The sequence below is a fragment of the Lachnobacterium bovis DSM 14045 genome, from assembly GCF_900107245.1.
In the GTDB taxonomy this organism is placed as follows: Bacteria; Bacillota; Clostridia; order Lachnospirales; family Lachnospiraceae; genus Roseburia; species Roseburia bovis.
Genome location: NZ_FNPG01000010.1, coordinates 57,672 through 113,268, shown reverse-complemented (window position 1 = coordinate 113,268; position 55,597 = coordinate 57,672). Strand labels below are relative to the sequence as shown.

The 55,597-nt window shown below is 31.7% G+C and carries 49 protein-coding genes and 4 tRNA genes (1 of these 53 running past the window's edge); 44 read left to right on the top strand and 9 right to left on the bottom strand.

The features are described 5' to 3' along the window. Positions 1 to 342 precede the first annotated feature (342 nt). The 12 genes from BLV79_RS05140 to BLV79_RS05085 all read left to right on the top strand — a co-directional run bounded on the left by BLV79_RS05140 (position 343) and on the right by BLV79_RS05085 (position 12,309). A complete protein-coding gene (locus BLV79_RS05140; protein WP_074716776.1) occupies positions 343 to 1,068 on the top strand; it encodes a phosphatase PAP2 family protein in 726 nt (241 codons plus the stop codon). Beyond that, positions 1,055 to 2,089 (top strand): lysylphosphatidylglycerol synthase transmembrane domain-containing protein, encoded by a 1,035-nt coding sequence (locus BLV79_RS05135; RefSeq protein ID WP_074716774.1) that lies wholly within the window; start codon positions 1,055 to 1,057, stop codon positions 2,087 to 2,089. The genes BLV79_RS05140 and BLV79_RS05135 overlap by 14 nt, the downstream gene beginning before the upstream one ends. Next, positions 2,086 to 2,775: a CDP-alcohol phosphatidyltransferase family protein gene (locus tag BLV79_RS05130; RefSeq protein ID WP_074716772.1), complete on the top strand. Its 690-nt coding sequence runs from the start codon at positions 2,086 to 2,088 to the stop codon at positions 2,773 to 2,775. The genes BLV79_RS05135 and BLV79_RS05130 overlap by 4 nt, the downstream gene beginning before the upstream one ends. Positions 2,776 to 2,844: 69 nt before the next feature. Next, positions 2,845 to 3,723: a phosphatidylserine decarboxylase gene (locus BLV79_RS05125; protein WP_074716770.1), complete on the top strand. Its 879-nt coding sequence runs from the start codon at positions 2,845 to 2,847 to the stop codon at positions 3,721 to 3,723. Between the two features lie 83 nt (positions 3,724 to 3,806). Beyond that, a tRNA-Gln gene (locus BLV79_RS05120) sits at positions 3,807 to 3,878 on the top strand. 400 nt (positions 3,879 to 4,278) lie between these two features. Next, positions 4,279 to 4,836 (top strand): YARHG domain-containing protein, encoded by a 558-nt coding sequence (locus BLV79_RS05115; RefSeq protein ID WP_074716768.1) that lies wholly within the window; start codon positions 4,279 to 4,281, stop codon positions 4,834 to 4,836. A 12-nt stretch (positions 4,837 to 4,848) separates the two neighbouring features. Further along, positions 4,849 to 6,381, top strand: coding sequence for a zinc-ribbon domain-containing protein (locus BLV79_RS05110; protein ID WP_074716766.1), 1,533 nt, complete (start codon positions 4,849 to 4,851; stop codon positions 6,379 to 6,381). A gap of 23 nt (positions 6,382 to 6,404) precedes the next feature. Beyond that, entirely contained in the window at positions 6,405 to 7,622 is a 1,218-nt protein-coding gene (locus BLV79_RS05105) for a hypothetical protein (RefSeq protein WP_074716764.1), read from the top strand. 254 nt (positions 7,623 to 7,876) lie between these two features. Beyond that, positions 7,877 to 8,788 carry an EamA family transporter gene (locus BLV79_RS05100; protein WP_074716762.1) on the top strand — a complete coding sequence of 304 codons (912 nt, stop codon included), beginning with the start codon at positions 7,877 to 7,879 and terminating at the stop codon, positions 8,786 to 8,788. A gap of 9 nt (positions 8,789 to 8,797) precedes the next feature. Next, a complete protein-coding gene (locus BLV79_RS05095; RefSeq protein WP_074716760.1) occupies positions 8,798 to 11,311 on the top strand; it encodes a hypothetical protein in 2,514 nt (837 codons plus the stop codon). Between the two features lie 136 nt (positions 11,312 to 11,447). Continuing rightward, positions 11,448 to 11,696 carry an HPr family phosphocarrier protein gene (locus BLV79_RS05090; RefSeq protein ID WP_074716758.1) on the top strand — a complete coding sequence of 83 codons (249 nt, stop codon included), beginning with the start codon at positions 11,448 to 11,450 and terminating at the stop codon, positions 11,694 to 11,696. A gap of 55 nt (positions 11,697 to 11,751) precedes the next feature. Beyond that, positions 11,752 to 12,309 carry a DUF6465 family protein gene (locus BLV79_RS05085; protein WP_200795870.1) on the top strand — a complete coding sequence of 186 codons (558 nt, stop codon included), beginning with the start codon at positions 11,752 to 11,754 and terminating at the stop codon, positions 12,307 to 12,309. Between the two features lie 274 nt (positions 12,310 to 12,583). Here the strand turns inward: BLV79_RS05085 and BLV79_RS05080 are convergent. Further along, positions 12,584 to 12,654, bottom strand: a tRNA-Gly gene (locus BLV79_RS05080). A gap of 14 nt (positions 12,655 to 12,668) precedes the next feature. After that, positions 12,669 to 12,741, bottom strand: a tRNA-Phe gene (locus tag BLV79_RS05075). A 181-nt stretch (positions 12,742 to 12,922) separates the two neighbouring features. Between BLV79_RS05075 and BLV79_RS05070 the strand changes: the two genes are divergently transcribed. Beyond that, positions 12,923 to 13,423 (top strand): DUF6106 family protein, encoded by a 501-nt coding sequence (locus BLV79_RS05070; protein WP_074716755.1) that lies wholly within the window; start codon positions 12,923 to 12,925, stop codon positions 13,421 to 13,423. A 95-nt stretch (positions 13,424 to 13,518) separates the two neighbouring features. Here the strand turns inward: BLV79_RS05070 and BLV79_RS05065 are convergent, their stop codons facing one another. After that, positions 13,519 to 13,953 carry a hypothetical protein gene (locus BLV79_RS05065; protein WP_074716753.1) on the bottom strand — a complete coding sequence of 145 codons (435 nt, stop codon included), beginning with the start codon at positions 13,951 to 13,953 and terminating at the stop codon, positions 13,519 to 13,521. Between the two features lie 49 nt (positions 13,954 to 14,002). Between BLV79_RS05065 and murI the strand changes: the two genes are divergently transcribed. The 5 genes from murI (at position 14,003) to BLV79_RS12720 (ending at position 17,856) form a co-directional block, all read left to right on the top strand. Beyond that, positions 14,003 to 14,788, top strand: coding sequence for a glutamate racemase (murI, locus tag BLV79_RS05060; protein ID WP_074716751.1), 786 nt, complete (start codon positions 14,003 to 14,005; stop codon positions 14,786 to 14,788). Positions 14,789 to 15,456: 668 nt separating this feature from the next. Then, on the top strand, positions 15,457 to 16,638 hold the full coding sequence (locus BLV79_RS05055) for a cation:proton antiporter (RefSeq protein WP_074716749.1): 1,182 nt from the start codon (positions 15,457 to 15,459) through the stop codon (positions 16,636 to 16,638). 178 nt (positions 16,639 to 16,816) lie between these two features. Continuing rightward, entirely contained in the window at positions 16,817 to 17,413 is a 597-nt protein-coding gene (locus BLV79_RS05050; protein WP_083354456.1) for a M48 family metallopeptidase, read from the top strand. A gap of 45 nt (positions 17,414 to 17,458) precedes the next feature. After that, on the top strand, positions 17,459 to 17,629 hold the full coding sequence (locus BLV79_RS05045) for a DUF4250 domain-containing protein (protein ID WP_074716747.1): 171 nt from the start codon (positions 17,459 to 17,461) through the stop codon (positions 17,627 to 17,629). A gap of 56 nt (positions 17,630 to 17,685) precedes the next feature. Further along, positions 17,686 to 17,856: a DUF6472 family protein gene (locus BLV79_RS12720; RefSeq protein ID WP_159429327.1), complete on the top strand. Its 171-nt coding sequence runs from the start codon at positions 17,686 to 17,688 to the stop codon at positions 17,854 to 17,856. 122 nt (positions 17,857 to 17,978) lie between these two features. On the opposite strand, the gene BLV79_RS05040 is transcribed toward BLV79_RS12720, so the two are convergent. Next, positions 17,979 to 19,583, bottom strand: coding sequence for a CTP synthase (locus tag BLV79_RS05040; protein ID WP_074716745.1), 1,605 nt, complete (start codon positions 19,581 to 19,583; stop codon positions 17,979 to 17,981). A gap of 338 nt (positions 19,584 to 19,921) precedes the next feature. Between BLV79_RS05040 and ftsH the strand changes: the two genes are divergently transcribed. The 11 genes from ftsH (at position 19,922) to BLV79_RS04985 (ending at position 36,095) form a co-directional block, all read left to right on the top strand. Then, positions 19,922 to 22,213 (top strand): ATP-dependent zinc metalloprotease FtsH, encoded by a 2,292-nt coding sequence (gene ftsH / locus BLV79_RS05035; RefSeq protein WP_083354455.1) that lies wholly within the window; start codon positions 19,922 to 19,924, stop codon positions 22,211 to 22,213. Positions 22,214 to 22,265: 52 nt separating this feature from the next. Next, a complete protein-coding gene (uvrC, locus tag BLV79_RS05030) occupies positions 22,266 to 24,137 on the top strand; it encodes an excinuclease ABC subunit UvrC (protein ID WP_074716743.1) in 1,872 nt (623 codons plus the stop codon). A gap of 128 nt (positions 24,138 to 24,265) precedes the next feature. Beyond that, the gene (gene hprK, locus BLV79_RS05025) at positions 24,266 to 25,207 is read left to right on the top strand and encodes an HPr(Ser) kinase/phosphatase (RefSeq protein ID WP_074716741.1); all 942 of its coding nucleotides are present in this window, start codon (positions 24,266 to 24,268) and stop codon (positions 25,205 to 25,207) included. Positions 25,208 to 25,261: 54 nt separating this feature from the next. After that, the gene (locus BLV79_RS05020; protein WP_074716739.1) at positions 25,262 to 26,665 is read left to right on the top strand and encodes an aminopeptidase; all 1,404 of its coding nucleotides are present in this window, start codon (positions 25,262 to 25,264) and stop codon (positions 26,663 to 26,665) included. 36 nt (positions 26,666 to 26,701) lie between these two features. Further along, on the top strand, positions 26,702 to 27,619 hold the full coding sequence (murB, locus tag BLV79_RS05015; RefSeq protein ID WP_242871432.1) for a UDP-N-acetylmuramate dehydrogenase: 918 nt from the start codon (positions 26,702 to 26,704) through the stop codon (positions 27,617 to 27,619). Between the two features lies 1 nt (position 27,620). Next, positions 27,621 to 28,490, top strand: a complete 870-nt coding sequence (gene rapZ / locus BLV79_RS05010) for an RNase adapter RapZ (RefSeq protein WP_074716737.1) — start codon at positions 27,621 to 27,623, stop codon at positions 28,488 to 28,490. Positions 28,491 to 28,495: 5 nt separating this feature from the next. Beyond that, complete coding sequence (gene whiA / locus BLV79_RS05005; protein WP_074716735.1) at positions 28,496 to 29,392, top strand: DNA-binding protein WhiA; 897 nt, start codon at positions 28,496 to 28,498, stop codon at positions 29,390 to 29,392. A 32-nt stretch (positions 29,393 to 29,424) separates the two neighbouring features. Next, positions 29,425 to 30,405 (top strand): diacylglycerol/lipid kinase family protein, encoded by a 981-nt coding sequence (locus tag BLV79_RS05000; protein WP_074716733.1) that lies wholly within the window; start codon positions 29,425 to 29,427, stop codon positions 30,403 to 30,405. Positions 30,406 to 30,672: 267 nt separating this feature from the next. Further along, positions 30,673 to 31,542 carry a class II fructose-1,6-bisphosphate aldolase gene (gene fba / locus BLV79_RS04995; protein ID WP_074716731.1) on the top strand — a complete coding sequence of 290 codons (870 nt, stop codon included), beginning with the start codon at positions 30,673 to 30,675 and terminating at the stop codon, positions 31,540 to 31,542. A gap of 560 nt (positions 31,543 to 32,102) precedes the next feature. Continuing rightward, positions 32,103 to 34,226 (top strand): glutamine synthetase III family protein, encoded by a 2,124-nt coding sequence (locus BLV79_RS04990; RefSeq protein ID WP_074716729.1) that lies wholly within the window; start codon positions 32,103 to 32,105, stop codon positions 34,224 to 34,226. 135 nt (positions 34,227 to 34,361) lie between these two features. Continuing rightward, entirely contained in the window at positions 34,362 to 36,095 is a 1,734-nt protein-coding gene (locus tag BLV79_RS04985) for an ammonium transporter (protein ID WP_074716727.1), read from the top strand. 311 nt (positions 36,096 to 36,406) lie between these two features. On the opposite strand, the gene BLV79_RS04980 is transcribed toward BLV79_RS04985, so the two are convergent. Then, positions 36,407 to 38,998: a transglycosylase domain-containing protein gene (locus BLV79_RS04980; protein WP_074716725.1), complete on the bottom strand. Its 2,592-nt coding sequence runs from the start codon at positions 38,996 to 38,998 to the stop codon at positions 36,407 to 36,409. Positions 38,999 to 39,280: 282 nt separating this feature from the next. Here BLV79_RS04980 and BLV79_RS04975 point away from each other — a divergent pair, with 282 nt between their 5' ends. The 5 genes from BLV79_RS04975 (at position 39,281) to BLV79_RS04955 (ending at position 42,464) form a co-directional block, all read left to right on the top strand. Beyond that, a complete protein-coding gene (locus tag BLV79_RS04975) occupies positions 39,281 to 39,919 on the top strand; it encodes a YigZ family protein (protein WP_074716723.1) in 639 nt (212 codons plus the stop codon). A 153-nt stretch (positions 39,920 to 40,072) separates the two neighbouring features. Further along, a tRNA-Gln gene (locus BLV79_RS04970) sits at positions 40,073 to 40,144 on the top strand. Between the two features lie 69 nt (positions 40,145 to 40,213). Next, entirely contained in the window at positions 40,214 to 40,921 is a 708-nt protein-coding gene (locus tag BLV79_RS04965) for an acyl-[acyl-carrier-protein] thioesterase (protein ID WP_074716721.1), read from the top strand. A gap of 90 nt (positions 40,922 to 41,011) precedes the next feature. Continuing rightward, positions 41,012 to 41,845 (top strand): CvfB family protein, encoded by an 834-nt coding sequence (locus tag BLV79_RS04960; RefSeq protein WP_074716719.1) that lies wholly within the window; start codon positions 41,012 to 41,014, stop codon positions 41,843 to 41,845. Positions 41,846 to 42,083: 238 nt separating this feature from the next. After that, a complete protein-coding gene (locus tag BLV79_RS04955) occupies positions 42,084 to 42,464 on the top strand; it encodes a RidA family protein (protein WP_074716717.1) in 381 nt (126 codons plus the stop codon). Between the two features lie 158 nt (positions 42,465 to 42,622). On the opposite strand, the gene BLV79_RS04950 is transcribed toward BLV79_RS04955, so the two are convergent. Beyond that, a complete protein-coding gene (locus BLV79_RS04950) occupies positions 42,623 to 42,832 on the bottom strand; it encodes a YjfB family protein (protein WP_074716715.1) in 210 nt (69 codons plus the stop codon). A gap of 821 nt (positions 42,833 to 43,653) precedes the next feature. Here BLV79_RS04950 and BLV79_RS04945 point away from each other — a divergent pair. The 10 genes from BLV79_RS04945 (at position 43,654) to BLV79_RS04900 (ending at position 53,382) form a co-directional block, all read left to right on the top strand. Next, positions 43,654 to 44,346, top strand: a complete 693-nt coding sequence (locus tag BLV79_RS04945) for a WecB/TagA/CpsF family glycosyltransferase (RefSeq protein WP_074716713.1) — start codon at positions 43,654 to 43,656, stop codon at positions 44,344 to 44,346. After that, positions 44,346 to 45,242, top strand: coding sequence for a YitT family protein (locus BLV79_RS04940; RefSeq protein WP_074716711.1), 897 nt, complete (start codon positions 44,346 to 44,348; stop codon positions 45,240 to 45,242). Before BLV79_RS04945 ends, BLV79_RS04940 begins: the two co-directional genes overlap by 1 nt. 191 nt (positions 45,243 to 45,433) lie before the next feature. Beyond that, a complete protein-coding gene (locus tag BLV79_RS04935; protein ID WP_074716709.1) occupies positions 45,434 to 46,522 on the top strand; it encodes a PucR family transcriptional regulator in 1,089 nt (362 codons plus the stop codon). Between the two features lie 117 nt (positions 46,523 to 46,639). Then, on the top strand, positions 46,640 to 47,326 hold the full coding sequence (gene ftsE, locus BLV79_RS04930) for a cell division ATP-binding protein FtsE (protein WP_074716707.1): 687 nt from the start codon (positions 46,640 to 46,642) through the stop codon (positions 47,324 to 47,326). After that, entirely contained in the window at positions 47,316 to 48,347 is a 1,032-nt protein-coding gene (locus tag BLV79_RS13020; RefSeq protein ID WP_074716705.1) for a permease-like cell division protein FtsX, read from the top strand. Before ftsE ends, BLV79_RS13020 begins: the two co-directional genes overlap by 11 nt. 114 nt (positions 48,348 to 48,461) lie before the next feature. After that, on the top strand, positions 48,462 to 49,850 hold the full coding sequence (locus BLV79_RS04920) for a S41 family peptidase (RefSeq protein WP_083354453.1): 1,389 nt from the start codon (positions 48,462 to 48,464) through the stop codon (positions 49,848 to 49,850). Then, positions 49,828 to 50,400, top strand: coding sequence for a VanZ family protein (locus tag BLV79_RS04915; RefSeq protein ID WP_083354452.1), 573 nt, complete (start codon positions 49,828 to 49,830; stop codon positions 50,398 to 50,400). Before BLV79_RS04920 ends, BLV79_RS04915 begins: the two co-directional genes overlap by 23 nt. Continuing rightward, entirely contained in the window at positions 50,384 to 51,496 is a 1,113-nt protein-coding gene (prfB, locus tag BLV79_RS04910) for a peptide chain release factor 2 (protein ID WP_074716703.1), read from the top strand. The genes BLV79_RS04915 and prfB overlap by 17 nt, the downstream gene beginning before the upstream one ends. Positions 51,497 to 51,736: 240 nt before the next feature. Beyond that, entirely contained in the window at positions 51,737 to 52,180 is a 444-nt protein-coding gene (locus BLV79_RS04905; RefSeq protein WP_074716701.1) for an ACT domain-containing protein, read from the top strand. Positions 52,181 to 52,188: 8 nt separating this feature from the next. Then, a complete protein-coding gene (locus tag BLV79_RS04900; RefSeq protein ID WP_074716699.1) occupies positions 52,189 to 53,382 on the top strand; it encodes a homoserine dehydrogenase in 1,194 nt (397 codons plus the stop codon). Between the two features lie 209 nt (positions 53,383 to 53,591). On the opposite strand, the gene BLV79_RS04895 is transcribed toward BLV79_RS04900, so the two are convergent. The 3 genes in view from BLV79_RS04895 to BLV79_RS04885 are tightly spaced (at most 15 nt apart) and all read right to left on the bottom strand, a layout consistent with a single transcriptional unit that may run on beyond the window. After that, complete coding sequence (locus tag BLV79_RS04895; protein WP_074716697.1) at positions 53,592 to 54,386, bottom strand: ABC transporter ATP-binding protein; 795 nt, start codon at positions 54,384 to 54,386, stop codon at positions 53,592 to 53,594. Next, on the bottom strand, positions 54,379 to 55,353 hold the full coding sequence (locus BLV79_RS04890; protein WP_074716695.1) for an ABC transporter permease: 975 nt from the start codon (positions 55,351 to 55,353) through the stop codon (positions 54,379 to 54,381). Before BLV79_RS04890 ends, BLV79_RS04895 begins: the two co-directional genes overlap by 8 nt. Positions 55,354 to 55,368: 15 nt before the next feature. Then, positions 55,369 to 55,597, bottom strand: the 3' portion of a protein-coding gene (locus tag BLV79_RS04885; protein WP_074716786.1) for an ABC transporter substrate-binding protein. 773 nt of this gene lie beyond the right edge of the window; only the last 229 of its 1,002 coding nucleotides appear in the window; its start codon lies beyond the right edge, outside the window; it ends in the stop codon at positions 55,369 to 55,371.

Sequence of the window (55,597 nt, the reverse complement as noted above, 5' to 3'; positions counted from 1 at the left end):
CCTCATCCCACCCGATGAAGTGCATTTGATGCCAGACTTATTTTTTGAAAAGTAACTAAAAGACTTAAATGCAGGTAGTAATCGATTTGTCAATAGGTGTTATTAGACGGGTCGCGTTTACTTTTGCATAAGAATTAGCCAGCCGTCTATTTGCTATGCAATTTTCAATATACCCACTGTCTGGAATAAGCTAATTATAGCACCTTTTCAGAAAGAAGGTAGCCTAAAAAAGTCGAATTTGATGTCAAAAATCGATTTTGTGTAATCAGACGATATTTCAGTTGGGTTTTAGTTTTTCATTCAAGGGAGTTACATATAGTCTTTTTAAGAATAGGAGTAGAAATGACAAAAGAAACGCGCTTTGGGCGATGGTATCGTAACAGTATTGGTAAAATAATCCCAGAATATGCAGTATCGACATTGATTCTGTGTTGGGTACTTAATAGTACGATATATACTGGAACACAGATTTTATGTGCTGATTCTAAACATTATGACTTGACCACTAATCTAGATAGAAGTATTCCATTTGTTAAAGAATGGGTGTGGGTTTATGTTATATGTTTTGGTTTTTGGGTTATCAATTATGTTTTGGTCGCTCGAGAGGGAAAAGAGCATTGGAATCGATTTGTAATAGCAGAGATGCTTAGCAAGATTATATGTGGTCTTTGCTTTATACTTATACCAACTACCAATGTAAGACCAGAAGTTACAGGAAGTGACTTATCAAGTATGGTTATGCGCTTTGTGTATTCAATGGATAGACCTACTAATTTATTCCCATCAATACATTGTTTAGTAAGCTGGATGTGTTTTATAGGAATATATAATAGTAGAAAGATACCAAAGTGGTATAAAGTATTTTCATGTTTGTTTGCTATTGCAGTATGTGCGTCAACTCAATTTACCAAACAACACTACATTGTGGATGTTTTTGCAGGCATAACAATTGGACAGATGTGTTATGTACTAGTAGGTAAAACTAGAATATATTCTATGATAGTTGGCATCTTTGAAAAAATTAACGAATTAGTGTTAGGGGAAATTGACAGTTATGACAATCAGTAAGAAAAGTATTTTTAACATCGTATTTTTGATTGCTGTTTTCGCATTGACGTTATATGGTGTTTTTCATGGACAGGATTTAGGACAAATCGTTGCTTGCATAAGGCAGTGTGATATCAGATATTGGATAGTATCAATATGTTTTGTGGTATTTTTTGTCGAAAGTGAATCAGTGATAATATACTATATGATGAAACGAGTTGGGCAAGATCATATTAAATTTTCGCATTGTATCTTGTATTCGTTTGTAGGTTTTTTCTTTAGTTGTATTACTCCGTCCGCAACAGGTGGGCAGCCTGCTCAGATTTATTATATGAAGAAAGACAAAATCTCAATTCCAATTGCTACGGTTATTTTAATGATAGTGACAATCACATATAAGCTGGTTCTAGTTTTGTTAGGAGTTGGCGTTTTAGTTGTTAGACCTGAAGCTGTTATGCATTATTTAGCACCGGTTATAGGTTGGTGTTACTTGGGGATTTTGTTGAATTGTTTTTGCGTTGGCTTTATGCTGTTATTGGTTTTTCATCCAACAATGGCAAAAAGAATTTTGTTTTTTGGATTAAATATCTTATTTAAAATGAAATTCATAAAAAGAAAAGAATATTATGAAGAAAAACTAAGAAAGTCTATGGAACAATATAGTGAAGTCGCTGTATTTTTTCAGGAAAATAGTAGAGTAGTTTTTAATGTTATCATTATTACTATTGTACAAAGATTTTTATTGTTTTTTGTTACATGGTTGGTATATCGTTCGTTTGGCTTTAAAGAACATGGTCCGGGTATCATAATGGTTTTACAAGGTATGATTTCCGTGGCAGTTGATATGCTTCCTTTGCCAGGTGGGATGGGAATTAGTGAGCAGTTATTTTTACAGATCTTTGCTCCAATCTTTAATAGTTTTTGTTTGCCAGGCATGATTGTAAGTAGAGGATTAAGTTATTATACTGAATTAATTTTAAGCGCCATATTAACAATTGTTGCTCAACTAACAATAGGGCGTAGAAAGGATTGTAAAAAATGATAGGGTATTATGATTATACAGTAATTTTAACATATGTTAGTTTGTTGTGTACGTCAGTAGGTATATTCCAGGCAATTGAAGGACAGTTTACAATAGCAGTAATCTGTTTGGCATTATCAGGCTTATGTGATATGTTTGATGGAAAAGTTGCCAGAAGTAAAAAAAATAGAACAGATGACCAAAAATTATTTGGCGTGCAGATTGATTCATTATGTGATGTGATTTGTTTTGGAGTTTTTCCAACAATTTTGTGCTACAGCATGGGTATGAGAGGGCTTCTTGCATCGATTGTTATTGGATATTATTTAATCTGTTCAGTAATTAGATTAGCATATTTTAATGTATTAGAGACAAATAGGCAAAAAGTTGAAGAAGGTGTTAATAAGTATTATCACGGACTTCCAATTACAAGTATTACAATTTTCTTGCCAATTTTATATTTAATTAACTCGCATATTTCTCAAAGCGTTTGGGAATACAATTTATTAGGATTACTATTTATAGTAGGAACATTGTTTATAACTGATTTTAAATTGAAGAAACCATCAAATAAACAGTTGGCTTCATTCGTAGCAATTGTTACTATTGCGATTGTTATAACAGTTATAGTTCCACATAAAACAGGTGGTAAGAAGCAGTATGTTGAAAATAAGGTGTTTACATCAATTTTTCATCAACAAAAATAATAAATAGTTTCAAAAAGTGAAATTAAGGAAGCTATTTCTAGAAAAAGCATTAAAGGAGAACATATTTAAATGAAATGTTTAAATCGTCAAGGAAATGTTATTGCTGATAATGAAGCACAAAATAAGAGTTTAGATTTTCTTTATAAAACAAGATTAGGAAATTCAATACTAAAGATTTTGATTCAACCATCAGTATCAAAAATGGCAGGAAAGTTCTTAGACTCAAAGATGTCTACTTTTTTGATTAAACCATTTATAAAGAATAATAATATTGATTTGAGTGATTTTGAAGATGTAAAATATAACTCGTTTAATGAATTTTTTACTAGAAGGGTAAAAAAAGATAAGAGAGTTGTTTCGTTTGAAGCATCAGATTTGGTTTCGCCTTGTGACAGCCGTCTAAGTGTTTATGATATTACAAGTGATGGCATTTTCACTGTGAAAAACACAAAATATACAATGGCAGAACTTTTTAGAAGTAAAAAAATTGCCAGACATTATGAAGGCGGTAAATTATTAATATTTAGATTAACAGTAAGTGACTACCATAGATATCATTTTATTGATGATGGTTTTTTAAGCGAACATCATAGAATTAATGGTTTTTTTCATACAGTTAATCCAATAGCTAATGACAGTTACAAGATTTATAAAGAAAATACTAGAGAGTTTTCTATTTTAAAAAGTAAGAATTTTGGAAATGTTGCTATTATGGAAGTAGGGGCTCTTTTGGTTGGCAGGATTTTAAATTATAACGCTAATCACAAGCACTTTGTAAAACGTGGAGAAGAAAAAGGACGTTTTGAATTTGGTGGTTCTACAGTTATCTTGGCTTTTGAAAAAGATAAGGTTGATATTTGTGAAGATATATTGTTGGCATCAAGAGAAGGCTATGAGATTCACGTAAATCAAGGTGAAGTGATTGGAAATAAGTTAAGCCATAAATAATTTATAAAAATTATAAAAAAATATAAAATAGTTGTTGACAAATATGCCCGGAGGTTATATAATAAGTAACTGTTGAGAGGCAATGCCCCATCGCCAAACGGTAAGGCAACGGACTCTGACTCCGTCATTTCAAGGTTCGAATCCTTGTGGGGCAGTTAATAAATGGAAACGAGATATCATTACGGTATCTCGTTTTTTTGTGCGCAAAAATTTCGACATAACTATAAGTTATGGTTGATAGTATATGTCTGCTTGATAAAATGATATTTTATTACAATCTACTTTTTTCGTTAGATAGTATTTAGTATGAGGAAAAATGTCTATATAGAATCGAACCTAAAAGGCTTTTTTGGTAAAAAATGATAATATGGGTGTAAATTTATATTTTATTTATATAATTTTTATATAATATTTATATTTTTAAAGATAAATTTATAAAAAATTAAAAAAATTGTACAGATTTGATGAATCAAGTAGAATAACCAAGACTGATTTGGTATAATTTACAAGAAGAGGATTTGCGTAAGCAAAAATAAATAAAAGAAAGGAGTTACTATGCAACAGAAAGGACAGTCTCAACAAAATGTTGGTGTAATAATAGGATATATAATCAGTGGTATTGTTGTTCTATTATGTGTTGTTACATCAATTGCAATGGTAGTAACTAATGGAGTAAGTAAAGATAATAAACTTGTATCAAGAAAGGCTCAAAAAGTAATTAAAAATAATTACACATCGTCTTACATAACTGATTATGATTTGGGAGAATTCAAGTTTTCTCTTCAAGATTCTCAGAAAAAAGTAGACAAATCTGGTAAGGGTAAAGATGCAATGGGCAATCCTGATGCTTATATTATTGCAAACAGTAATACTACAGCATTATCTGATGCCGATTTAAGTGGCTTGTCTGCTAAAGAATTAACATTTGCTAAGGCAGAAATCTTAGCTAGACATGGAATAACATTTAATGAAAAAGAATTCTCAGATTATTTTGGCAGTAAACATTGGTATACACCAAATCCACATGATCAGATTGCTCAAGTGGAAATAGATAATATAGATTTTATTGATAAATATCAAGAGAAACATAATTTGACATATATTGCTTTTTAGGAGGAAAGTTTGATGGTTTGTAATAAATGCGGAGCAGAAAATGAACAAGGTGCAGTTTTCTGTGGCTCATGCGGAGCAAAACTAGAAGAAACCGTTGTTGAAAATACAAGTACAACTCAACAAGAATCTGCTGTAGGTACTGAGGCACGTGTTTCTTTAAATAAAACTGAGACATCGTCAAATGAAACAAAGGATACAAATAATGAATCAGTTTCATTTGATTATTCATATAGTACAACAAATAATGGCGTTGATAATAATGCTAATCAAAACCAAGGTTTTCAGAATCAGGGAATGCCAAACCAAGGCTTCCAAAATCAGGGAATGCCAAACCAAGGCTTCCAGAATCAGGGAATGCCAAACCAAGGCTTCCAGAATCAGGGAATGCCAAACCAAGGTTTTCAGAATCAGGGAATGCCAAATCAAGGCTTCCAAAATCAAGGAATGCCAAGAAAGCCTATGTCTAATGCAGCTAAGGTCTTAATTGGAACTATTGCAGCTGCAGTTGTAGCTTTTGTTGTTTTTGTTTGTGTTGGTAATAGCCAAGCAAATTATAGCAATACAGCTGACAGATACTATAAAGCTGTAACAAATTATGATTATAAGACAATTAATAAGTACGCAGATGCAGAAGATAAATCTTTCTTAACAGAGAAGAATTTTAAAGAATCATTTGATTTAGATAAGAAATTCCAAGGAAAATTAGTTAACAAAGAAGATGATAACAGATACGATTTTCCAGGAAGAAAAACTCGTAAATACAACATTGAAACAAAAAACGGGAAAAAAGGTACTCTTACTTTAGCAGGAACTGAGTCGAAGTCAAGAAGTTTCATTTTCTTTAAAAAATGGAATATTGATTGTGGACAAGTAGTTTCTAGAAAAGTAACGATGCTTGTTCCTAAAAATGCAAAGCTATATATAAATGGCGTAGAAGTTTCAAGAAAATATATAACAAATAAGTCTAGTTCTTCAGAAACATATACTATTCCAGCTTTATATGCAGGACAGTATAAGCTCTCTGTTAAAGTAAAAGGTCGTTCTAAGATTACAGTTACTAGAATTATTGGTTCAAAAGTTGTAGTTGGTGAAAATCCGTCATCATTTATTTCTTTAACAAGATTAAGTTTGAGTGACAATGATCAAAAAGATTTACTTAAGAAAGCAAAAAAAGATTTTACTAAAATTGTACAATCAGCACAGATGTGTGATGATTATAGCAAAGTTAAAAAGTATTTTGGCACTTCATCAAGTTATGAGTATGATGATTTGTGTGATGATTTTACACATTCAAATTATGAAGAAGGTAAATGTAATATGCAATTTACATCTATGGAAGCTGATGTTATTGATAACTCAAGTGAACATCCATCTGTTAGAATAAAGCTAGAAGGTAAGTGTGACGAAGTAGTTGGAAGAGTTGAAGGTACAACACTTTCAAATATCGAAAAAGATAAAGATATAGATGGACACGTTAGTATAAGTTACAAATATGATGAGAAAAAAGGTTGGGTAATTACCCGTATTTCATTTTTTGTTTTATAATTAAAATTTAGGAGGAAAGTAAAATGGCAAATTTTTGCACTAGATGTGGAAGACCATTACAAGAAGGTGAAGTTTGTAATTGCCAAGGACAGGCTACATTACAAAATGATAATGCTAATGAAAATTTAGCTGAAACAGAAAATGTACAGAATGCTACAGTAAATAATGCTAGTGATGTTAATGCAAATAATGAGGTTAACGATATGGCTAGCAATAATGCTGAAGTTAATATGCAAAACAACATGCAGAATGTAGGATATGATTATCAGCAGAACAACATGCAGAATAATATGCAGAATGTAGGATATGATTATCAGCAAAACAACATGCAGAATAATATGCAGAATGCAGGATATGATTATCAGCAGAACAACATGCAGAATAATATGCAGAATGCAGGATATGATTATCAGCAGAATAACATGCAGAATGCAGGATACGGATATCAACAGAATAACATGCAATACAATATGCCAAATCAGGGATATTATAATGGAAATCAGTATGGATATCAGAAACAGAATGTTTTCTTTAAAGAACTTTGGGGAACTTTAAAAGGATTCTTTACAAATACAGAAGAATCAAATAAAGCATATGTTGCTACAGGAGATTTTAAAATTTCATTTGTATTTATTGTATTACAGGCAATTGCTACAGCAACATTAGCATGCGTTTCAGTAGGAAAAATTTATAGTTATCTTGTATCAATGATTTATTCATTTTACATGAAGGCTTTTTCAGGATTTACTAGTTCATTAAGTTCTTCGTATTCATCTAAATATATGTCATCTGGTCTAGATATAAATTATGCATTGATTTTCTTTGTTGCATTAATTTTTTCTGCCATTGCATCATTTATTTTTGCGGCAGTAGCTTTAGGTGCACATGCTATTATGGGCAAGAAGACATCTTATACTCAAGAACTTAAATTGGTTTCTACAAGATCAATTGCATTGACTGTAGGTAGACTATTAGTTGTACTTTGCTTATTTATTAATATTCAATTCGCTGTAGCTATTTATTCTCTTACAACAATGTGGGGAATTATTGTAATTATTACAGCAGATGATTGCACTCAGTGCCCAAGGGGAAAACAAAAGGTTTTAATTTGGTTAGCAGTGTTTGCAGTAATGTTTATTGTTGAATATTTAACTTTAAGAATTGGTACAAATATAATTGGTGATTCACTTACTAGATCACTTACTGGATTCTCAACAAAGGGAAGTTCTTTCGGATTATAAAATAATAAACTATTAGATTTACAAAAAGTAAATTTATATTCAGTTTGAATTTTTAAATACTTATAAATAAAAGAGTCAATCTTCACTAAAGTTTTTATGTTAATAGAAACTAATTGAAGGCTTGGCTCTTTTTTTGTTGCGTAAAATCAATATATGTGGTTAAATTAAATGATGGGGAATTGTTATGAAACACATTCTAAAGATAACTAACAAGCAATATGAACGCAATAGATTAAGACTAAAGGAGCAAAAAAATGACAGGATTATATTACATATTTGGAATGTTAATTCTAACTGGAGTATTTTACATTTTAATTAAAGTGGCTATGAAAAAAACAGCATATAGTTTAGTAACAGCTATTTTTATTACAGTAGTATTTTTGTTTAGAAATATCTCGGATAAAAGAGATTTTGTTAAAATGTCAAATGAAGTTAATAAAGTATCAGGTGATCAAAATCTACTGTTTGTATTTTTGATTGCAGGTATATTAAGTGGTTTGGCATGGATGCTATTGTTTAAAGGTTTGTCATCAATTGAAATTACCAAATCAGTAATTGCTTATTATGGTGCTGAAATTGTATTTGAAAATATTATTAGGATATTCTGGCTAAAAACACCTACTAATTTTACACAGGGTACAGCTATTGTTTTGATTTTTGCAGGCGTAGTTTTAGGTAATGAATTAACAGGCGATAATGTAAAAAATTTTGCTCCGTTATTTGGTGCAGCATTGTGCAGTGCTCTTGGACAGATTTTAGTAGAAAAAAATGCACAAGTTCTTGCAAGTGATGATATTAAAGCCGCAGAATTATTAGTTGGTGTAGTAGTAGTGTGGGTTTATGTTTTTGCGTCAGGTGTAATTCATTCAGTTGGAGAAATGCCATTTTTGGGTGCGATTGCAGGAATTATTGCAGGCTTGGTTTTTGTATATGCAGAAAATATCCCTAAGAAAATTAGTGAGTTGCCGATTGAAATCCAGGGCAATCAGGAATTTATTAAGTATTTAAAATGCTTCAATGTGTTAGTTATAGCTTTAGTTGCAGTGATTTTTTTCAGGGAAAAATTATCAAAAAAAGCATGGATAGGTATTGGAATTTTGATTTTTGGTAGGATCTTATTAAATATCCCCGGAGAAGTTATTCCAATAAATATTTCAATAGGTTAGGGTGATAATATGAAGAATAAATTTACTTTTAAAATATTAATACTATTAGGCGTTTTCTTGCTCTCAGCTATTTTGTTTGAAATCATAACAAATGATATTCAAAGTGAAACAACTAAGCAAATGAGTGAAGAAACTTTTCCTATAGTTGAATTTAAAAAGCAGGGAAACACAATAAATAGATTGTTTGGTTACAGAAAAAAGATAGATATACCATCAATCAAAAATATAATTACACCAGTTGGTGCAAATCAGAAATTATCTGTTAATGTAAATGCATATGATACTAAAGTTGATAAGGTTAGTTTTAAGGTATATTCAACTAACGGCAAAAAAGTTATTTCCTCAGATAATAATGTCAGTAGTTCAACTAAAACTGGACAGTTTTTAATAGATTTAGATTTTGAGAAAAAACTGGAAAAAAATGTTGAATATACTTTAGAAATTAAATTACTTTCCGAAGATAAACCAATGTACTATTACACTCGTGTAATGGCAACTAAGGGCTTAGGTGAAAATGAGTGCTTAGATTTTGCAAAAGAGTTCCACGATGTTACATTTGATAAAGAAAAAGCAAAAGATTTTTTGCCAAAATATATGGAACTAAATCGTACAAAAGATACAACTTTGTCACATGTTGATTTATCAAATTCAGTATCACAGGTAACATGGGGCGATTTATCACCTGAAGAAGTTGTAAAACCGGTATATAATATAAATGAAATAAATGATTCGTATAAAGTTATTACATCAACATATGTTGTAAGTGCGGTTAATCAAGAGGGAAATAAAGAATATTATAATGTTGAAGAATATTATAGATTAAGATATTCTGCTACAAGAATGTATGTATTAGATTTTGAAAGGAATGTAGATAAAATATTTGATACTACGAATAATTTTATATATAATGGCTCACAGTTGAAACTAGGAATTACAAATGAAAATGTTAATTACAAAGTTTCAGAGGCTGGTGGAGTTGTTGCATTTGTTCAGCAAGGTGATTTATGGAGCTATAACATTTCAAAAAATACAATAACAAGAGCATTTAGTTTTAAAGATAGTGATAAAATTGATGTTAGATCAAACAACAACAAACACAGTATCATGATTATTAAAGTAGATGAGGCTGGAAGTGTTGATTTTGTTGTAGATGGTTATATGAATCGAGGCGATCATGAAGGTGATGTCGGAGTAGGTATATATCATTATGATGGTATAACGGGTTCTGTTAAAGAAGAATCGTTTATTCCTATGAATCAGCCATATGAAATTGTTAAAGCTAAATTAGGTGGTTTTGTTTATGAGAATAACGATAATGAAGTATTTATCAAAATAAATGGCGATTTACAAAAAATAGATTTATCAAATTCTACATCAGAAAAAATAATTAGTAATTTGAAAGACAATACGTATACATATTCAAAAGATAATCAGTTTGTTGCATGGGCATCAAATAAAGGAAAAACATACGGCAAAAGTTTAAATCTAATAAATTTAAATGATATGAAAAAAGTCGAAATAAAAGAAGATAATGGATATATGTTAAAACCAATCGGCTTTATAGAGGATGATTTTGTATACGCAGTTGCAAATGAAAGAGAAGTGAGCGTTGATAGTGCAGGCAATACTAACTTCCCGATTAAAGCAATTAAAATTGTAAAATACAAAAATAATAAAGTAGGTCTGTTAAAAGAGTATGCTTCTGCAGATAAAGCTGTTGTTGATGCAAGTATCGATAATTACACGATTAACATAGCTTTAGCAGATGGAACAGTCGATAGTATTATGAATAGAGAAGCGGATACTAATGTTTTTGCAACTATCGGAACAGTGATTACTGACAAAATGCAAACTCAAATATATATTAATTTGAAAAATGAAATAAAAAATAAAAAGATGGTTAGACTAGATGCAAAAATAGTAGACAGAGATATTGATGCTTTGACAGTCAACATTAAAGGTTCTGAATCAGAGGAAAACTACAGAGCATATGCGAAGGGCCATGTTATTGCATTGTCAGATAATTTGTCTAATGTTATTAGAGTAGCTAATGCTAATAGCGGCGTTATCATTAATGCAAAAGGAGAGACAGTTTGGCAAAAGGCTCGCAAGAGTAACTGTCAACCATTTAATGATGTTACATATAATGCTAACGATGCGAATGGTAGTGGTTTGGTTAAGGCCATGAGTGCTTTAGTTGGTCAAGTTGATAAGAATGCATCTGTTCAAGAAAGTGTTAATTCGAAAAAAAACATTAAAGAAATATTGCAAGAAAAAATTAAACACAAAAAGGTTATTAAACTAAAAGGCAATAGTAGCTCAGAATTGTTGTATTATGTAAGTAAAGGAGTGCCTGTAATGGGTATGACTGGCAATGATACAGCAGTGTTAGTAGTTGGATATAGTGAGTCAACTGTGTTTATTTATGATCCAGTAACAACAGTAACTAAACCATATTCATATCAAGCAGCTGATGCTATGTTTGCAGCAGGACAGAATACATATTTTACTTATGTTGAGTAAAATTGTACAATAAAATGTATATATAATTTTTGACATAGTTAAAACTACACAGAAAATAATTTTATCTATTGCAAATAGATAGAATTTAACTTATAATTTTAATTGAGTTTTAACAGTGTTAGGTAAAGGAGAACAAATGAAAAAAAGTGTAATAGTTTCTAATGCTTATGAAAACCATGATAATCCAGCAGCTGAGTTAGTTCAGTGCGCTTGTACATTTGATTGCAAGGTAGAAATTGAACATGATAGTGTTGTAGTCAACGCTAAGAGCATAATGGGGCTCATGGCTTTTAATCCAGTTGAAGGAATGACTGTTAATATCATTACAACTGGTGTAGATGAAGAACAGGCAATTAATGCTATTGAAGAGTTTTTATGTAAATAACTAACATAATTTATCATAAAGCAAATTGCTTGAATGTATTGCAAGAGGAGGATTCATGATGCAGAAAAAGGGTACTAATGTAACAGAAAAAGTAGCAAAAACAAAAGCAACAACAGTTGCGGCTAAGGTAGCTGAACCAGTAGTAACATTAAAAGATACCAAAGCTGCAGAATCAACAACCAAAGCAACATCTAAAAAAGGAGTTGTTGAAGAAGTAAAAGTTTCATCAAAGGCAACCAAAGCAACTAAGGTTTCTAAGAGTCAGACAAAAGTAGCTGACGAGTTGAAAGCAACTAAAGAAGTTAAGGCGCCTAAAGAAGTAACTAAGAAAGAAGAAAAAGCGACTAAGACAACGTCCAAGAAAGCAACATCTAAGACAACTACTGCTAAGACAGCGTCTAAAGTAAAGAAGGCAGAACCAGCAGTTGTTGTTCAGTATCAGAATCGTGAAGTGAATGTCGAAAAGATAAAAGAGGCTGTAAAGACACAATTTGTTTCTGAAGGACATAAGGAAAAAGAAATTGAAAAAGTTGCTATTTATGTTAAGCCAGAAGATAATTCAGCTTATTATGTAATTAATGACAAATTCAGTGGAAAAGTAGATTTGTTCTAAATTGTTCTAAACCTAACGATTGATACGTGTAAATCCCTAGGTATACTTTTTATAGTGTATCTAGGGATTTTTTCGTGTAAAACTATAAAACAATCTATAAAATTCTAAAAAAACTATATCACAATCCATAAAATAAAAACAAAATGTATACCACGAAAAAATATAAATGAATTAAAAACGAGAGTTTGAAAATCTAAAATAAATAGATAGTAAAAACGAGTTTTTATAAAAAAAATCACCCAATCAATGGGTGATTATATAACAAAAATAAAAAAGCGGGTGATGGGAATCGAACCCACGTATCCAGCTTGGAAGGCTGGTGTTCTACCATTGAACTACACCCGCATATTCATATTCAATGCCCAGTTCCGGAATCGAACCAGAGACACGAGGATTTTCAGTCCTCTGCTCTACCAACTGAGCTAACTGGGCATTTGTTGGTGTTGCTCTCACAACAATGACTATTCTACAGTATAAAGGATAATCTGTCAATAGAAAAAATAAAAAAAAATAAAAAAATATAAAAAGCTATTATTTTTGTTTTTTTATAGAAAAAAAATGGTATTGCGTGTTATAATGAATATTAGGTAATTTAGAGAAAGGATTAAAGAATATGTTTGAGGAATTTGTGATTGTAGAAAGAAAGAAAAACACATCTCACATTGTTGTAATGATGATAACAGCTGTGTTATTTGGATTGTTATTATTGATATCATTAATAGCCCCTATTTTTATGTTGGCGGCTATTGTGTCGGGAATATTATTGTATATTCAGATTTTTAGAATGAATATTGAATATGAATGCTCTTATTTTGATGGCGAGGTAAGATTTGCTGTTATAAAAAATAAAAGCAAACGAAAACAATTAAAAAGCTATTCAATGGAACAAGTAGTACAGATTGCTCCTGCTCATGATAGATCAGTGATTAATTATGAGAGACGTAAAGATGTTGTCAAAAAAAACTTTACATCTCATCAAAAAGGTGTACAATATTATGAGATGGTTATCAATACTGAATCAGGTACAATGCTAGTAATGTTTGAACCAAGTCAGAAGTATCTTGATGCCGTTTGTGTGAAATATAAACAGAAAGTTGTAATGTCAACAAAGTAGAAAGAATAATTAATTTAATAGATAAATAACAATGAGAATGTCGTATGACATTCTCATTGTATCTAGAGGCGATATATTTAAATGCAGTAAAAATATTATTTTTTGTCTTCAGTATCAAGAAAGTGCATAGAGGCATTGTTTTCTTTTGGGTTTGGAATATTCAATCCAACACCCTTTGCGTTTTGTTTTTTTAGACATTGTGGACATAATGCTCCAAAGGAAATTGCTTTGCCACATTGTTCGCATTTAAGGTTACGTAGTCGGGAAGCTTTACCTACTGTAGGTGTATCACGATATTCAATTCGCCCTTCACGTATCCATTTTTTTACCTTGCCTAGTGGAATGTCGAATTCTGAAGAAACTTCGAACTCATTAACATCGTTTTCACGTATGAAATTTTTAACCTCTTGGAAAAGCTCATGTTCTTTACAGATAGGGCATAAAGTATCCTCAGAGTCTTCAGCTAGTGGTCGCCCACATATTTTACAGGTTTTTCCATCTGTATTGAATAAAAATTGTTGTTTTTGCATTAGCATTACCTCTTTGTATACAACCTAAAAATGATAGGAGATAAATATTATGTTATATCAATTGCTCAAAGAAAATCCAATTGCTGTTTTTGATTCAGGAATGGGTGGAATAAGTGTTTTGAGGGAATTACTTAAAGTAATGCCAAATGAAGATTATATTTTTTTTGGCGACTCAATAAATGCACCCTATGGAACCAAAACTAAGGAACAAGTAAACGAATTGACTTGTCAGCATGCAGATGAACTTTTTAAGCGTGGGTGTAAGGCTCTTGTCGTGGCATGTAATACTGCTACAACTGCCGCTGTTAGAAATTTACGTAACAAATATCCTGATATACCAATTGTTGGCATTGAACCGGCTGTAAAACCTGCAGCTTTGAGTAAAGAATACCCAACTGTTTTAGTTATGGCTACTCCTATGACTATTAGAGAAGAAAAACTCCATAATCTAATCAGTCGATTTAATGATCAGGCAGATATCATCCCTCTAGCGTGTCCTGGATTGATGGAATTCGTTGAAAGAGGGGATACCGAAAGTGAAGAATTGGAAAATTATTTAAAATCTCTCCTTAAGGATTATCGGACAAATAAGCTTGATGCTGTAGTGTTAGGATGTACACATTATCCTTTTGTTAAGAAAAAAATAAAAGAAGTTCTTGGTGATAAAGTTATGATTTTTGATGGAGGATATGGAACTGCAAAAGAGGCAAGAAGAAGGTTAGAAGTTGCCGGTCTTCGTAATCCTAGAACAACACAAGGAAAGATTATTTTTGAAAATAGCATGGGGCAGGATAAAGTTGAACTAGAAAAACTATTGTGTTATATGAAAGAGTAATTATAAAAATAACTAATAGAACAAATAAAAAGAATAAAGCAAAAAATTTTGTACAAAAATCTAATTTCTTAGATTCATTCATATAATATATGAATGTTATAAATGTTGATAACATTTTCTAAGAAATTAGATTTTTTTTATTACATTTACACAATAAAAGTAATGGAAAATTGCTTATATATAACCTGTAGTTATGAATAACCCTGAAAATTGTTATATCAAATCGTGATTATAATGTAATTAAACTGAAAACTTAAAAATAATACTTGAATTTTTGCTAAAAAAGTTTTAAAATGATAAAAAGAAAATAAAAAAAGAGAAAAAACAATATCGTTCTTTGCCAATGAAGGTTGAAAGACTTTTTTTGTGTGTTCAAAAAATGTTTACAATTACGACATACTTTGGACACATATGGCATATATAATAATCATTGTAAAAGGAAGCAATTCCTTTTCCCAATTATTCCCTTTTTATTAAATAAACATTTTCATAACTAAACTCCTCGAAAGGAAGTCGTATAGAGCAAGCTATATGGCTTCTTTTCTTTTTGTGTAAAATCATGTTTTGATTGATTTTTGCTTGATAAAGTAGTATATTCTATAGTGTTTGGAGAATAATAGGATAGGCTAGTTTAGGGTAAATTTAATTAAAGAAGTGAGGAGTAGAATATGGATTACACATTTATTCTTTTTCTTGCAATAATATTGATTGCAACAAAGGTTTTGGGGATTTTTTCTCAAAAGATTAATATGCCGGCAGTAGTGGGGGCATTAATGGCTGGTATAATTTTAGGACCATCCGGAATGAGATTGATTACGTTAGAAGGAGATACCGGAACTTTTATTGAGTATGCTGCAGACATTGGCGTTATAATGCTTATGTTTGAGGCTGGGTTAGGAACTAATATTAAAGATTTAAGAGATAATGCAGTAGCATCATTTGTTACGGCTTTAGCAGGTGTACTAGTTCCTTTAGTAGGCGGAACAATTCTTTATGTTTGTTGTTTTAATGTTAATATAAATGATTATTCACAAATGCTGTCAGCTTTATTCTTGGGAGTTATCTTAACAGCAACTTCAGTAAGTATTACTATAGAAACATTAAAAGAATTAGGAAAGTTACAAGGAAAAGTAGGAACAACGATTTTGGGTGCGGCTATAATTGATGATATTCTTGGTATGATTGTTTTAACAGTAATTACTAGTTTAAAAAACCAAGAAGTAAGCGTATTAACAATGTTTTTTAAATTGTTAATATATTTTACTGGGTTGATTGGTATAGCTATTATTTTTTCGAAAGCTAAGAAAATTATTGAAAAACATAATCGTCAGAGAAGGACTGCAATTTTGGCACTTGCTTTTTGTTTTTTATTAGCATATATTTCAGAGGTTGTATTTGGTATTGCTGATATTACAGGAGCTTATTTTGCAGGACTTATGTTATGTACTATGAATGTTGAAAGCTATATTGAAAGACGTACGTCAATAGCTTCTTATTTGATTTTTTCTCCAATATTTTTTGCGAGCATAGGCCTTAAAGTAAAGATTAATAAAATAGATTCTAATATTGTTTTATTTACAGTATTGCTTCTTGCCCTTGCGATTTGTACAAAAGTTATAGGTTGTGGATTAGGGGCAAAGTTGTGTGGAAATTCTTATAGAGAATCATTGCAGATAGGTGTAGGAATGATTTCAAGAGGTGAGGTGGCATTAATTGTGGCACAGAAAGGAAATCAGTGTAATATGGTGGATGAAAGACTTTTTGCACCTATTGTAATTGTGGTTATCTGTACGACAGTTATTGCGCCTATATTTTTGAAATGGGTTATGCAAGATAAAAAACCAACATGATTGGTTAAAGTATAATTTGATTAAGTAAAAATTAAAAAACTTAATAAAAAACTATTTAGACAAAAACTTTATTAAAAAAAAGAATCAAAAACAATTACAAAAAATTAATTATTATAAACTAGCATAAAAGGTTGTGGCATGGTAAAATATGTCATAACCTTTTTGAATGGAGAAAAAAATGCAGAAAACTAAAGAAAAGAGTATAGTCCGAAAAGAGGACATTGTACTAGGTAATTTGGTGGTGCATGTTCAATATAAAAAAATAAAAAACTTATATCTTAAAATAGATGTCAATACTTCTGAAGTGAAGGTTTCGGCTCCATATACGATGTCTCGAGAGAGAATTAATGAGTTTTTAGATAATCGTAGAGAATGGATTGAAAAGACAAGACAAAAAGTAATAAAAAAAAATAAAAAACATAATCAATTTCAAGAATTGGATGCGGAGCAAGAAAAAAAACTCAGAGAATATTTGAATTTTGAAATAAAAAATTATATTATTAAATATGAAAAAATCATGAGAGTTAAATCAGAAGGTTTTACAATCAGAAAAATGAAAACAAGATGGGGTTCCTGTAATGTGAGGACTCACCATTTGAACTTCAATTTGGCATTGGCAAGGGTGCCTAGGGAATGTTTAGAATATGTTGTTGTGCATGAACTTACACATTTGTTAGAAGCAAGCCATAATGCTAATTTTTGGAATCTGATGGAGTATTATCTTCCGGGCTCTAAACGATTGAGGAAAAAGCTAAATGAATATTCAGTATTTTAAAATTAGCGATTAGTAATTAAAAAATAGTAATAAAGGAGATTAAAAATGCCAAACGATCCAGTAATGCTTTTAAGCTATATTAATACACAATTAAGAGATAACTATGAATCTTTAGATGAATTATCTAAAGCACTTCTAGTGGATAAAGATACAATTAGTGAAAAGCTAAAAAGTATAAATTATACTTACGATAAAGAAAAAAATAAATTTGTATAAAAGTTTTTTTAGTAGTTTATTTTATCGTAAAACTATGCGTTGCAAAGGAGATAATCATGATTTGTGATACTTGTGCATACAATGAATACGATGACGATGACGAGGAATATTATTGCTCGGTAAATATGGATGAAGATGAAATGGCTCGATTTATGCAGAGCTCATATAAAAATTGTCCATTTTATAAATCGGGTGATGAGTATAAAGTTGTTCGCCATCAAATGTAATTTCTTGATAGTGTTGTTTTTGAGAACAAGAAAATAAGAAAACAAATCAAGAATATAAAAACAAGAAATAAAAAAACCAGATTCACAAAAGTTTTAGAAACTTAAGTGCATCTGGTTTTTTATTATTTAATTAGTTTAGTAGCTGCATTAATGAAGCCATGGAATAATGGATGTGGTCTATTAGGTCTTGATTTGAGTTCAGGATGTGCCTGAGTTGCGATAAACCAAGGATGATCTGGAATTTCTACCATTTCAACAATTCTACCATCAGGTGATGTGCCACAAAGTCTCATTCCGTGTTCTGTTAAAACTGTACGATAATCATTATTTACTTCATAACGATGACGGTGTCTTTCAGAAATATTATCTGTTCCGTATACTTCTTTTGCTTTTGAATCAGAAGCTAAGATACATGGATAAGCTCCTAATCTTAAAGTTCCACCAATATCTTCAATATCATTTTGGTCTGGCATTAAAGAAATAACAGGGTGTGTTGTATTAGGATTTAACTCGATACTGTTTGCATCTCTGAGATTACATACGTGACGAGCAAATTCGATAATAGAAATCTGCATACCTAAACAAATTCCAAGGTAAGGGATTTTGTTTTCGCGAGCATATTTAGCAGCTACAACCATTCCTTCGATACCACGATTTCCAAAACCACCTGGAACGATGATTCCGTGAATGTTTTTAAATGTTTCTGCTGCATTATCTTCTGTTAATTCCTCTGAATCAACCCATTTAATATTTACAGTTGCATGCTCAGGTATTCCACCATGTTTTAATGCTTCAACAACTGAAATATAAGCATCATGTAAAGCAATATATTTTCCAACTAATGCAATGTTTACTTCCTTGTCAGGGTGACGAAGATTGTCTACCATTGTTTTCCAATCATCAAGGTCTGGTTCAGGACAATCTAAGTGTAAACATTCACAAGCAACTTTAGCAAGGTTTTCTTTTTCCATTGCAAGTGGAGCTTCGTATAAATATTCAACGTCAAGGTTCTGTAAAACATGTTCACTAGGTACGTTACAGAAAAGAGCAATCTTATCTTTGATACCTTGATCAATTTCATGTTCAGAACGACAAACGATAATATCAGGCTGAATACCTAAACTTTGTAATTCCTTAACACTAGCTTGAGTTGGCTTAGTCTTAAGCTCGCCAGAAGCTCTCAAATAAGGAATTAATGTAACGTGACAGAGGATTGCATTCTCATGACCGATTTCGTGCTGGAATTGACGAATGGCTTCTAAGAATGGCTGACTTTCGATATCGCCGACAGTACCACCTACTTCAATAATAGCAATGTGCATATCTTCTGAAGTGAAATTGCGATAAAAGCGACTCTTTATCTCATTAGTGATATGAGGGATAACTTGAACAGTTCCTCCACCAAAATCTCCACGGCGTTCTTTTTGAAGAACGGACCAATATACTTTACCAGTTGTAACGTTTGAATTTTTAGTTAAGCTTTCGTCGATAAAACGTTCATAGTGACCTAAGTCTAGATCAGTTTCAGCTCCATCGTCAGTTACGAAAACTTCACCGTGCTGGATTGGATTCATCGTACCTGGATCAATGTTGATATAAGGGTCAAATTTTTGCATGGTAACTTTATAGCCTCTTGCTTTTAAAAGTCTACCAAGGGAAGCGGCTGTTATTCCTTTTCCTAGACCAGAAACAACACCACCAGTAACAAAGACATATTTAACGGGCATGATTTTCCTCCTCAATAAGAATAGGGTTATTTTTTATTTAATAGTCTTCAACTATATGAATATATCAATAATATTCGGTATTATATACCTCAATAGAATAATCGGCACATTATGTGCTTATAAACATTTATTGATATAACTAAAGTATTATACAACCTTGAGAAAAAATAATCTAGAGATTTTAAAAAAAAATTATAAATTTTTTATGAACAAAGTGTAAATGTTAAAAGTTTATTTTTTGTTAGTTGCTTTTATATAAAATTTAAAATATAATAAGTATTGAATTGTAACATAAAAAAGTTGTCTTAACTTATAGATGGCGTGGAGGACATAAGTAAATGAGTAAATTTCAACAAAATAATTATAATGACTATAATATGAATAATAATAATGGAAATAGAAATAGCAATAATAATAATAACAAAAATAAGAATAATAAAAACAATAAAAATAACGGCGTTTTTGTTATGACACTTATTTTTGTTGCGCTTGTTGTATTATTTGCAGTTTCATTATTTAGTAAAAGTTTTAGTCAGATGAGTTCAAAAGAGACATCATATGATCAGTTTTTGACACATCTGAAAAAAGGTGAGATTAGAGAAGTTAAAGTAGGTAGTTACGAGATTGATTACAAGCTTGTTAAAAATAAAGGCGAAAAATATGAGATAACATATTACACAGGTAGAATTAGTGATCTTAAATTGGTGGATCGTTTAAAGGATGCCAAGACAAAGGATAAAAAGCCGGTTAAATTTAATGCGGTAATTCCAGATAATACTTCTACAGTTATTCTAAATGTTTTATCATTGATTATGCCAATAGCAATTCTTGTATTATTATTTTTAATGTTTGCACGTCATATGGATGGTGGAAGCATGGGAATTGGAAAAAACAAGGCAAAAGTTTATGTTGAAAAGAGTACAGGTGTAACATTTAAAGATGTTGCAGGACAAGATGAAGCAAAGGAATCACTACAAGAAGTTGTTGATTTTTTACACAATCCAGCAAAATATCGTGAGATTGGTGCTAAGCTACCTAAAGGCGCATTGTTAGTAGGACCTCCAGGAACAGGTAAAACATTGCTTGCTAAAGCAGTAGCAGGTGAAGCTAATGTTCCATTTTTCTCAATTGCAGGTTCTGATTTCGTAGAGATGTTCGTTGGTGTTGGTGCTTCAAGAGTTAGAGAATTGTTTAAGGAAGCTCAAAGACTTGCACCTTGTATTGTATTTATTGATGAGATTGATGCGATTGGTAAAAGTAGAGATAGTAAATATGGTGGAGGAAACGATGAAAGAGAACAAACTCTTAACCAGTTACTAGCAGAAATGGATGGCTTTGATCAATCCAAAGGAGTTCTTATTTTAGCTGCAACAAATAGACCAGAAGTGTTAGATAAAGCATTACTTAGACCGGGTCGTTTTGATAGACGAATTATTGTAGATCATCCAGATTTAAAAGGTCGTTTAGAAACCTTAAAAGTACATTCAAAGAACGTAAATATGGATGATACTGTAGACTTAGATGCTTTAGCTTTAGCCACAGCGGGGCTTGTTGGTTCAGAGCTTGCTAACTTAATTAATGAGGCTGCAATTAATGCAGTTAAAAACGGAAGAAAAGCAGTTAATCAGGAAGATTTATTTGAAGCGTTTGAAATAGTAGCAGTTGGTGGTAAAGAAAAGAAAGATAGAGCGATGAGTGACAAAGAAAGAAAGACTGTTGCTTATCACGAGGTTGGCCATGCACTTGTAACAGCCTTAACTAAAAACTCTGAGCCGGTTCAAAAGATTACAATTGTTCCAAGAACAATGGGAGCATTAGGTTATACTTTACAGACTCCAGAAGAAGAAAAATTCTTAAGAACAAAAGATGAATTGTTAGCAAAGATTACCACATACATGGGTGGTCGTGCAGCAGAAATGCTTAAATTTAATGTCGCAACAAGTGGTGCATCAAATGATATTGAAGAAGCATCAAAGATTGCAAGAGCAATGGTTACTATGTATGGTATGTCGGATAGATTTGGTATGATGTGTCTTGCAACAATCGAAAATCAATATTTAAGTAATAGCGCAGGACTTATTTGCGGAGAAGAAACAGCGAGTCTAGTAGATAAAGAAGTGTATGGCATTATTAATAATGCGTACGAAGAAGCATATAATATGCTTAAAGAAAATGAAGAAATATTAGATGCTATCTCTCAATACTTATATGAAAAAGAAACTATTACAGGTAAAGAATTTATGCATATGTTTAGAAAGATGAAAGGTTTACCAGAACCTAAAGAAGAGTCAAAAGTGCATAAATTACAATCAGGCAATAAGATAGATTTAACTAAAGATGTCGAAGATTTTCAGCAGGATTCAACAAATCAGGTTGTGTCAAATAATGGAGAATCTGGACAGAATTTATCAGAAGTTAATAATGATGCTATGAATCCATATGCAAGAGGATTATCATACGAACAAATGATTAAAAATCAATCAGAACAGGGCATTGATCAGCAGCAGTCTAATCAGTCACAGAGTTCTGATGATATAATTCAAAATTTATTGTCAAGTGATGGTAGAGAATTAATGGATAATATCAATAACGATGAATCAGATGACAATGAATCAGATGACAATGAATAATACGGATAAAAATATAACTTGTAAACGAGTGTAAAAAGATAAGGTGAAGATTATGTTCGATATACAAGAAGAATTAAAAAAACTCCCGGGGACACCGGGAGTTTATATTATGCATGATAAAGATGATGTTATAATATACATTGGTAAAGCAAAAAACTTAAGAAATAGAGTAAGACAATATTTTCAGCCAAGTCATGACGAAGGTATTAAGAAACGTCAAATGGTGAAGCATATTATGAGATTTGAATATATTATTACTGACTCGGAATTAGAGGCATTAGTTTTAGAATGTAATCTCATTAAAGAACATGCTCCTAAATATAACACAATGTTAAGAGATGATAAGACTTATCCTTACATTAAAGTTACAGTGGCGGAAGATTTTCCGAGAGTTCTTTTTGCTAGAAGACTAAAAAAAGATAAATCCAAATATTTTGGACCGTACAGTAGTTCGCAAGCTGTAAAAGATACGATAGATCTTATTAATAAAATTTATAAAATTAGAACATGTAACAGAAATTTACCAAAAGATATCGGAAAAGATAGAGCATGTTTAAATTATCATATCCATCAGTGTGATGCACCATGTCAAGGTTATATTTCATCAGAAGAATATAAGAAAAGAATTCAGGATATACTTGTTTTTTTAAACGGTGATTATGAGAAAGTAACAGATCAACTGACAGAAAAAATGATGCAAGCATCTGAAGATATGGAGTTTGAAAAGGCAATTGAATATAGAGAATTATTAAAAAGTGTTAATCAGATTGCTCAAAAACAAAAAATAACGAATACAGATGGAGAAGATAAAGATGTGATTGCGGTTTCGTCTGATGGACAAGATGCAGTTGTTCAGGTTTTTTTTATTCGTTCTGGAAAGCTTATAGGACGAGATCACTTCAACGTAAGGGTAGGAACAGAAGAAAAAAAATCTGATATTTTATATGATTTTGTTAAACAGTTTTATTCGGGTACACCATTTATTCCAAAAGAAATCATGTTACAAGAAGATATAGAAGATAAAGAAATAATTGAAGAATTTTTATCAAATAAGAGAGGCAATAAAGTTACTATAAAGATTCCACAAAAAGGAATGAAGGAAAGACTTGTTGAGCTTGCCTATAAAAATGCAAGATTGATTCTTACTCAGGATAAAGAAAAAATCAAAAGAGAAGAAGGAAGAACAATAGGTGCCGTTAAGGAAATTGAAAAGTTAATTGGGTTGTCGAATATTGATAGAATAGAAGCATTTGATATATCGAATATAAATGGTTTTCAAACGGTTGGTTCAATGATTGTATATGAAAAAGGCAAACCTAAACGAAGTGATTACAGGAAATTTAAGATTAAAACTGTCAGCGGTCCAGATGACTATGCTTCAATGTATGAGGTTTTGACAAGACGATTTAAGCATGGAAAAAAAGAGCAGCAGATGATAGAAGAAGATTTATTAGACAAAGAAGTAGGAAGTTTTAATAGATTTCCTGATGTCATAATGATGGACGGCGGAAAAGGCCAGGTTAACATATGTAATCAGGTTTTAGAAGAATTAAAGCTTAGTATTCCTGTTTGTGGAATGGTTAAAGATGATAATCACAGAACAAGAGGATTGTACTACAACAATACTGAAATTCCAATAGATAGACACAGTGAAGGGTTTAAGTTAATTACGAGAATCCAAGATGAAGCGCATAGGTTTGCTATTGAATATCATAGGAGTTTACGTTCGAAAACTCAAATTAAATCAGTATTAGATGATATTGACGGAATAGGATCTACTCGCCGAAAAGCTTTGATGAAGAGATACCAATCAATAGATAAAATAAAAGAGGCTTCTATTGATGATTTGATGTTGACTGATTCAATGAATCTTATTGCAGCACAAAATGTATATTATTTTTTCCATAAAGATGTACAAGATTAATTAAAACTAAATTGAATAACATCAATTGCTGTGATAAAATGAAATTGAATAGTTAGCTGTGTGAGGATGGGAAAACGAGCAATGCGAGTTTTTGATTCATAAACAGATAAAAAACAAGGAGGTATCCTATGAGTGGTATTGGAAAAGTAGAAGGTGTAAGTGTTGATAAGATTATCACTATTTTAGGACTAAAAAATTATACTGAAGAATTAGATACAAAGCAGAGATTTATTACGACAGCGGATGTCAATAGACCTGCTTTACAGTTAAGTGGTTATTTAGAACACTTTGAACAGTCAAGAACTCAAATTATTGGAAATGTAGAATATGCATTCATTCAACAGATGTCAGATGAAGAGAAAAAAGCTCGATACAATGAGTTCCTTAAATTTGATATCCCTTGTGTTATTTTCGCAAGAGATTTAGAACCTGATGAGATTTTCTTAGAGGTTGCTAAAGAAAACCAGGTATCAGTTCTAGGAACAAGTTGTTCAACATCAGCTTTTATGGCTGAACTTATACATACTTTAGGCGAACAATTAGCACCATGTATTACTATTCATGGTGTATTAGTTGATGTATATGGAGAGGGACTTTTGATTACTGGTGAAAGCGGAATTGGTAAAAGTGAAGCTGCACTTGAATTAATTAGAAGAGGCCATAGATTGGTAACCGATGATGTTGTTGAAATAAGAAAAGTAGATGATCACACATTAATTGGAACATCACCTGATATTACAAGATATTTTATTGAATTACGTGGAATAGGAATTATTGATGTTAAGGCCCTTTATGGTGTTGAATGTGTAAAAGAAAAACAGCAAATTGATTTGGTTATCAAATTAGAGGATTGGCAAAAAGATGCAGAATATGACAGACTTGGTTTAGAGGAAGAGTATATTGAATATCTTGGAAACAAAGTTGTTTGCCATTCATTACCAATTAGACCAGGACGTAATCTCGCTGTAATTTGTGAGACTGCTGCAGTAAACCATAGACAAAAGAAAATGGGGTATAATGCAGCAAAAGAATTGTACAGAAGAGTACAAGAAAATATTAATAAACGCTAGTTTAATATGTTTTAAATATTTGTATGCTAGTTTTGAAAGATAGGAGATTATAAAATGGAAAAGAAAAATGCATGGTTGAAATATACTGCTGAAGAAGATAAGAAGAAAGTATTTGATTTTGCAGAAGGATACAAAAAATTTATCAGTGATTGCAAAACAGAAAGAGAATGTGCAAAGGAATTTTATGAAAAGGCATTAGCTGATGGATATAAAGATTTAGAAGACGTAATCGCTACTAATACTACTTTGAAAGCTGGAGATAAAATCATTGCAAACAATATGGGCAAAGAAATTGCTATGTTTATTCTAGGAAAAGAAGATATTGAAAAAGGAATGAACATTTTAGGTGCTCATATCGATTCACCAAGAATGGATTTAAAACAAGTTCCATTATATGAAGATACAGAGATGGCACTTTTAGATACACATTACTATGGTGGAATTAAAAAATATCAATGGGTTACATTGCCACTTGCATTACACGGTGTAATTGCTAAAAAAGATGGTACAGTTGTAACAGTTAATATTGGTGAAAAACCTGATGATCCAGTATTTGGAGTTAGCGATTTGTTAATTCACTTATCAGGTGATCAGTTAGAAAAAAAAGGTGCTAAAGTAGTTGAAGGTGAAAATCTTGATGTGTTAATCGGAAGCATTCCAAAAGAGCAAAAAGATGATTCAGATGATAAAATAAAAGATAGAGTTAAAGCAAATATTTTAGATATTTTATCAAAAGAATATGGCGTTGATGAGGACGATTTCTTATCAGCAGAGATTGAAGTGGTTCCAGCAGGAGCAGCAAGAGATTATGGATTTGACAGAAGTATGATTATGGGATACGGACACGATGATAGAGTTTGTGCTTATCCATCATTTAAAGCTATGTTAGAGATGAAAGAAGTACCACAAAAAACAAGTGTATGTCTACTTGTAGATAAAGAAGAAATCGGAAGTGTTGGTGCATCAGGTATGACATCAAGATTTTTTGAAAATTGTGTAGCAGAGGTTATGAATTTAACAGGAAAATACACAGAACTTTCGCTTAGAAGAGCTTTAAGAAATTCAAAGGTATTATCTTCAGATGTTTCAGCTGCATTTGACCCTATGTATCCATCTGTAATGGAAAAGAAAAACTGTGCATACTTTGGAAAAGGTTTAGTTTTCAATAAATATACAGGTGCAAGAGGAAAGAGCGGTTCTAATGATGCAAACGCAGAGTATATTGCAGAGCTTAGAAACATTATGGATAAAAACGAAGTTTCATTCCAAACATCAGAACTTGGTAAAGTAGATCAAGGTGGCGGTGGAACAATCGCTTATATTCTTGCTAAATATGGTATGAATGTAATTGATAGTGGAGTTGCAGTTTTAAATATGCATGCGCCATGGGAAATTATCAGCAAAGTAGACTTATATGAAGCACTAAGAGGTTATATAGCATTTTTGATTGAGGCATAATTATTAAATCTTTAATGAATGAGAGAAATAATATATATGAGTAACAAAATGGAACAAATAATTAATGAAATAAAAAAATATATACCAGAAGAAGAAATAGCGCTAAATGAGCCAATGAAAAAACACACAACATTTAGAGTGGGTGGAGATGCAGAGATTTTTGTATCTCCATCTGCAAAAGAAGTTAAAAAAATAATTGAAGTGTGTAATGAATTAGAAGTACCATATCATGTAGTTGGTAATGGTAGTAATCTTTTAGTTTCAGATCAGGGCTTAAATGGAGTTGTTATTTCTGTTAGAAAAAATGCGGAATATATTAAGTTAAACGGTGATGTTATTATTGCTGGTGCGGGTTCATCACTTGCAAAAGTTGCTAATTTTGCAGCAAAAGAAGGATTGGGAGGTCTAGAATTTGCTGCTGGAATTCCAGGTACAATCGGGGGAGCGATTGTAATGAACGCTGGAGCATTTGGGGGAGAGATAAAAGACGTTCTTGTAAGTGCAAAAGTTTGTACTAAAGAAGGTAAGATTTTAGAAATAGAAGCACAAGATTTAGAATTATCATATAGACATAGTTGTGTTTTAGAAAAAGAATATATTGTTTTAGAGGCTACTTTTAAATTAAAAGAAGCTGATAAGGAAGAAATATTTGCAGCTATGGATGATTACAAGAGGAGAAGGATCTCATCACAGCCATTAAATTTTCCTAGTGCAGGTAGCACATTTAAAAGACCAAAAGACAATTTTGCTGGAAAGTTAATTGAAGATTCAGGTCTTAAAGGATATAAAATAGGAGGAGCGCAGGTTTCGGAGAAACATTGTGGTTTTGTTGTTAATTCAAATGCAGCAACAGCAACAGATGTTTATGAACTTATAAATTATGTTATAAGTGTCGTTAAAACTAAATATGATGTAACCTTAGAACCAGAAGTAAAAATGATGGGAGAGTTCTAATATGAAGGTTTTAATTGTAACAGGAATGTCAGGAGCAGGAAAAACAACTGCTATGAAGATGTTAGAGGACATGGGATACTATTGTATTGATAACCTACCGATTCAATTAATTGATAAAATAGTTGATTTATCTAATGAGACTGCAGAAATGCAAAAAGTTGCATTGGGAATTGACGTTAGAAGTGGGAATTTAGTGAATATTTCGGAAATTGTCAATAAATTAAAAGCAATGGATATTCAGATAGATATTCTATTTTTAGATGCAGAGGATGAAGTGTTGATTAAACGTTTTAAAGAAACAAGAAGAAATCATCCTCTTGCACTTGGAGAAAGAATAGATAAGGGAATTCAACGCGAGAGAAAGAGTCTTGAATTTTTGAAGAAACATTCATCTTGTATAATTGATACAAGCCATTTGTTGACAAGAGAATTAAAGAGTGAAATTGAAAAAATATATAGTAATGAATATGATTATAAAAATATGTTTGTTACTATATTGTCATTTGGCTTTAAATATGGAATTCCAACGGACTCTGATTTAGTTATAGATGTAAGATTTTTACCAAATCCATATTATATAGATGATTTGCGTCCAAAAACAGGAAATGATAAAGAAATCCAAGATTATGTCATGCAATTTAGAGAATCAACAGAATTTTTGGATAAATTAGAGGATATGGTTAGATTTTTACTTCCAAAATACATAAGTGAAGGTAAGAATCAGCTTGTTATATCAATAGGTTGTACAGGAGGCAAACATCGTTCTGTTACACTAGCGAATGAACTTTATAATCGATTACAAGGCCAAAATGATTTTGGCTTAAAGATAGAACATAGAGACATAGGAAAGGATTCTTTAAGAGGCAAGTAAGAAATATGTCGTTTTCGAAGAAAGTTAAAATAGAATTAAGAAATAGAATAAACAAGGAAAGCAAGTATGATATAGCCGAGCTTGTTGGAATAATATCTAGCATTGGAGAAATTGAAGGAGATTATAAAAATCTTGTGTTAGATACAGATAATCCTCTTGTTTATGAGCAATTTGCTTTATTAATAAAAAACAATTTTCCAGTTGATGTTACGAAGAAAATCGGTAAGGAAAACTGTAAAAAATTATTAAAAGAAATGGGCTATAAAGTTACAAATGATCCGATAGATTTTGCAACAGATGATTATGACGAAAAATTGTTTGAGCAAGATGAAATGAAAAAAGCGTTTCTTAGAGGTGTATTTCTTGCTATTGGTTCAATATCCGATCCACATAAATCATATCACTTAGAAATGGTATGTTGTAACAATAAAAAAGCATTAAGAATTCAAAAAATGATGATTTTTTTCAATCTTGATGCAAAGATTGTTTTAAGGAAAAATCATTATGTGGTATATCTTAAAGAAGGCTCACAGATTTGTGATTTTTTAAGTGTTATAGGTGCATTTCAAGCAATGCTTGAACTTGAAAATGTCAGGATTCTAAAGGATATGAGAAACACTGTTAATCGAAAGGTTAATTGTGAAACAGCAAACATAGGTAAAACAGTAAACGCAGCTTTAAGACAAATAGAAGATATTGAATTAATTAAAGAGAAGAATGAATTGATTAATTTACCGGATCAATTGAAAGAAATTGCAATCCTAAGATTGGAAAATCCGGATTCTTCATTAAAGGATTTAGGAACATTATTAGATCCACCAGTTGGAAAATCAGGAGTCAATCATAGACTTAGAAAAATTTCTTTAATAGCAGAAGAACTTAGAAATAAAAATGCTGGGTAATATGCTTTTAAAGAGTAAAGAGGTAATCAAAGATGATAAAAGAAAAGTGTTTATTAATATTTAATCCATTTTCAGGAAAAGGATTAATAAAAAACTATTTGGTTGATATAGTTGATATAATTGTTAAATCTGGTTATGAAGTTACAATTTATCCAACACAATCAAGTGGAGATGCTGTTCAAAAAATAATTAATGAAGGTGAAAAATTTGACAGAATTATTTGTAGTGGTGGAGATGGAACATTAGATGAAGTAATAACAGGTTTATTAGAAGCAGATTTAGATATTCCTGTAGGTTATATTCCAGCTGGAAGTACAAATGATTTTGCTAATTCACTCGGTATTTCCAAAAACATGGTAGAGGCAGCACATACAGCAGCTAATGGAACATTATTTCCATGTGACATGGGATATTTTAATGGAGATACATTTGTTTATGTTGCTGCATTTGGAATTTTTACAGAAGTATCGTATAAAACACCACAACAACTTAAAAACATTATTGGTCATTTAGCCTATATACTAGAAGGTGTTAAACATTTAAGTGACATTAAATCATATAAGATGAAAATTGAATATGATGGAAAAGTTATAGAAGATAAATTTATCTATGGAATGATTTCAAATTCTGTATCTGTAGGTGGATTTAAAGGAATGACAGGTAAAGATGTTAAACTTGATGATGGTGTATTTGAGGCGACATTTATTAAAACACCAAAGAATCCTGTTGAATTAAGTGAAATCTTAACTTGTCTTACAAACTTAAGAGATGATACAGATTATATTTATTCATTTAAAACAGATGAATTAAAGATAACATGTGATGAAAAAGTTGCATGGACAACAGATGGTGAGTTTGGTGGAAAATATAAAGAATTAACAGTAAAGAATTTACATAAAGCTGTTTCATTAGTTGTAGATGCAGCAGAGATTGCTGAAATAACAGCATTTCCATCTGAAGTTTTTGAAGATCCATTTGAAAAGTATTCAATGGAAGAAATGGAAAAACTATAAAAGCATAAAAATAAAAAAAACATAAAAAGTCATAAAAAAACTATTAAAAATTATAAAAAAAGTATTGGATAATTAGAAGATACTTATATAAAATCATCAAAATTGAAAAAAAAATAAAATTGTTAAGTAATTAACTTTATTTTTTCTATGAAATATACTATAATGAAACTGTTAGCGAATAAAACAGTTAATACAATCGCTATCTATAATACGTTTGCGCAAATGTGTTATAGTTAATAGTATTTTATTTCATAGGAGGAAAATAACATGTTAGTATCCGCAAAAGAAATGCTTGATAAAGCAAAAGCAGGCCACTATGCAGTAGGTCAATTCAACATCAATAACTTAGAGTGGACAAAATCTATCTTACTTACAGCTGAGGAATTACAGTCTCCAGTTATCTTAGGTGTATCAGAAGGTGCTGGTAAATATATGACAGGTTTCGAAACAGTTGCAGCTATGGTTAAAGCTATGGACAAAGAATTAGGAATTACAGTTCCTGTAGCTCTTCACTTAGATCATGGTACATATGAAGGATGTTACAAATGCGTTAAAGCTGGTTTCACTTCAATCATGTTCGATGGTTCACACTATCCAATCGAAGAGAACGTTGCTAAAACAACAGAATTAGTTAAAGTTGCTCATGCAATGGGAATGTCTATCGAAGCTGAAGTAGGTTCAATTGGTGGAGAAGAAGACGGTGTAGTTGGTGCAGGTGAGTGTGCTGATCCTAACGAATGTAAAGCAGTAGCTGATCTTGGTGTAGATATGCTTGCAGCTGGTATTGGTAACATCCACGGAAAATACCCAGCAAACTGGCAGGGTCTTTCATTCGATACACTTGATGCTATTCAGCAGCAGACAGGTACAATGCCATTAGTTCTTCACGGTGGTACAGGTATCCCAGCTGATATGATTAAAAAAGCTATTTCTTTAGGTGTTGCTAAAATCAATGTAAATACAGAATGTCAGCTTGCATTCCAGGAAGCTACACGTAAATACATCGAAGAAGGCAAAGACTTAGAAGGAAAAGGATTCGATCCACGTAAATTATTAGCTCCAGGTGCTCAGGCTATCAGAGATATGGTTAAAGAGAAAATGGAATTATTCGGATCAGTTGGAAAAGCTAACGCTTAATTTGTGTTTTCTTTAATAGATCAATTTATAATTTATAGTGTTTTAATCATAATGAAGAGTTATGATTAACATAAAAGAGCTTGTGACGTCGCATATGATGTGTGATGCCTAAGCTCTTTTTTGTTTATAGGGTTAGCATTTTAGCGTTTGTTGTTGTAGATACTTCTAGAAAATATAAAACAGTTTATGGCAGTAGCAATAGAACAAATACATATATTGATATTGTGATATTTATCTTGACTCTAAAAACAGTAATTAGTGGTTAATTTGTATAAAAATTAAAAAATTAGTTGTAACTTATCGGTTAAATTTAATAAAATAAAAAAAAAATAAAAAAAGTTATTGATTTTTTGAAACAGATAAGGTATTCTAACTACAGTTGATTTGAGAGAACAAGGGCGTTCCAACATGGTTGGAGTGCCCATTTTTTTATTTAAGGGATATATAAGCTGTCCTTATTGAATAAATTAATGTTGATTGTAATCAATTTAAAAAATCAAATTGATAAAAAATCACACTTGAGGGAATAAGTTGTGTGATGTTTAGAAAGGATGTATATTATGTTAGAAACAGAGTATTTCAATGTAGCAGACGTTTTCGGTGAAGACGTATTTAATGATTCAGTGATGCAAGAACGTCTTCCAAAAAAGGTTTACAAAAAACTTCATGAAGTAATGGATGAGGGAAGAGAGTTAGATTTAGAAACAGCTGATGTTGTTGCTCATGAAATGAAAGAATGGGCTATCGAAAGAGGAGCAACTCACTATACTCATTGGTTCCAACCATTAACTGGTGTAACAGCTGAGAAACACGATTCATTTATTACAGCTCCAATGGAGAACGGTAAAGTTCTTATGAGTTTTTCAGGAAAAGAATTAATTAAAGGTGAGCCAGATGCCTCTTCATTCCCATCAGGTGGATTAAGAGCTACATTTGAAGCTAGAGGATATACAGCTTGGGATTGTACATCACCAGCATTCGTAAGACATGATGCAGCAGGTGCAACACTTTGCATTCCTACAGCATTCTGCTCATATACAGGAGAAGCATTAGATCAGAAGACACCATTACTTAGATCTATGGAAGCAATAAATGAGCAGTCTTTAAGATTATTAAAATTATTTGGAAATACAACATCTAAGAAAGTTTGTCCTTCAGTAGGACCAGAACAAGAGTATTTCATCGTTGATCGTGAAAAATACTTACAGAGAAAAGATTTAATCTTCACAGGAAGAACACTTTTCGGTGCTATGCCTCCTAAGGGACAAGAAATGGATGATCACTATTTCGGTGCTATCAGAGAAAGAATTGCAGCATACATGCGTGATGTAAATAAAGAGTTATGGAAATTAGGTGTATCTGCAAAAACACAGCATAACGAAGTTGCTCCAGCGCAGCACGAATTAGCTCCAATTTATGGAAAATGTAATATCGCAGTTGATAACAACCAGTTAACAATGGAAACATTAAAGAAGGTTGCTAGCAGACATGGTTTACAGTGCTTATTACATGAAAAACCATTCGACGGAGTAAATGGTTCAGGTAAACATAATAACTGGTCAATTACAACAGATGACGGAATCAATTTATTAGAGCCAGGTGCTACACCACATGAAAATATTCAGTTCTTACTTGTACTTACATGTATCTTAAGAGCAGTTGATGAGCATGCTGATTTACTTAGAGCTTCTGCAGCAGATGTAGGAAATGATCACAGACTTGGAGCTAACGAAGCACCACCAGCTATTCTTTCTATTTACCTTGGAGATCAGTTACAAGACGTTATTAATCAGTTAGTAAGCACAGGTGAAGCTACACGAAGCTTAGAAGGACAGAGATTACATACTGGTGTTAAGACATTACCAGACTTCATGAAAGATGCTACAGATAGAAATAGAACATCTCCATTCGCTTTCACAGGTAATAAATTCGAATTTAGAATGGTAGGTTCACAGGATTCTGTTGCACAGGCTAACATTGTATTAAATACAATCGTTGCAGAAGCATTCTCAGACGTTTGTGATGAATTAGAAAAAGCTGATAACTTTGATTTAGCTGTTCATGATATCATCAAAAAACAGGCTACAGAACATCAGAGAATCGTATTTAACGGTGATGGATACTCAGATGAATGGGTTGAAGAAGCTGAAAGACGTGGACTTCCAAACATTAAATCAATGGTTGGTGCTATTCCAGCATACATTAAAGAAAACAATGTAAAAGCTTTCGAAAAATTCAAAGTATTTACAAGAGCAGAATTAGAGTCTCGTGTTGAAATTGAATATGAAAAATATTCTAAGACAATCAACATCGAAGCAAAAGCTATGATTGATATTGCTTCAAAACAGATTATTCCAGCTGTAATTCAGTATACTACAGCTCTTGCAACATCAATTAATTCAGTAAAATCTGCAGTAGCAGGTGCTGATGTATCTACTCAGAGCGGAATTTTAACAAATATTTCTGAATTATTAACAGAAGTACATACTCAGTTAGCAAACTTAAAAGATGTTGTAGAAAAAGCTTCAGCAATTGATTGCTGCCAGAAACAAGCTGAATTCTACAGAGATGAAGTTAAGACTACAATGGATAAATTAAGAAAACCAGTTGATGAACTTGAAATGTTAGTTGGTAAAGAATACTGGCCAATGCCATCATACGGCGACTTGATTTTTGAAGTTTAGTATATAGACAAATTAACAAAATTTAATAAAGATATAATTATTGTATTGAAAAATAGTGCGATATATTTTTGATTTCACGAAGCTGTGAACTTAAGGATATATCGCCTTTTTTTATAAATTAAGGAGGATGTTATTATGACAAAAGAAATTGTATCTGGTTTAGTTAATAAGGAGGCGTTTGCGGTTTGGTTCCTATGTGGCGCTGCTTTAGTATTTTGGATGCAAGCAGGATTTGCAATGGTAGAAACTGGTTTTACTAGAGCTAAGAACAGTGGTAATATTATTATGAAAAACCTTATGGATTTTTGTATTGGTACTGTTGTATTTATTATAATCGGTTTTTCACTTTTATTAGGTGAGGATTATATGGGATTTATTGGACGTCCAGGTTTCGATATTTTCTCAAAATATAGCACATTTTCTTTCTCAAATTTCGTATTTAACTTAGTTTTCTGTGCAACAACAGCAACTATTGTTTCAGGAGCGATGGCTGAAAGAACAAAATTCTCATCATATTGTATATATTCAGCTTTGATTTCAGCTATTGTTTATCCAATTGAAGCACATTGGATTTGGGGCGGTGGCTGGTTATCTAAATTAGGTTTCCACGATTTCGCAGGTTCATGTGCAATTCACATGGTAGGTGGAATTTCAGCATTAATCGGTGCAGCTATGTTAGGAGCTAGAATTGGTAAATTTGAAAAAGATAAAAATGGTAAAGTTGTAAAAGTAAATGCATTTCCAGGACATAACTTACCATTAGGTGCTTTAGGTGTATTCATCTTATGGTTTGGATGGTATGGATTTAATGGTGCAGCTGCAACAACAGTTGAACAGCTTGGTTCAATTTTCTTGACAACAACAGTAGCACCAGCAGTAGCAACAGTAGTTTGTATGTTATTCACATGGTTTAGATATGGTAAACCAGATGTTTCAATGAGTTTAAATGCTTCATTAGCAGGTTTAGTAGCAATTACAGCAGGTTGTGATGTTACAGATTGTTTAGGAGCAATTGTAATTGGTGCAGTAGCCGGAGTTTTAGTAGTATTTGGTGTTTGGCTATTAGATTATGTTTTACATGTAGATGATCCAGTAGGTGCTGTAGCAGTACACATGATGAATGGTATTTGGGGAACAATAGCAGTTGGTTTATTCGCAACAAAGAGTGCACCAGGTAATGAAAGTTTAGTAGGCCTTTTTTATGGAGGAGGATTCCACTGCTTAGGAAACCAGTTATTAGGTGTTTTATCTGTAGGTACATGGACAGCTATAACAATTACAGGAGTATATGTTTTAATTAAGAAAACAGTAGGCCTAAGAGTTAGTGAAGCAGAGGAAATTGAAGGATTAGATTCAAGAGAACATGGTCTTGCATCTGCTTATTCAGGATTCGCTTTAATGGATATTTCAAACACATTAACAATGGACGTAAACGAAAACACAGATCTTGGTGCAACTATAGCTGAAAACAACAATGTTGTTGTTGGGGAAGAAAATATTGCAACAAATGGAACAGGAATGTACAAAGTTGTTATTATTTCAAAACTATCTAGATATGACAAGATTAAACGTGCAATGAACAACTTAGGTGTAACAGGTATGACAGTAACTCAGGTAATGGGTTGTGGTGTTCAAAAAGGTGCAGGAGAAAAATATAGAGGTGTTGAAACTGATGCAACATTATTACCTAAAGTAAAAATTGAGATTATTGTAAGTAAAATCCCTGTTAGAAAAGTTATTCAGGTTGCTAAAGAAACATTATATACAGGTAACATTGGCGATGGTAAGATTTTTGTATATAACGTAGATAAAGTAGTTAAAATTAGAACTGGCGAAGAAGACGTACAAGCTTTAGCAGACGTAGAGTAATAAACTTATACAACACAAATAAATACAACTTAACTAATAATAATATAGAATCTTCATAAATACATAACATAATTATTCACGAAAAAATAGATAAAAGCATATATGAACAAAACGTAAATGCGAAAAAATTATAAAAGCATAACAAAAAACATAACAAAAACATAAAACATAAATGCAAAAGACATATAAAAAAAAGATTGAGATTTGAATTTAATTAATTCATTTCTCAATCTTTTTTGTTATACAAACGTTATATAAATTGTTTTAAAGAATTAAAACACTACGCCATATGTTCGTACATAACCCAAAATTTATGGGAAATTACTTTTATTTGATGGTTGTTGTTGAGCCGCAGGTTGAGCAGGCTGTGGTTGCGCCGGTTGTTGAGACTGAACTGGAGCACCACTGTGTGGGCACTTTTTGCTTGGGGGAGCATAAGCTGCCTCAGGAGAATTAGGTGCCGCACCAATAATTCTAATTGATGTAAACGTTTGATTAACTGGACATTTACTTCCTGCTTCCATACCGGTTGCCATACATATACGAACACCGACATGATGATTACATGTAGTTGTTGGAACTGTGTCCTTATCGAAAAATTCGGTATATACCATGTTTCCGCGTTGGTCGTGGTCACAAATATTTTCGATAGGTAAAAGACCAGATTTTTTACAAACATTGACTTGTACAATTCCATCAGGTTGTGTAAAATCTTTTCTTTCTAAACCTTCATTAGAACGTCTCATGACTTCACGCCATATATTTTTTGTATAGACGGTCTGATCGCCGGACTGAACTGAGTTGTCATCATTTCCACCCCAGATAACACATGTATAATATGGGGTAAAACCAGCAAATAAACTGTCTCTGTTAGAAGAAGTTGTTCCAGATTTACCAGCTTGTGGCATTAATTCATTTCCAAAATAAGCTACTTTTCCGGTTCCGTCAGTCATAACGTCTTGCATCGCACTTGTTAAAAGCCATGCAGTAGTAGATTTAAGAACTCTTCGTCTTTCCTTTTTAGAAATATCTAAAAGGAGCTTGCCATTGTGATCATATACTTTAGAGTAAAAACTTGGTTTAATATACTCTCCATCATTGGCAATTGAGGCATAAGCTCCAGCCAATTCGTAGTTTTTTACACCATGGTCAAGTCCGCCTAAAGCAAGACTTAAATTCTTGTCAGTGTCTGATAATGTTGTAAATCCAAATTTTTTAGCATAATCGTAACCTGTATCAATACCAATTTGATTTAAAGTTTTTAAAGCAACTATATTTGTAGAATTTTTGATACCATCTCGTATTGTTGTGAAACCACCAAAACCTTTGTTCGCATTTTGAAAAGTTTTATTTCCAACAGTATATGGTGCATCATCTTGGACAGTTGCTAAAGTTAGACCCTTGGCATCGAGTGCAGGTGCATAGGCTGCAATGATTTTAAATGTTGAGCCAGGTTGTCTGGTTGTATCTGTAGCACGGTTCCAGGTTCGGTTACCATTTTTTTGACCACGTCCTCCAACAAGAGCTTTAACAGCCCCAGTATGTTGATCAATAATCGTAAGAGCAACTTGTGGTTGTAAGGTAATATTAATATTTTCAGAACCTTCAACAATCGTTCCACCTTGACTTATCATTTCTTGTTCATATTGAGAAATTGCTGATCTGCATGCATTCTCTGAATCAAAAACAATTGAGTAATTATCATTGTTTGTTTTTTTCTTATAATAACTTAGCATAGTTTGATTAGAATAATTTGAAGTCGATCCATCAGGATTTTTTACGCTAAAAGCTAAAAAGAATGAATACTTAGGTGCTGTAGGATAGTTAGCAACATTATTTGCTTCTTCATCAGCTATAGACTGTATTCGATTATCCTGAGTAGAATGAATCGTAAGTCCACCACGGAAAATAGCCTTGTTAGCTTCTTCCGAAGAATATCCTTTTTTCTCTATGAGGTCATTATACACATCATCTATCAATGCATCTACAAAATAAGAATTAATATTGCTATTGCTTGTATTTTGAGTAAACTCCGAAATACGTTCATAAACATTGTCGTCAAGAGCTGATTTATAATCTTGTTGATTAATATATCCTTGCTCAAGCATGTTCCTAAGAACTTTTTTACGACGTTTAGCATTATTCTCAGGATGAGTGATAGGATTATAAGCCACAGGATTTTGAGTGATCCCCGCGATAACACAACTTTCAGACAAAGAAAGTTCGGAAACATCTTTACCAAAGTATTTTTCAGAAGCGGCCTCTACACCAAGAGTGTTAGAACCTAAGTTTATGGAATTTAGATAGTTTTCTAGTATCCATTTTTTATCATGAACTTTCTGCTCTAACTTGATTGCGAGATATTGCTCTTGGAGTTTTCGCTTGAAACTGTCATAGAAAGTTTTTTCATCTGTCCAAGAAGTAAGTACATTGTTCTTGATAAGTTGTTGAGTTAAAGTACTTGCGCCTTGAGAAAAGTTTCTTTTTGAAGCAGCTATAAAAGTCGCTCGAAGAATTCCCTGGCAATCGACACCATTGTGCTTGTAAAATCTTGAATCTTCAATGGCAATGAATGCATGTTGAAGGTCTAGAGGTATTTTCTTTAGAGAAACATACTTTCTATTAGAACCAGATGAAACTAAAGTCGCTGTTTGCGTACCATCATCGGCTAAAACAGTAGTAGAATACCCGCTAGGCATAACATCTTTTTTGGAAATGTCTGGTGCAGAATCAAGAATACCTTGAACAACACCGATTCCAGCACAAATTCCGATTACTGCGAAAAACAGTAGCGCAAGAACAAAAAGTTTTAGAACAAAGATTTCCATCTTCATTCGTATTTTTGTTGGTTTGCTGTCTATAGTTTTAATACGCAGTTGTGTATACTTTTTGCCATAATTCATAGGTTGTCCTCCTTATAAGTTGTAAAATCAGGCATAAAACTATATTAAATTTTAAATTTTTAACAAAACAGATAGCATTGTAGTTGTAATATTTTTTAAAACACAATACACCTTATTATACATTATAACAAATTCAATTAATATAAGAAAGTGAAAAACTTTACAAACATTTATTAGTAAAGTATAATTTCAAAAGATAAAGTGAATTCTGAAAGAAAAAGTAAATTAAAAAAGATAAAGTATAACTAAAAGGATAAATAAAAATTATCGTGGGAGGTAAGAATGCAGATAGTTTATAAAGCAGGTGTTGGTGAAATCGTAGAAAAAAAGTCTAGATTCATTGCGACTGTACGTCCTGTTTCAACAGAAGAAGAAGCAGTAAAGTTTATTAATGAAATGAAAAAACAATATTGGGATGCACGTCACAATTGTTCAGCATTTGTAATTGGAGATAATAACGAGGTTACAAGATGTTCGGACGATGGAGAACCATCTCAGACAGCAGGAAGACCAATGTTAGATGTGCTTTTAAATGAAGATGTGCATAATGTGGCTGTTGTCGTAACGCGTTATTTTGGTGGAGTATTGCTAGGAACAGGCGGATTGGTTAGAGCTTATCAGAAGGCAGTAAAAGAAGGATTGAGTAATTCAACACTAATTACTAAGGCAAAGGGTGTATTGTATGAAATTACAACTGATTATAACGGGTTAGGAAAGTTACAGTATTACTTTGCTCAAAATGATATAAGCATAGTTAATTCAATTTATGAAGCTGATGTTAAATTAGAGATTATTATACCGATTGAAAAAGAAGATATCATTATTAAAGGCGTCACAGAGTGCACAAATGGAGCGGCTAAGCATTCTAAAGTTGAAGAGTTAGATTTTGCTGTTGTCGATAATGAATTGATTAGATTGTAAGTTTTCTTTTTTATAATAAAGAACAAACATAAAAAGGACTTAAAAAGTATTAAAAAAGAAAAGAATTAAAAAAATCAAAAAAGTTGTTGACATATATAAAAACCCGAGGTATAATATCATTGTTCGCGTGACAAGAGATTGTCACAGACATGATGCCCCATCGCCAAACGGTAAGGCAACGGACTCTGACTCCGTCATTTCAAGGTTCGAATCCTTGTGGGGCAGTTAGTTTTGAGCACTATGCGACTGAGCGTAGTGCTTTTTTTATACGTTTGTAAGTTTGGAGGAAAAATTATGTTTCAAATGAGGGAGACGGTACGTTACACAGAAGTTGATGCAGATAAGAATTTAACATGGTCTGCTCTTTTGGATTATTTTCAAAACTGTAGCATAAATCATTCAGAAGAATTAGGAATTGGGATAGACTTTTTAAAGAAAGAAAATTTAGGATGGGTTTTAGCATCTTGGCAGATTAAAGTTAATAAAATGCCAAAGTATATGGATGAGATAGTGATACAAACCTGGCCATATGATTTTAAAGCTTTTTATGGCTATCGAAACTTTTTGATAACAAATGATAAGGGAGAGCGTTTAGTAGAGGCAAATTCGATTTGGGTCCTATTAGATATAGTGGCAAGAAAACCAGTTATGGACAGGGTGGATATTCTTGAAAAATATGAATTAGAAGACAAACTTGACTATGGAGATAAAAAAAGAAAACTAAAAGTACCAACAAAATATGAAGAGAAAGCGCCAGTAGAGGTTTTGCCATTCTTTATTGATTCTAACGGACATATGAATAATGAAAAGTATGTTTTGGTTGGAGACGATTATATTCCTGAGAATTTTTGCGTTGGTGAGCTGAAAATAGAGTATAGAAAAGAAGCTATGTTGGAAGATTTTTTATATCCTAGAGTTACGTATAATGAAAACGAAATTGATGTTGTTTTTGCAGCAGAAGATGGAAATGTGTATGCTATTTTAAAATATTTAAAGGCATAGTATATTTACAATTGAAAAGCTTTGAGTCATATGACAATAATTGGCCGATAGATAATAAAGTTAATAAGTTTGCAATTTGGAGGTATAAAAATGAGATTAGGTGAATACCAGGAATTATATTATGTAAAAAAAGTAGACTTCGGAATTTATTTAGCAGAAGATATGGAAACAGAAACTCACATACTATTACCAGCTAAACAGGTTCCAGAGAATGTTAAAATTGGAGATAAAATTAATATCTTTTTATATAAAGATTCAAAAGATAGATTGATAGCAACAACTAATGAACCTAAACTTACTTTAGGAAAGTTTGCGGTGTTAGAAGTAAAAGAAGTGAACAAGATAGGAGCATTTTTGGATTGGGGCCTAGAAAAGGATTTATTTCTACCATATCATGAAATGCTTAGAAAAGTTGAAGAAGGCGATGAAATAATTGTAACTTTATACATTGATAAAAGTAATCGCTTATGTGCAAGTATGAAAGGAATTTATGAACTTTTAGAAAAAGATTCTCCATATAAAGTCGGAGATCGAGTGAGTGGTAGAGTTTATGAATTCAGCGATAATTTTGGTACATTTGTTGCTATAGATGATAAATATTCTGCCAAATTACCATCATTTGAGGTGCATGATTATCTCAGAATTGGCGATGTAATCGATGCTAGAGTAACTGGAATTAAGCCTGATGGAAAGATAGATATTACAATGAGAGAAAAGGCTCACATTCAAATTGATGAGGACGCGAAAAAGATTATGGAAATTATTGATTCTTATGCCGGAATCCTTCCTTTTTCTGAAAAAGCAAGTCCAGAAGTAATTAAACGTGAAACGGGATTAAGTAAAAATGCGTTTAAGAGAGCGGTAGGACGTTTGTATAAAGAAAAATTAGTTACAATTACAGATGGTAAAATTCGTAAAAATTAATTGATTTTATTATGTTATTGTAATATACTTTTTTTGTATTTAATATTACGAAGTGAGCAATTCTTATTATAAGATAAGTGAATTTGTTATTTAACATATCTTGGAATTGTCTTATATCATACAGTATGTCGCGTGTTATGCTGTACAATATGTCGTATATTATGTCGTATATTATTATGCTTTGTTATACATTATGTATGTGCGTAATATTGAAAAAATACAGAAAGAAGGATTTGTTATGAAAAAAGTAATAAAAACAGATAAGGCACCAGCAGCAATTGGACCATATTCACAAGCGATTGAAGTAAATGGGGTAGTTTATACATCAGGTATTATCCCAGTTGTACCATCAACAGGTGAAATTCCAGAGGGCTCAGTTGCACAGGCAAAACAGGCATTTGAAAATTTATCAAATTTATTAGATGCAGCAGGTTGCACTATGAATGATGTAGTTAAAACTACAGTTTTCATTAAAGAGATGAATGATTTCGCAAAGATTAATGAAGTCTATGCAACATTTTTTGAAGGTGATTTTCCATCTAGAAGCTGTGTTGAAGTTGCAAGACTTCCAAAAGATGTAATGCTTGAGATTGAGGCCATTGCTATTAAGAATGCATAATTAGATATTGTATCAAATTTTTGTATTGTAGAGTATTATTAAAATATGATGCTAAAAAGCATTATTAAAATCTAGTGTTAGAATTATAGTGAAAAAATATTTAAGGCGACTACATTATGTAGCCGCCTTTTTTGGACTGTTTACAATTAATAAACAAATTAAATGAATACATCAACGTTAGATCCAATATTTGGATTAACTGATAATTCCATCATGCGAATCATATCGGTTCCTTGTGTTTTTATTTGGTCAATCGAATTACTCAATAATTGGACATTGATTTCGTTCTTTATTTGACTGGCAGTATTAGTCATAGCGAAGTGTTCGACATCGTTCAAAGAATAGTTAACTTGAGTAATATCCATCATACAACCACCTCCTTAAAAATCAAAGAGTAAATTCACATAACAGTAGAATCGGATAAAATACTAATTATCTTCATGAAAAAAATTTATAAAAAGTAGCTATAAAAATTAAGTAAATATAGTAAAACTTGACAAAAAAGAAAATCGCGTGATAAAATTTTGTCAGAAGCTTAGAGTCATTGATAATAGTCAGATGACTTTTGCTATGCAAGGACTTAATTGTTGGATAATTTTGTGAAAAGTATGAAAATAATATTTCGAAAAAAATGACGAAATAAAGAGCTTTTTTGAAAAATAAAGCTGAAAAATGGAAACAAAATATTACAAAAATATTACATCGAAATAACAACATTTTACCCACAAAATCCAAAATGTATAAAAGGCAGCAAAATAAATATATTCACAGAGTTATCAACGTTATCCACAAAAATATAAGTTGAAAAAGTGGAAAACTATGAGAAAAGCCCCTAAAATACTCTATATATAATGTGTAAAGTTGATAAGTTGACGTTATTTATTAATGTTGCATAAAAAAATAAGTAGTCATTCAATTTAAAACATATAAAAGAATTGTTTGGAATTATGAAACAAAATAGAGGCGGTAGAGTTTATTAAGAATATATTTATAAAAAATTAAAAAATTATAATATTGTATGTGATTTTTAGACAAACAAAAATATGTATATTATAATAAATATATATACGTTTAGTTGGTTTTATTAAATCTATATTTAAGATAGAATATGTTTGATTTAAAAATATATTAGATGAAAATATATTTGAGATAAAAATATATTCAAAAATAAAAAGAGAAGTGAGAGAGTATGATAAAAAAAGTTGAAATTGCTGGGGTAATGCTTGACAATTACAATGTGCGTGAGATACTTTCTGAAATAGAAAAAGATATGGGATCCTCGCTTATGAAAACTATTGAAGAAGTTGATATGGCAATGATTCTAAACGCAGAAAAAGATGAGCATTACAAAGAAGTATTAGAAAATTTAAGCTTTTCAATAATGGCTGAAACAGGCATATTAAGCGCAATTGGAGAGAATTCGACACAAAGATATCATGAAATAGAAAACAATCTTTTTTTCGAGGAATTCTTTAAGAGAGTAGAAAGAAATAGAAAAAAAGTATTCATAATAGGTAAGAGTGTGGATAAAATAGAACAATTTAGGGGAGTTTTAGAACAGGAATTTCCAGAAATTATAATTGCAAATACTAGCGCTTTAGATGACTGCGTTGGTGCCTATGAGTCGGTTATAAATGACATAAATGCAGCGGGTGCAGATGTTGTTTTTTCAATAATACCAAGTCCAGAACAAGAAATGTTTCTTAAAGAATATCAAGGCCTTATAAATGCCGGTATGTGGTATGGAATTGGAGAAAACAAAAAAATCACACCGAATCATGGGATATGGAATAAAATAAAAAATATAGTTCGATTCAAACGCTTTCATAAGACATTGATAAGTTTAGAAGAATTAGATTTTGAAAAAGAGGTTATAAAGTAATGAAATTTAAGTATAAAGACATTGTAAAGGACTATTGTTTAATAGCAATAGGAACATGTCTTGTTGCAATGGCTTATGCATGGATCTATGATCCAATTCACTTAGTTGATGGTGGATTCACAGGACTTGCAATTGTAATAAAAGATGTTAGTAAAAAAATTATCAAAGGTGGAATTCCACTTTGGGTTACAAATATAGGTTTAAATGCTCCAGTTTTCATAGCTGCATATATAGTAATGGGAAAGAGGTTCATAGGAAGAACTTTTTTTGGAACGGTGATGTTGTCGTTTTGGCTAGGACTTTTACCAAGTGTCAATATTCCTAAAGGTGACTATGTAATAGCAGCTATTTTTGGTGGTTTATTAGCAGGGGCAGGGCTTGGATTGACATTTAAAAGTAAGGCAACTACAGGTGGAACGGATATGGTTGCTGCACTTATTCATAAAAAAATAAAACACTACTCGGTTGCTCAAATAATGCAATTTGTTGATTTTATAATTATTGGAATTGGATTGATGATTTTTGGATTAAGATCAACACTTTATGCTATTATAGCAATAACAATAGCTTCAAGAACGTCCGATACAATACTTGAAGGATTTAAGTTTTCGAAGGCAGCATATATTATTACAGATAAATATGATGAAATTGCAGAAACTTTGTTAGAAACGCTAGACAGAGGTGTGACTGGTTTAGAGGCACGAGGAATGTACACAGGCGATGAAAAATGTGTTCTTTATTGCGTAGTATCTAAGAAAGAAATTGTTAATTTAAAAGAGATTGTTGTTAGGATTGATCCAAAAGCATTTGTAATTGTTTCTGATGTTCGAGAAGTTCTAGGAGAGGGTTTTCAAGAATATACAAAAGAACATAAAGAAGTCAAAAATAACGCTTAAAATTATCTAAAAAATACATAAAAAATCATATCAACAACATAAAATGGTTAAAAATTGACAAGCGTAATGAAAAAAATAAGAGAAAATGAGTAAAAATTACACATTTGCTCTTTATTTTTTCGTTGATTTGCATTAAAATATAAACAGGATTTTATGCAAATCGTAAATCAATCGGAGAAGGAGTGTGTTATATGATATCCAATCAAATACTTCAAAATACGATAGACGGTCTAAAAGGAATTACTCGTACAGATCTATGCGTAATAGATGTAGAAGGAAAGGTTTTGGCAGCAACATTTCCAGATGCTGAACAATTTGTTGAGCCTGCACGTGCATTTGTAGGTTCTCCAGCAGATAGTCAGGTTGTTAATGGATGCCAGTTTTTTAAAGTTTTTGATGATCGTCAGTTAGAGTACATTTTACTTGCGTATGGCGATAATGAAGATGTTTACATGATAGGTAAAATTGCTGGATTCCAGATTCAGAATTTATTAATAGCATATAAAGAACGTTTTGATAAAGACAATTTTATTAAAAACTTATTGCTAGATAACTTATTACTAGTTGATATCTATAATAGGGCAAAAAAATTACATATTGAAACAGAAGTTAAAAGGGTAGTCTTTATTGTTGAAACAAAAAGAGATAAAGACGGTAACGAACTTGAAAAAATCAGAAGTCTTTTTGGTGGAAAGACAAAAGATTTTGTTACAGCAGTTGATGAAAAAAATATCATCATCGTCAAAGAACTTGCTGAAAATGAAACATATGAAGATTTAAACAGAACTGCTAATGTTATTATTGGAGTGATAAAATCAGACGATGTAAAAGAAGTTCATATTTCATATGGTACAGTTGTTAACGAAATTAAAGAAGTATCACGTTCTTATAAGGAAGCAAGGATGGCACTTGATGTCGGAAAAATTTTCTTTGAAGAAAAAGATGTAATAGGATTTTCACAATTAGGAATTGGACGATTAATTTATCAACTTCCTATTCCACTCTGTAAAATGTTTATAAAAGAGATTTTTGGAAATCGTTCACCTGATGATTTTGATGAAGAAGTATTGACTACAATAAATAAGTTTTTCGAGAATAGTTTAAATGTTTCTGAAACATCTAGACAGTTGTACATTCATAGAAATACATTGGTTTATCGTTTAGATAAATTACAAAAAAGCACAGGACTTGATTTAAGAGTTTTTGAAGATGCAATCACCTTTAAAATTGCGCTTATGGTAGTGAAATATATGAAGTATATGGAAGAACAAGATTATTAAACTTGATTTTTCTTCCTTTTTGTAATATCCTATGGTAAGTGGATGTTTATTTGTGGTGTGAAAATTACAATAAACATTAAGTAACAAATCTAGAAATAATAAATAGAGGAGATTGTCATGATTAAGCTGGAAAATGTCAGCAAAGAATATGTAGCAGGAGTTCCTGCACTTAGCGATATATCAATTAATATTGATGAAGGAGAATTTGTTTTCGTTGTAGGTGATAGTGGTTCAGGTAAATCAACATTTATCAAATTACTATTAAAAGAGTTAGATCCAACAACAGGTACAATTTGGATTAACGATAAGCCTTTAAATAAAATTAAAAGAAGACAGATTCCAAAACTTCGCCGTAATATCGGTGTTGTTTTTCAGGATTTTAGACTTTTAAAAGATAGAAATGTGTACGAAAATGTAGCATTTGCGCAGAAAGTTATTGGTGAGAATAATTTACATATCAGAAAGAAAGTATCTAAAATGCTTTCTTTAGTAGGTCTTGCAGCTAAATATCGTTCAGTACCACGTCAATTATCAGGTGGTGAGCAACAAAGAGTTGCGATTGCTAGAGCTCTAGTAAATGAACCTAAGATTTTATTAGCAGATGAGCCAACAGGTAACCTTGATAATAATAATGCTTGGGAAATCATGAAATTACTAGAAGAAATCAATAATAGAGGAACAACAGTTGTAGTAGTAACTCATAACATGGAAATTGTTAAAGTTATGAATAAACGTGTTATAACTATGAAGAAAGGTGTTATTGTTAGCGATAGCAAGCAGGGCGATATCGAAAATGAAAATTAGTTCAACATTATACAGTATACAGCAAGGTATAAAAAATATTTGGCGTAACAAGATGTTCTCATTAGCTTCAATTGCAACAATGTCTGCGTGTATTTTCTTGTTTGGTTTATTCTATATCATTGTTAATAACTTCAATGGTATGGTTCAAGATGCAGAAGAGAATGTAGCAATTACAGTATTTTTCAATGAAGGAACATCAAAGAAACAAATTGATGAAATAGGTAAAAAGATTAAAAAACGTAGCGAAGTTGCTAAATGTGATTATGTTTCAAAAGAACAGGCTGCAAAAGATTTTGGTAAAAAAATGGATATTAAACAAGAAACAAATAGCAAACAGGATGATAAAAAAGATCCTAAAAAAGCAACTAATCAGCAGAATAGTGTTTCTGTTCATAATACTAAAGATCAGAGCCAGCAAAAAGCTACAGAAAAAAAAGAAGAGTTACCAAAAAATTCTTCTGAAATCATCAGTGATGCGTTGAAAGATTCAGCACATTATGAGGTATATTTAAATGACGTTTCTATGCAGAAGAGTCTTGTAAAATATGTAAAAGGTTTAGATGGTGTCAGAAAGGTTAATCATTCAAAAGAGATAGCAAAAACATTAACAGCATTTAACAAATTGATTGGATATATATCAGCAGGTATCATTATAATTCTACTTGGTGTTGCTGTATTCTTGATTAGTAACACTGTAACAGTAGGTATTTCTGTTAGAAGAGAAGAAATAGCAATTATGAGATTAATAGGTGCAACGGATTTCTTGATTCGTGCTCCATTCATTGTTGAAGGTATTATCATTGGTTTAGTTGGTGCAATTTTACCATTGATTTTGTTATACACACTTTACGGTAAGATTATTGATTATATAAGAGTCAGATTTAGCGTGATTAATAACATTGTTAGCTTTATACCAGTTGGAGATGTGTTTAGAACTTTAGTTCCAGTTGCTGTACTCTTAGGTGTAGGTATCGGTTTATTCGGTAGTATGATTACAATCAGAAAACATCTTAGAGTGTAATAAAGTCTAATAGAGAAGAAAAGTTAGATGTAATTAGGCTTCCAAAGGAATATTTTAGATGTTCCATTTTGGGAGCCTTCTTGTTTGTAAAAAACTTTTGGGGGTGAATGAAGTATGTTTAAAAAGAGTGAAAAAGATTCAGTTGAAAACGATACAGTAAATAGTGATTCAGAAGAAAAAAATACAGTAGAGAGTGAATCTGAAAAATTACAAGAAAATGCTTCAGAAGAAAATGATGTAGACGTCAGAGAGAAAAAGAAACTTCTCAAGAAATTAAAAAATAAATTTGTTACAGGAGTTCTTTGCGGTGTAACATTTACACTAATTATAACGTTCGGAAGTGCATACATTTATAGTTATGCTACCGGTCGTTATTTTGTTTTTAAAGCAAATAATAAAATGCGTGTAGGTAATGAAATCCTAGATAACAAATCAATGGATAAAATTAATGAATTAAGAACTTATATGGATTTGTATTATTACAAGGGCTATGATGCTGATAAAGTTAAAAATAGCATGTATTCTGGTATTGTTGCAGGCTTAGGTGATAAATATTCAACATATTATACAAAAGAAGAATATAAAGCTTTTAAACAAGAATCAGCAGGCGAATATTGTGGAATTGGAACACAGGTTACGCAAGATCCTAATGATAAATCAATAAGAATAACAAAAGTTTATGATGGATCACCAGCTAGTCAGGGTGGATTAAAAGAGGGTGATATCATCAAAAAAGTTAATGAGAAAGATGTTTCTAAACAAGAACTAGCTAAAGTGGCTCAAGATCTTAGAGGAAAAGAAAACACAAAGGTTAAAGTCGAAGTTTTTAGGAAAGAAGAAAATAAAAACATTTCTGTAGAATTAACACGAAAAAAACTTGAATTACCAAGTGTTACATATAAAGTTTTAAATGGAAATATTGGTTATATAGCAATTACTGAATTCCAGGATAAAACAGATGAGCAGTTTAAGGATGCAATTGATAATCTAAAAAAACAAAACGTAAAAGGATTTATTTTTGATGTACGTTCTAATCCTGGTGGAATGCTTAATTCAGTTGTAAGTATGCTAAATAATGTACTTCCAAAGGGAGTTGTAGTATACACAAAAGATAAGTATGGAAACAAAGAAGTAGCACGTTCAGATGGTAAAAATAGACTCGATTATCCAATAACAGTTTTGATTAATGGCGAGAGTGCGAGTGCTTCAGAAATATTTGCAGGCGCAATAAAAGATTATAAGTATGGTACAATTATTGGGGAGAAGAGCTTTGGAAAAGGTATAGTTCAATCTATTTTTAAATTAGAAGATGGAGATGCTATCAAAATTACCACTGCTCGTTATTACACCCCTAATGGTCATTATATCCACGGAAAAGGTATCAAACCAGATATAGGAGTAAAACTGGATATTGAAGCACAAAAAGATGGATATGATATCAATAAGGATAACCAAGTACAAAAAGCAATTGAGGTTTTAGATGAAAAAATCAACGGGAAATAAGTCCACAAAGGAGAATAAGGCTGCAAATTTTTTTGCAGCTTTGCTTAACTTTAGAAACAGTATTTTTTTTAGAAGGTTAAACATTATATTAGTTTTTGTATGGTGCGTAATAATATTTTGCTTTTCAGCGCAAACAGGTGCAAAATCATCGCATTTAAGCGAAAAAGTAAGCTGTATTGTTGTAAATACAGTTGAAAAAATAAGTAATGTAAAACTAAATCAGAAAGAAGTTCAAAGTACAATTAAAAAGATTGAATTTCCAGTCCGAAAAATGGCACATTTTTCAGAATATGCAATACTTGCGATACTAATTTTTATGTGTTTAAAAGATGTATCATTTGTACGTAATAGATACGTAGCGGCATTGTTTTTGGTGGCATTATATGCCAGTTCCGATGAAATACATCAATTATTTGTTCCTAATAGGGCAGGACAGGTTCGAGATGTTTGTATAGATACATCTGGCGGATTAGTTGTACTTGTAATTATTTTTTTAATAAAAAAGTTAATAGAGCATAGAAAGAGGAATAAAAATGATAGAGTTGGATAATTTTAAAACTACGCTAGTTCAATACGAAGGTGCTTTAGATGAACTAAAAACAGCACTTGATTTAGAGAATAAAAAAGAAAAAATTCAAGAATTAGAAAGAGAAATGGAATCACCTACTTTTTGGGATGATCCAGAACAATCTCAAAAAAAGATGAAAAAATTAAAAAGCATGAAAGATGATGTAGAGACTTATGCCAATTTATTAGGATTGTATAACGATATCCTTGACATGATAGATATTGGAAATGAAGAAAATGATATGGATATCGTGGCTGAAGTAGAAGAAATGCTTAATGATTTTGAAAAAACATATGAAGAGATACATTTGAAAACCTTTTTATCAGGTCCTCATGATAGCAATGATGCAATTTTATCATTACATGCAGGAGCAGGCGGAACTGAATCATGTGATTGGGCATCTATGCTTTTTAGAATGTATTCAAGGTGGTGCGATAAAAAAGGTTTTTCATTAGAAGTATTAGACTCGCTTGATGGAGATGAAGCAGGTATCAAATCAATTACATTTCAGGTTAGTGGAGAGAATGCCTATGGTTATTTAAAATCTGAAAAAGGAGTTCATAGATTGGTTAGAATATCTCCATTTAATGCAGCAGGAAAAAGACAGACATCATTTGTTTCATGTGATGTTATGCCAAATATTGATGAAGATATTGATATTGAGATTAAAGATGAAGATATTAGAATAGATACTTATCGTTCTAGTGGTGCAGGTGGACAGCATATTAACAAGACTTCATCTGCAATAAGAATTACCCATTATCCAACAGGTATTGTTGTACAGTGTCAAAATGAGCGTTCTCAGCATATGAATAAGGATAAGGCTATGCAGATGTTAAAAGCTAAATTATTGATTTTAAAAGAAGAAGAAAATGCTCAAAGAGATGCTCAAATTCGTGGCGAAGTAAAAGAAATTGGTTGGGGAAATCAAATTCGTTCATATGTAATGCAGCCATATACTATGGTTAAGGATCATCGAGATAATGTTGAAACAGGTAATGTTGATGCTGTTTTAGATGGTGATTTAGACCAGTTTATTATGGGATATTTACAGTGGATTTCTTTAGGAAAAAAATAATTTTTCGGGGTCTTTATTGCTTTAAATAAAAAACGTGGTAAAAAGGGGTTGCAAAATATCATAGTTTTGTGTTAGTATCTTTCGTGTAAAGACAAGTGTCGGCGTGACAGATACAGACAAATTTGCCGATATAGTGATAAAGACTTTTAGTTATGTAATGTTTTATAGTATTGATTAAAAATATAAATATATACAAGTTATGAAGTATCGGCTAGTAGTAACTCGGTGGGAGGAAATTACATGGCAACAAAGACAACATATTATGTACTGAGAGAAAGAGCGGTACCAGACGTTTTGTTAAAGGTTGTGGAGGCTAAAAGACTTATTGAATCTGGAAAAGTATCGTCCGTACAAGATGCGACTGAAATGGTAGGCATAAGTAGAAGTTCTTTTTATAAATATAAAGATGATATTTTCTTATATCATGAAAATAAAAGAGGAAGAACTGTAAACGTTGTTATTCAATTAGATGATGAGCCAGGTCTTTTATCATTGGTGCTTAAAGCAATAGCAGATTTTCGTGCTAATGTTCTTACCATTCATCAAAGTGTACCGGTTAATGGAATTGCAACATTAACTGTAAGTATTGATTTTTTTAAAGATGCACAGGATATGGACGCGCTTGTTGATGCAATAGAGACCATTTCAGGCATTCACTATGCAAAAATTTTATCAAGGGAGTGACAAGAAAAATGAAAATAGCAGTTATGGGATATGGAACAATTGGTTCCGGAGTTGTTGAAGTAATTAGAAGGAATAGTTTGAAACTTGAAAAAAAAGCCGGAGAGGAAATCGAAGTTAAATATGTACTTGATTTAAGAGATTTTCCAGGCGATCCAATGGAAGAGTGTATTGTACACGATTATAAGACTATTGTAAATGATGATGAAGTAAAAGTTGTTGTTGAGACAATGGGTGGTGTTGAACCAGCATATACATTTGTTAAAGAAATGCTTGAGGCAAAAAAACATGTTACAACATCGAATAAGGCATTAGTGGCTGCAAAAGGTGCAGAATTACTTGAAATTGCCAAAGCAAATAATGTTAATTTTCAATTTGAAGCGTCAGTAGGTGGCGGAATTCCAATTATTAGAAATATTAATTCTTGTTTAACAGCAGATATTTTAGAAGAAATTACAGGTATTTTGAACGGTACAACTAATTATATGCTTACAAAGATGGCAAATGAAGGCGCAGATTTTGATGAAGTATTAAAAGATGCTCAGGAAAAAGGATATGCAGAAAAAGATCCTACAGCTGATATTGAAGGATATGATCCATGTAGAAAAATAGCTATCCTTACATCAATCGTAAGTGGAAAAACAGTAGATTTTGAAGATATTCATTGCGAAGGTATCACTGGTATTTCAGCAGATGATTTTAAATATGCAAAGAAATTAAATAGATCAATTAAATTACTTGCATCAAGCCGTCAGATTGGCTCAAATTATGTTGCGATGGTTGCTCCATATATGTTAGATAGTAATCATCCATTATATAGCGTAAATGACGTGTTTAACGCTGTGTTTGTACGTGGTAATGTGTTAGGTGATGCAATGTTTTATGGTAGTGGAGCAGGAAGTCTCCCAACAGCAAGTGCGGTAGTTGCAGACGTTGTTGAAATGACAAAAAATAAAGATAAACATCTTGAAATCGAATGGTCAGGTGAAAAATTACAATTACTTGATTACAAAAATACAGAAAGCAGATTCTTTGTTAGAACAGATAAAAGCTTAGAAGATGTAAGAAAAGTGTTCGGTAACGTAGAAATTGTTGATGGAGTAATTCCGAATGAAATTGGATTTATTACATCTCATACAAAAGAAAGTGAATTTGAAGAAAAAGCTGAGAAACTTGGAATTATAAACAGAATCAGAATTAACTAGTCGAGATAAATGATTTTTTTGTTTAGATATATTCGTAGTCTAGATATGTATTATTTAGTATAGAAAGAAGAATTAATTTATAAGAATAAAAAATACCGGCAGTAGCTAATTATAGCTACTGTCGGTATTTTACATTTTGTAAGAAAGCACAGTTTTTCTCAGTTTCATTCCCTAATATGTTCATTTTAAAAAACTATTTCATATCACAACTAAGCCAAAAGAGCTTTGTCTGAAGTAAATTCGACACCACTTACTTCTTCAAATTTTTCTAATAAATCCTCAACAGTTAGTTTTTCTTTTTCTTTTCCAGAAATATCAAGTACAATTTGTCCTTTATCCATCATAATTAGACGATTTCCGTGAGCAATTGCATCTTTCATGTTGTGTGTGACCATAAGAGCTGTTAAATGATGCTCTTCTATAATTTTATCAGTAAGTGAAAGCACTTTTGCGGCAGTCTTTGGATCTAAAGCAGCAGTGTGCTCGTCAAGAAGAAGTAGTTTAGGACGTTGTAAAGAAGCCATTAAAAGAGTTAAAGCCTGTCGTTGTCCACCAGACAAAAGACCAACTTTAGAAGTCATGCGATCTTCTAGTCCTAAATCTAATTCTTTAAGCATATTTTTGTATTCTTTTTTCTCTTTAGAAGAAATACCCCAACGAAGAGTTCTGTGTTTGCCACGGCGAGCAGCTAAAGCAAGGTTTTCATCTATTTGCATAGTTGCTGCTGTACCAGACATAGGATCCTGAAAAACTCGACCAATGTATTTTGCACGCTTGTAAACAGGAATTCCAGTTACATCTTTATCATCTATAAGAATAGAACCATCATCAATAGGCCATGCACCTGCTATAGCATTCAAAATAGTAGATTTGCCAGCACCATTTCCACCAATTACAGTAACGAAATCACCGTCATTTAAAGTTAAATTAACGCCATTTAATGCACGTTTTTCATTGATTGTGCCAGGGTTAAAAGTTTTTTTGATATTAATTAATTTAAGCATTCTTTTGTTCCTCCTGAATCAATTTACTTCTTTTGCCGGCTGCCTTAAAAGATGCAGTACGATTTCCTTTAATGTATGGAACTGCTAGGAAAATGGCAACTGTAATAGCTGTAAAAAGTTTCAAACTATCAGCTGGCATTTTTAACCATAAAACAATACATATTACGGCATAATAAATTATAGCTCCTAAAACAATGAAAATAAGTCGTGCAATAAAATTCATTTTTTTGCCAAGAATAGCATTTCCAATTACTTCGCCAATGATGACAGCGGCAAGACCGATTACAATGGCACCTTGTCCCATGTTGATGGCTACATAACCTTGATATTGAGCGATGAGTCCACCAGCTAAAGCAACCAAAGCGTTAGAAATACATAAAGCAATTATTTTCATTAAATTGATATTAATGCTTGAAGCACTACTCATAGTAGGATTTGATCCTGTTGCTCTTATTGCAGAACCTTGTTCAGTGCCAAAGTACCAATAGAGGATAGCAATAATTACAGCGCAGAAAATTAATCCAGTAATGATTGCACTATGAAGATTTCTTGCACTGATTATAAGAGAATAATTATCAACGCTAATGGCAACGTTTGCACTTCCCATAATCATTAGGTTTATCGACCATAAAGCAATTTGAGTTAAAATACCCGATAAAATAGCAGGTATTCCAAATTTAGTATGAAGAACTCCTGTGATAAAACCTGCAAATATTCCGAAAACGGCGGCAATGACTAAAGCAAGTGGAACAGGAACGTCATTTAGAATCGCAATAACAGTCACAGCTGCTCCAGTCGTAAAAGAACCATCTACTGTCATATCTGGAAAATCAAGTAGTCTAAAAGTAATAAACACACCAAGTGCCAAAAGACCCCAAATAAGGCCCTGGGCAATATTTCCTGGTAGTGCATTAAAAAGTTGATTGATATTTGGTAAACTTGTACCTAAATTTATAAATGTACACATAGGGAAAAACTCCTTTTATTTTTTGATTTTTTTGTAATCCTTAGGAATATCAATGCCTAATTTCTTACAGTTTTCTTCGTTATATTCTTTAGTAAGTTTAGTTGCAAATTCAATTTCCATATTTTTTGGATTTTTCTTATTAACTAAAATTTTGTATGCCATCTTTGCTGTTTGAACACCTAAGTCATAGTAATCAATTGAAAGTGTTGCAACTCCACAACCTTTACAGATTCCCTCTTCACCA

What these genes read in the sequence shown, in the direction of transcription:
- ftsH (WP_083354455.1), top strand. Translation starts at nt 19,922, where the DNA reads ATGAGTAAATTTCAACAAAATAATTATAATGACTATAATATGAATAAT.
- BLV79_RS04950 (WP_074716715.1), bottom strand. Translation starts at nt 42,832, where the DNA reads ATGATGGATATTACTCAAGTTAACTATTCTTTGAACGATGTCGAACAC.
- rapZ (WP_074716737.1), top strand. Translation starts at nt 27,621, where the DNA reads ATGAAGGTTTTAATTGTAACAGGAATGTCAGGAGCAGGAAAAACAACT.
- BLV79_RS04975 (WP_074716723.1), top strand. Translation starts at nt 39,281, where the DNA reads ATGCAGATAGTTTATAAAGCAGGTGTTGGTGAAATCGTAGAAAAAAAG.
- BLV79_RS05135 (WP_074716774.1), top strand. Translation starts at nt 1,055, where the DNA reads ATGACAATCAGTAAGAAAAGTATTTTTAACATCGTATTTTTGATTGCT.
- ftsE (WP_074716707.1), top strand. Translation starts at nt 46,640, where the DNA reads ATGATTAAGCTGGAAAATGTCAGCAAAGAATATGTAGCAGGAGTTCCT.
- BLV79_RS04905 (WP_074716701.1), top strand. Translation starts at nt 51,737, where the DNA reads ATGGCAACAAAGACAACATATTATGTACTGAGAGAAAGAGCGGTACCA.
- BLV79_RS04990 (WP_074716729.1), top strand. Translation starts at nt 32,103, where the DNA reads ATGTTAGAAACAGAGTATTTCAATGTAGCAGACGTTTTCGGTGAAGAC.
- BLV79_RS05090 (WP_074716758.1), top strand. Translation starts at nt 11,448, where the DNA reads ATGAAAAAAAGTGTAATAGTTTCTAATGCTTATGAAAACCATGATAAT.
- BLV79_RS04985 (WP_074716727.1), top strand. Translation starts at nt 34,362, where the DNA reads ATGACAAAAGAAATTGTATCTGGTTTAGTTAATAAGGAGGCGTTTGCG.
- BLV79_RS05045 (WP_074716747.1), top strand. Translation starts at nt 17,459, where the DNA reads ATGCCAAACGATCCAGTAATGCTTTTAAGCTATATTAATACACAATTA.
- BLV79_RS05115 (WP_074716768.1), top strand. Translation starts at nt 4,279, where the DNA reads ATGCAACAGAAAGGACAGTCTCAACAAAATGTTGGTGTAATAATAGGA.
- BLV79_RS04915 (WP_083354452.1), top strand. Translation starts at nt 49,828, where the DNA reads ATGAAAAAATCAACGGGAAATAAGTCCACAAAGGAGAATAAGGCTGCA.
- whiA (WP_074716735.1), top strand. Translation starts at nt 28,496, where the DNA reads ATGTCGTTTTCGAAGAAAGTTAAAATAGAATTAAGAAATAGAATAAAC.
- fba (WP_074716731.1), top strand. Translation starts at nt 30,673, where the DNA reads ATGTTAGTATCCGCAAAAGAAATGCTTGATAAAGCAAAAGCAGGCCAC.
- BLV79_RS04890 (WP_074716695.1), bottom strand. Translation starts at nt 55,353, where the DNA reads ATGTGTACATTTATAAATTTAGGTACAAGTTTACCAAATATCAATCAA.
- BLV79_RS04940 (WP_074716711.1), top strand. Translation starts at nt 44,346, where the DNA reads ATGAAATTTAAGTATAAAGACATTGTAAAGGACTATTGTTTAATAGCA.
- BLV79_RS05140 (WP_074716776.1), top strand. Translation starts at nt 343, where the DNA reads ATGACAAAAGAAACGCGCTTTGGGCGATGGTATCGTAACAGTATTGGT.
- BLV79_RS13020 (WP_074716705.1), top strand. Translation starts at nt 47,316, where the DNA reads ATGAAAATTAGTTCAACATTATACAGTATACAGCAAGGTATAAAAAAT.
- uvrC (WP_074716743.1), top strand. Translation starts at nt 22,266, where the DNA reads ATGTTCGATATACAAGAAGAATTAAAAAAACTCCCGGGGACACCGGGA.
- BLV79_RS04965 (WP_074716721.1), top strand. Translation starts at nt 40,214, where the DNA reads ATGTTTCAAATGAGGGAGACGGTACGTTACACAGAAGTTGATGCAGAT.
- murB (WP_242871432.1), top strand. Translation starts at nt 26,702, where the DNA reads ATGAGTAACAAAATGGAACAAATAATTAATGAAATAAAAAAATATATA.
- BLV79_RS04935 (WP_074716709.1), top strand. Translation starts at nt 45,434, where the DNA reads ATGATATCCAATCAAATACTTCAAAATACGATAGACGGTCTAAAAGGA.
- BLV79_RS05020 (WP_074716739.1), top strand. Translation starts at nt 25,262, where the DNA reads ATGGAAAAGAAAAATGCATGGTTGAAATATACTGCTGAAGAAGATAAG.
- BLV79_RS05110 (WP_074716766.1), top strand. Translation starts at nt 4,849, where the DNA reads ATGGTTTGTAATAAATGCGGAGCAGAAAATGAACAAGGTGCAGTTTTC.
- BLV79_RS04960 (WP_074716719.1), top strand. Translation starts at nt 41,012, where the DNA reads ATGAGATTAGGTGAATACCAGGAATTATATTATGTAAAAAAAGTAGAC.
- BLV79_RS05105 (WP_074716764.1), top strand. Translation starts at nt 6,405, where the DNA reads ATGGCAAATTTTTGCACTAGATGTGGAAGACCATTACAAGAAGGTGAA.
- BLV79_RS12720 (WP_159429327.1), top strand. Translation starts at nt 17,686, where the DNA reads ATGATTTGTGATACTTGTGCATACAATGAATACGATGACGATGACGAG.
- BLV79_RS04895 (WP_074716697.1), bottom strand. Translation starts at nt 54,386, where the DNA reads ATGCTTAAATTAATTAATATCAAAAAAACTTTTAACCCTGGCACAATC.
- murI (WP_074716751.1), top strand. Translation starts at nt 14,003, where the DNA reads ATGTTATATCAATTGCTCAAAGAAAATCCAATTGCTGTTTTTGATTCA.
- BLV79_RS05065 (WP_074716753.1), bottom strand. Translation starts at nt 13,953, where the DNA reads ATGCAAAAACAACAATTTTTATTCAATACAGATGGAAAAACCTGTAAA.
- BLV79_RS05000 (WP_074716733.1), top strand. Translation starts at nt 29,425, where the DNA reads ATGATAAAAGAAAAGTGTTTATTAATATTTAATCCATTTTCAGGAAAA.
- BLV79_RS05050 (WP_083354456.1), top strand. Translation starts at nt 16,817, where the DNA reads ATGCAGAAAACTAAAGAAAAGAGTATAGTCCGAAAAGAGGACATTGTA.
- BLV79_RS04955 (WP_074716717.1), top strand. Translation starts at nt 42,084, where the DNA reads ATGAAAAAAGTAATAAAAACAGATAAGGCACCAGCAGCAATTGGACCA.
- BLV79_RS05040 (WP_074716745.1), bottom strand. Translation starts at nt 19,583, where the DNA reads ATGCCCGTTAAATATGTCTTTGTTACTGGTGGTGTTGTTTCTGGTCTA.
- BLV79_RS05095 (WP_074716760.1), top strand. Translation starts at nt 8,798, where the DNA reads ATGAAGAATAAATTTACTTTTAAAATATTAATACTATTAGGCGTTTTC.
- BLV79_RS05085 (WP_200795870.1), top strand. Translation starts at nt 11,752, where the DNA reads ATGATGCAGAAAAAGGGTACTAATGTAACAGAAAAAGTAGCAAAAACA.
- BLV79_RS05130 (WP_074716772.1), top strand. Translation starts at nt 2,086, where the DNA reads ATGATAGGGTATTATGATTATACAGTAATTTTAACATATGTTAGTTTG.
- hprK (WP_074716741.1), top strand. Translation starts at nt 24,266, where the DNA reads ATGAGTGGTATTGGAAAAGTAGAAGGTGTAAGTGTTGATAAGATTATC.
- BLV79_RS04900 (WP_074716699.1), top strand. Translation starts at nt 52,189, where the DNA reads ATGAAAATAGCAGTTATGGGATATGGAACAATTGGTTCCGGAGTTGTT.
- BLV79_RS05125 (WP_074716770.1), top strand. Translation starts at nt 2,845, where the DNA reads ATGAAATGTTTAAATCGTCAAGGAAATGTTATTGCTGATAATGAAGCA.
- BLV79_RS05100 (WP_074716762.1), top strand. Translation starts at nt 7,877, where the DNA reads ATGACAGGATTATATTACATATTTGGAATGTTAATTCTAACTGGAGTA.
- BLV79_RS05055 (WP_074716749.1), top strand. Translation starts at nt 15,457, where the DNA reads ATGGATTACACATTTATTCTTTTTCTTGCAATAATATTGATTGCAACA.
- BLV79_RS04980 (WP_074716725.1), bottom strand. Translation starts at nt 38,998, where the DNA reads ATGAATTATGGCAAAAAGTATACACAACTGCGTATTAAAACTATAGAC.
- BLV79_RS04920 (WP_083354453.1), top strand. Translation starts at nt 48,462, where the DNA reads ATGTTTAAAAAGAGTGAAAAAGATTCAGTTGAAAACGATACAGTAAAT.
- BLV79_RS04945 (WP_074716713.1), top strand. Translation starts at nt 43,654, where the DNA reads ATGATAAAAAAAGTTGAAATTGCTGGGGTAATGCTTGACAATTACAAT.
- prfB (WP_074716703.1), top strand. Translation starts at nt 50,384, where the DNA reads ATGATAGAGTTGGATAATTTTAAAACTACGCTAGTTCAATACGAAGGT.
- BLV79_RS05070 (WP_074716755.1), top strand. Translation starts at nt 12,923, where the DNA reads ATGTTTGAGGAATTTGTGATTGTAGAAAGAAAGAAAAACACATCTCAC.